The sequence below is a fragment of the Klebsiella sp. 2019SCSN059 genome (assembly GCF_021739525.1).
In the GTDB taxonomy this organism is placed as follows: domain Bacteria; phylum Pseudomonadota; class Gammaproteobacteria; order Enterobacterales; family Enterobacteriaceae; genus Klebsiella; species Klebsiella quasipneumoniae.
Window position 1 is genome coordinate 57,672 of the sequence record NZ_JAKKOM010000015.1, and the last position, 56,545, is coordinate 114,216.

General features: G+C 58.6%; 55 protein-coding genes (1 of these 55 running past the window's edge). 30 read left to right on the forward strand and 25 right to left on the reverse strand.

The window, feature by feature from the left end; all coding sequences use genetic code 11:
- Positions 1-575, forward strand: partial view of a 4-alpha-glucanotransferase gene (malQ, locus tag L2I46_RS16475; protein WP_023291208.1) — the end only. The gene continues 1,519 nt to the left of window position 1, outside the view; only the last 575 of its 2,094 coding nucleotides appear in the window; its start codon lies off the left edge, out of view; the stop codon is at positions 573-575.
- Between the two features lie 102 nt (positions 576-677).
- Here malQ and gntT read toward each other — a convergent pair whose 3' ends face one another.
- From gntT to gntX, 3 genes are all read right to left on the reverse strand, one after another.
- Positions 678-1,994: a gluconate transporter gene (gene gntT / locus L2I46_RS16480; protein WP_008806999.1), complete on the reverse strand. Its 1,317-nt coding sequence runs from the start codon at positions 1,992-1,994 to the stop codon at positions 678-680.
- Positions 1,995-2,330: 336 nt separating this feature from the next.
- Entirely contained in the window at positions 2,331-2,906 is a 576-nt protein-coding gene (gene nfuA / locus L2I46_RS16485; RefSeq protein ID WP_004202143.1) for a Fe-S biogenesis protein NfuA, read from the reverse strand.
- A gap of 58 nt (positions 2,907-2,964) precedes the next feature.
- Positions 2,965-3,639 carry a DNA utilization protein GntX gene (gntX, locus tag L2I46_RS16490; RefSeq protein ID WP_023291207.1) on the reverse strand — a complete coding sequence of 225 codons (675 nt, stop codon included), beginning with the start codon at positions 3,637-3,639 and terminating at the stop codon, positions 2,965-2,967.
- A gap of 39 nt (positions 3,640-3,678) precedes the next feature.
- Between gntX and bioH the strand changes: the two genes are divergently transcribed.
- The gene (bioH, locus tag L2I46_RS16495) at positions 3,679-4,452 is read left to right on the forward strand and encodes a pimeloyl-ACP methyl ester esterase BioH (RefSeq protein ID WP_032454236.1); all 774 of its coding nucleotides are present in this window, start codon (positions 3,679-3,681) and stop codon (positions 4,450-4,452) included.
- 120 nt (positions 4,453-4,572) lie between these two features.
- Entirely contained in the window at positions 4,573-4,842 is a 270-nt protein-coding gene (locus L2I46_RS16500; protein ID WP_004202149.1) for a YdgH/BhsA/McbA-like domain containing protein, read from the forward strand.
- A gap of 86 nt (positions 4,843-4,928) precedes the next feature.
- Here L2I46_RS16500 and feoC read toward each other — a convergent pair whose 3' ends face one another.
- The 5 genes from feoC to greB form a co-directional block, all read right to left on the reverse strand.
- Positions 4,929-5,168: a [Fe-S]-dependent transcriptional repressor FeoC gene (feoC, locus tag L2I46_RS16505; RefSeq protein WP_004202151.1), complete on the reverse strand. Its 240-nt coding sequence runs from the start codon at positions 5,166-5,168 to the stop codon at positions 4,929-4,931.
- A 9-nt stretch (positions 5,169-5,177) separates the two neighbouring features.
- Positions 5,178-7,496: a Fe(2+) transporter permease subunit FeoB gene (gene feoB / locus L2I46_RS16510; RefSeq protein ID WP_236948044.1), complete on the reverse strand. Its 2,319-nt coding sequence runs from the start codon at positions 7,494-7,496 to the stop codon at positions 5,178-5,180.
- A 28-nt stretch (positions 7,497-7,524) separates the two neighbouring features.
- Complete coding sequence (feoA, locus tag L2I46_RS16515) at positions 7,525-7,752, reverse strand: ferrous iron transporter A (RefSeq protein ID WP_002920506.1); 228 nt, start codon at positions 7,750-7,752, stop codon at positions 7,525-7,527.
- Positions 7,753-8,170: 418 nt separating this feature from the next.
- A complete protein-coding gene (locus L2I46_RS16520) occupies positions 8,171-10,501 on the reverse strand; it encodes a Tex family protein (RefSeq protein ID WP_072413863.1) in 2,331 nt (776 codons plus the stop codon).
- Positions 10,502-10,601: 100 nt separating this feature from the next.
- Complete coding sequence (gene greB / locus L2I46_RS16525; protein WP_002920503.1) at positions 10,602-11,075, reverse strand: transcription elongation factor GreB; 474 nt, start codon at positions 11,073-11,075, stop codon at positions 10,602-10,604.
- A 227-nt stretch (positions 11,076-11,302) separates the two neighbouring features.
- Here greB and ompR point away from each other — a divergent pair, with 227 nt between their 5' ends.
- On the forward strand, positions 11,303-12,022 hold the full coding sequence (gene ompR / locus L2I46_RS16530) for an osmolarity response regulator transcription factor OmpR (RefSeq protein ID WP_001157751.1): 720 nt from the start codon (positions 11,303-11,305) through the stop codon (positions 12,020-12,022).
- Complete coding sequence (gene envZ / locus L2I46_RS16535; protein ID WP_023291203.1) at positions 12,019-13,374, forward strand: two-component system sensor histidine kinase EnvZ; 1,356 nt, start codon at positions 12,019-12,021, stop codon at positions 13,372-13,374. The genes ompR and envZ overlap by 4 nt, the downstream gene beginning before the upstream one ends.
- 77 nt (positions 13,375-13,451) lie before the next feature.
- Here the strand turns inward: envZ and pckA are convergent, their stop codons facing one another.
- From pckA to L2I46_RS16560, 5 genes are all read right to left on the reverse strand, one after another.
- Positions 13,452-15,074, reverse strand: a complete 1,623-nt coding sequence (gene pckA / locus L2I46_RS16540) for a phosphoenolpyruvate carboxykinase (ATP) (protein ID WP_023291202.1) — start codon at positions 15,072-15,074, stop codon at positions 13,452-13,454.
- Between the two features lie 359 nt (positions 15,075-15,433).
- Complete coding sequence (hslO, locus tag L2I46_RS16545; RefSeq protein ID WP_017899960.1) at positions 15,434-16,318, reverse strand: Hsp33 family molecular chaperone HslO; 885 nt, start codon at positions 16,316-16,318, stop codon at positions 15,434-15,436.
- Positions 16,319-16,336: 18 nt separating this feature from the next.
- Entirely contained in the window at positions 16,337-16,738 is a 402-nt protein-coding gene (hslR, locus tag L2I46_RS16550) for a ribosome-associated heat shock protein Hsp15 (protein WP_236948045.1), read from the reverse strand.
- Positions 16,735-17,418, reverse strand: coding sequence for a GMP/IMP nucleotidase (yrfG, locus tag L2I46_RS16555; protein ID WP_236948046.1), 684 nt, complete (start codon positions 17,416-17,418; stop codon positions 16,735-16,737). The genes hslR and yrfG overlap by 4 nt, the downstream gene beginning before the upstream one ends.
- A gap of 60 nt (positions 17,419-17,478) precedes the next feature.
- Positions 17,479-19,608 (reverse strand): intracellular growth attenuator family protein, encoded by a 2,130-nt coding sequence (locus L2I46_RS16560; RefSeq protein WP_048335458.1) that lies wholly within the window; start codon positions 19,606-19,608, stop codon positions 17,479-17,481.
- Between the two features lie 320 nt (positions 19,609-19,928).
- Between L2I46_RS16560 and nudE the strand changes: the two genes are divergently transcribed.
- Positions 19,929-20,489, forward strand: a complete 561-nt coding sequence (gene nudE, locus L2I46_RS16565) for an ADP compounds hydrolase NudE (protein ID WP_004202164.1) — start codon at positions 19,929-19,931, stop codon at positions 20,487-20,489.
- A 53-nt stretch (positions 20,490-20,542) separates the two neighbouring features.
- Here the strand turns inward: nudE and mrcA are convergent, their stop codons facing one another.
- A complete protein-coding gene (gene mrcA, locus L2I46_RS16570) occupies positions 20,543-23,101 on the reverse strand; it encodes a peptidoglycan glycosyltransferase/peptidoglycan DD-transpeptidase MrcA (protein ID WP_101866328.1) in 2,559 nt (852 codons plus the stop codon).
- A 118-nt stretch (positions 23,102-23,219) separates the two neighbouring features.
- Between mrcA and L2I46_RS16575 the strand changes: the two genes are divergently transcribed.
- From L2I46_RS16575 to trpS, 12 genes are all read left to right on the forward strand, one after another.
- Positions 23,220-24,020: a pilus assembly protein gene (locus L2I46_RS16575; RefSeq protein ID WP_236948047.1), complete on the forward strand. Its 801-nt coding sequence runs from the start codon at positions 23,220-23,222 to the stop codon at positions 24,018-24,020.
- The gene (locus L2I46_RS16580; RefSeq protein WP_048298487.1) at positions 24,004-24,537 is read left to right on the forward strand and encodes a PilN domain-containing protein; all 534 of its coding nucleotides are present in this window, start codon (positions 24,004-24,006) and stop codon (positions 24,535-24,537) included. Before L2I46_RS16575 ends, L2I46_RS16580 begins: the two co-directional genes overlap by 17 nt.
- Positions 24,527-24,955: a HofO family protein gene (locus L2I46_RS16585; RefSeq protein ID WP_044524958.1), complete on the forward strand. Its 429-nt coding sequence runs from the start codon at positions 24,527-24,529 to the stop codon at positions 24,953-24,955. The genes L2I46_RS16580 and L2I46_RS16585 overlap by 11 nt, the downstream gene beginning before the upstream one ends.
- Entirely contained in the window at positions 24,945-25,325 is a 381-nt protein-coding gene (locus L2I46_RS16590; protein WP_064154974.1) for a HofP DNA utilization family protein, read from the forward strand. The genes L2I46_RS16585 and L2I46_RS16590 overlap by 11 nt, the downstream gene beginning before the upstream one ends.
- Positions 25,261-26,502 carry a DNA uptake porin HofQ gene (gene hofQ / locus L2I46_RS16595; RefSeq protein ID WP_032454224.1) on the forward strand — a complete coding sequence of 414 codons (1,242 nt, stop codon included), beginning with the start codon at positions 25,261-25,263 and terminating at the stop codon, positions 26,500-26,502. The genes L2I46_RS16590 and hofQ overlap by 65 nt, the downstream gene beginning before the upstream one ends.
- A gap of 270 nt (positions 26,503-26,772) precedes the next feature.
- A complete protein-coding gene (aroK, locus tag L2I46_RS16600) occupies positions 26,773-27,294 on the forward strand; it encodes a shikimate kinase AroK (protein ID WP_002920267.1) in 522 nt (173 codons plus the stop codon).
- Positions 27,295-27,349: 55 nt separating this feature from the next.
- Positions 27,350-28,444: a 3-dehydroquinate synthase gene (gene aroB, locus L2I46_RS16605; protein WP_023291192.1), complete on the forward strand. Its 1,095-nt coding sequence runs from the start codon at positions 27,350-27,352 to the stop codon at positions 28,442-28,444.
- Between the two features lie 84 nt (positions 28,445-28,528).
- Positions 28,529-29,818 (forward strand): cell division protein DamX, encoded by a 1,290-nt coding sequence (gene damX / locus L2I46_RS16610; RefSeq protein ID WP_032429003.1) that lies wholly within the window; start codon positions 28,529-28,531, stop codon positions 29,816-29,818.
- A gap of 78 nt (positions 29,819-29,896) precedes the next feature.
- Positions 29,897-30,724, forward strand: a complete 828-nt coding sequence (gene dam / locus L2I46_RS16615; protein WP_004202178.1) for an adenine-specific DNA-methyltransferase — start codon at positions 29,897-29,899, stop codon at positions 30,722-30,724.
- Between the two features lie 17 nt (positions 30,725-30,741).
- Positions 30,742-31,419 (forward strand): ribulose-phosphate 3-epimerase, encoded by a 678-nt coding sequence (rpe, locus tag L2I46_RS16620; protein ID WP_023291190.1) that lies wholly within the window; start codon positions 30,742-30,744, stop codon positions 31,417-31,419.
- The gene (gph, locus tag L2I46_RS16625; RefSeq protein WP_064154977.1) at positions 31,412-32,173 is read left to right on the forward strand and encodes a phosphoglycolate phosphatase; all 762 of its coding nucleotides are present in this window, start codon (positions 31,412-31,414) and stop codon (positions 32,171-32,173) included. The genes rpe and gph overlap by 8 nt, the downstream gene beginning before the upstream one ends.
- On the forward strand, positions 32,166-33,170 hold the full coding sequence (trpS, locus tag L2I46_RS16630) for a tryptophan--tRNA ligase (RefSeq protein ID WP_002920253.1): 1,005 nt from the start codon (positions 32,166-32,168) through the stop codon (positions 33,168-33,170). The genes gph and trpS overlap by 8 nt, the downstream gene beginning before the upstream one ends.
- A gap of 74 nt (positions 33,171-33,244) precedes the next feature.
- On the opposite strand, the gene cysG is transcribed toward trpS, so the two are convergent.
- The 3 genes from cysG to nirB all read right to left on the reverse strand — a co-directional run bounded on the left by cysG (position 33,245) and on the right by nirB (position 37,638).
- Positions 33,245-34,618, reverse strand: coding sequence for a siroheme synthase CysG (gene cysG / locus L2I46_RS16635; RefSeq protein ID WP_023291188.1), 1,374 nt, complete (start codon positions 34,616-34,618; stop codon positions 33,245-33,247).
- Between the two features lie 153 nt (positions 34,619-34,771).
- A complete protein-coding gene (gene nirD / locus L2I46_RS16640; RefSeq protein WP_023291187.1) occupies positions 34,772-35,098 on the reverse strand; it encodes a nitrite reductase small subunit NirD in 327 nt (108 codons plus the stop codon).
- Positions 35,095-37,638 carry a nitrite reductase large subunit NirB gene (gene nirB / locus L2I46_RS16645; RefSeq protein WP_065883118.1) on the reverse strand — a complete coding sequence of 848 codons (2,544 nt, stop codon included), beginning with the start codon at positions 37,636-37,638 and terminating at the stop codon, positions 35,095-35,097. The genes nirD and nirB overlap by 4 nt, the downstream gene beginning before the upstream one ends.
- Positions 37,639-37,876: 238 nt before the next feature.
- Here nirB and L2I46_RS16650 point away from each other — a divergent pair, with 238 nt between their 5' ends.
- Positions 37,877-39,199: a cytosine deaminase gene (locus L2I46_RS16650; RefSeq protein WP_218798967.1), complete on the forward strand. Its 1,323-nt coding sequence runs from the start codon at positions 37,877-37,879 to the stop codon at positions 39,197-39,199.
- On the opposite strand, the gene tsgA is transcribed toward L2I46_RS16650, so the two are convergent.
- Positions 39,196-40,383, reverse strand: coding sequence for an MFS transporter TsgA (tsgA, locus tag L2I46_RS16655; protein ID WP_004202192.1), 1,188 nt, complete (start codon positions 40,381-40,383; stop codon positions 39,196-39,198). The genes L2I46_RS16650 and tsgA overlap by 4 nt on opposite strands.
- Positions 40,384-40,660: 277 nt before the next feature.
- Here tsgA and ppiA point away from each other — a divergent pair, with 277 nt between their 5' ends.
- From ppiA to argD, 5 genes are all read left to right on the forward strand, one after another.
- Positions 40,661-41,230, forward strand: a complete 570-nt coding sequence (gene ppiA / locus L2I46_RS16660; protein ID WP_032454218.1) for a peptidylprolyl isomerase A — start codon at positions 40,661-40,663, stop codon at positions 41,228-41,230.
- A gap of 106 nt (positions 41,231-41,336) precedes the next feature.
- Positions 41,337-41,504, forward strand: coding sequence for a YhfG family protein (locus L2I46_RS16665; protein WP_004202194.1), 168 nt, complete (start codon positions 41,337-41,339; stop codon positions 41,502-41,504).
- On the forward strand, positions 41,494-42,096 hold the full coding sequence (locus tag L2I46_RS16670) for a putative adenosine monophosphate-protein transferase Fic (RefSeq protein WP_032454217.1): 603 nt from the start codon (positions 41,494-41,496) through the stop codon (positions 42,094-42,096). Before L2I46_RS16665 ends, L2I46_RS16670 begins: the two co-directional genes overlap by 11 nt.
- A gap of 31 nt (positions 42,097-42,127) precedes the next feature.
- Entirely contained in the window at positions 42,128-42,691 is a 564-nt protein-coding gene (gene pabA, locus L2I46_RS16675; protein ID WP_236948048.1) for an aminodeoxychorismate synthase component 2, read from the forward strand.
- 89 nt (positions 42,692-42,780) lie between these two features.
- Positions 42,781-44,001: a bifunctional acetylornithine/succinyldiaminopimelate transaminase gene (gene argD / locus L2I46_RS16680; protein ID WP_032454216.1), complete on the forward strand. Its 1,221-nt coding sequence runs from the start codon at positions 42,781-42,783 to the stop codon at positions 43,999-44,001.
- Here argD and L2I46_RS16685 read toward each other — a convergent pair.
- Together L2I46_RS16685 and crp are read right to left on the reverse strand one after the other, a co-directional pair.
- Positions 43,991-46,069 (reverse strand): YccS/YhfK family putative transporter, encoded by a 2,079-nt coding sequence (locus tag L2I46_RS16685; RefSeq protein WP_132134685.1) that lies wholly within the window; start codon positions 46,067-46,069, stop codon positions 43,991-43,993. The two genes, argD and L2I46_RS16685, sit on opposite strands and share 11 nt — an antisense overlap.
- A gap of 51 nt (positions 46,070-46,120) precedes the next feature.
- The gene (gene crp / locus L2I46_RS16690) at positions 46,121-46,753 is read right to left on the reverse strand and encodes a cAMP-activated global transcriptional regulator CRP (RefSeq protein WP_000242758.1); all 633 of its coding nucleotides are present in this window, start codon (positions 46,751-46,753) and stop codon (positions 46,121-46,123) included.
- Between the two features lie 306 nt (positions 46,754-47,059).
- On the opposite strand from crp, the gene L2I46_RS16695 reads away from it, so the two are divergent.
- Complete coding sequence (locus tag L2I46_RS16695) at positions 47,060-47,464, forward strand: OsmC family protein (RefSeq protein WP_023291180.1); 405 nt, start codon at positions 47,060-47,062, stop codon at positions 47,462-47,464.
- 55 nt (positions 47,465-47,519) lie between these two features.
- Here the strand turns inward: L2I46_RS16695 and L2I46_RS16700 are convergent, their stop codons facing one another.
- The 4 genes from L2I46_RS16700 to L2I46_RS16715 all read right to left on the reverse strand — a co-directional run bounded on the left by L2I46_RS16700 (position 47,520) and on the right by L2I46_RS16715 (position 51,763).
- Complete coding sequence (locus L2I46_RS16700; protein ID WP_004202201.1) at positions 47,520-48,389, reverse strand: phosphoribulokinase; 870 nt, start codon at positions 48,387-48,389, stop codon at positions 47,520-47,522.
- A gap of 36 nt (positions 48,390-48,425) precedes the next feature.
- Positions 48,426-48,644: a YheU family protein gene (locus L2I46_RS16705; protein WP_002920151.1), complete on the reverse strand. Its 219-nt coding sequence runs from the start codon at positions 48,642-48,644 to the stop codon at positions 48,426-48,428.
- Positions 48,641-49,639 carry a hydrolase gene (locus L2I46_RS16710; protein WP_072096663.1) on the reverse strand — a complete coding sequence of 333 codons (999 nt, stop codon included), beginning with the start codon at positions 49,637-49,639 and terminating at the stop codon, positions 48,641-48,643. Before L2I46_RS16710 ends, L2I46_RS16705 begins: the two co-directional genes overlap by 4 nt.
- A gap of 219 nt (positions 49,640-49,858) precedes the next feature.
- On the reverse strand, positions 49,859-51,763 hold the full coding sequence (locus L2I46_RS16715) for an ABC transporter ATP-binding protein (RefSeq protein ID WP_023291178.1): 1,905 nt from the start codon (positions 51,761-51,763) through the stop codon (positions 49,859-49,861).
- Between the two features lie 173 nt (positions 51,764-51,936).
- Here L2I46_RS16715 and kefG point away from each other — a divergent pair, with 173 nt between their 5' ends.
- From kefG to slyD, 4 genes are all read left to right on the forward strand, one after another.
- Complete coding sequence (gene kefG / locus L2I46_RS16720; RefSeq protein WP_004202208.1) at positions 51,937-52,500, forward strand: glutathione-regulated potassium-efflux system ancillary protein KefG; 564 nt, start codon at positions 51,937-51,939, stop codon at positions 52,498-52,500.
- A complete protein-coding gene (gene kefB, locus L2I46_RS16725) occupies positions 52,487-54,292 on the forward strand; it encodes a glutathione-regulated potassium-efflux system protein KefB (RefSeq protein ID WP_004202210.1) in 1,806 nt (601 codons plus the stop codon). Before kefG ends, kefB begins: the two co-directional genes overlap by 14 nt.
- A gap of 11 nt (positions 54,293-54,303) precedes the next feature.
- Positions 54,304-54,504, forward strand: coding sequence for a YheV family putative zinc ribbon protein (locus L2I46_RS16730; protein ID WP_002920143.1), 201 nt, complete (start codon positions 54,304-54,306; stop codon positions 54,502-54,504).
- A 93-nt stretch (positions 54,505-54,597) separates the two neighbouring features.
- Positions 54,598-55,191: a peptidylprolyl isomerase gene (slyD, locus tag L2I46_RS16735; protein ID WP_004202213.1), complete on the forward strand. Its 594-nt coding sequence runs from the start codon at positions 54,598-54,600 to the stop codon at positions 55,189-55,191.
- Between the two features lie 58 nt (positions 55,192-55,249).
- On the opposite strand, the gene L2I46_RS16740 is transcribed toward slyD, so the two are convergent.
- Positions 55,250-55,468 carry a protein SlyX gene (locus L2I46_RS16740; protein ID WP_236948049.1) on the reverse strand — a complete coding sequence of 73 codons (219 nt, stop codon included), beginning with the start codon at positions 55,466-55,468 and terminating at the stop codon, positions 55,250-55,252.
- A gap of 222 nt (positions 55,469-55,690) precedes the next feature.
- Between L2I46_RS16740 and fkpA the strand changes: the two genes are divergently transcribed.
- A complete protein-coding gene (gene fkpA, locus L2I46_RS16745; RefSeq protein ID WP_004202215.1) occupies positions 55,691-56,521 on the forward strand; it encodes an FKBP-type peptidyl-prolyl cis-trans isomerase in 831 nt (276 codons plus the stop codon).
- The last annotated feature ends 24 nt before the right edge of the window (positions 56,522-56,545 follow it).

Sequence of the window (56,545 nt, forward strand, 5' to 3'; positions counted from 1 at the left end):
TCAGCAAGTTACGCAACAGCGGCGTCTATTCGTATAAGGTGCTCTATTTTGAGAGTGATGCAGAGAAAACGTTCCGCGCGCCGGCGCTGTACCCGGAGCAATCAATGGCTGTGGCGACGACGCACGACCTGCCCACCCTCCGCGGCTACTGGGAAAGCGGCGATCTGACGTTAGGTAAAGCGCTGGGTCTCTATCCTGATGAGGTGGTGCTGCGCGGGCTGTACCAGGACCGTGAGCTGGCGAAACAAGGGCTGCTGGATGCGCTGCATAAGTACGGCTGTCTGCCCAAGCGTGCCGGCCATAAGGCCTCCCTGATGAGCATGACGGGGATCCTCAACCGGGGGATGCAACGTTATATTGCCGACAGCAACAGCGCCCTGCTGGGCCTGCAGCCGGAAGACTGGCTGGAGATGGCGTCGCCGGTCAATATTCCGGGCACCAGCACTGAGTACCCAAACTGGCGCCGGAAGCTGTCCGTCACCCTTGAGCAGATGTTTGCCGATGAACAGGTCAATAAGCTGATTAAGGATCTGGATAAACGGCGCAAGGCGGCGAGCAAAAAAGCCGCCTCCTGATGACTCCCCGCCGCGCACACCTCAGCGCGGCGAAGAGTATGTCCGATAAAAAAGGCCGGTCCGCATCATGCGGACCGGCCTTTTTCTATGGCGGGAGTAACCTTACACCACCATCCCCAGCAGCAGACAGCCTACCAGGCCGCAGACCGAGATAATGGTTTCCAGCACCGACCAGGACCTGATGGTCTCGCCGATGGTCAGGTTAAAGTACTCTTTGAACAGCCAGAAGCCCGGATCGTTCACGTGGGAGAAGATAACGCTGCCGGAGCCGACCGCGATAACCATCAGCTCCGGGCTGACGCCGGTGGTGGCGATCAGCGGCGCGGCGATCCCGCCCGCGGTGATGGCGGCAACGGTCGCCGAACCCAGCGCGATACGCAGCACCGCGGCGATGGACCAGGCCATAAACAGCGGAGACATATTCGATTCGTGCATGATAGAAGCGATATATTTATCCATGCCGCTATCCACCAGCACCTGTTTGAAGGCGCCGCCGCCGCCGATGATCAACAGCATCATGGCGATGATTTTAATCGAAGAGGTCAGGGTATCGTTGATCTGCTCCATGGAGCGGCCGCGGTTCAAACCGAAGGTGAACAGGGCGATCAGTACCGCAATCAGGGTGGCCATGACCGGGTCGCCGAAGAACTCGGCAATCGGCAGGAAGGCGTGGCCCTTCGGCAGGATCATCTCGGCAACGGCGCGCATTGCCATCAGGATCACCGGAACCAGCGAGGTCCAGACGCTGACGCCAAAGCCAGGCATCTCTTCTTCAGTGAACACTTTCGGGTTATGCAGGCCTTCCGGGATCGGCTTATCAATGCCTTTCAGGAAACGGGCGAAAACCGGGCCGGCGAGAATAACCGTCGGGATAGCCAGAATGGTGCCGTAGAGCAGCGTTTTACCCATATCGGCGTGGAAGATGGTGGCGATCGCGGTCGGACCCGGGTGCGGCGGCAGGAAGCCATGGGTGACGGAGAGCGCGGCGGCCATCGGTACGCCGACGTACAGCAGCGGAATACGGGCCGAGGCGGCGATGGTAAACACCAGCGGCAGCATCAGCACGAAGCCCACCTCATAGAACAGGGCGAAACCGACGGTGAAGCCGGTCAGGACCACGGCCCATTGAATATGCTTCTTACCGAATTTATTGATAAGCGTGGTGGCGATACGCTGAGCGCCGCCGCAGTCTGCCAGCAGCTTACCGAGCATAGCGCCGAAGCCCATGATCAGCGCGAGGCTGCCAAGGGTACCGCCGACGCCGTTCTTGATGGAGACGATCACTTTATCCAGCGGCATACCCTGCATTAATCCGACGGCGAGCGCCACCAGAACCAGCGCAATGAAGCCGTTCATTTTGAAACGGATCATTAACAGCAATAACAGGGCAACCCCGATAGCAACGATGATTAATGGCATGATTTACCTGGCCTTAATTTGTTATGGGTAACGTCAAAGTTTCAACCTTTACAACATTCGCTCCGTCAGGGAGCAAAATAGTCTGGCACCGTAAACGCTTGCATTATCCTTACCCAGAGAAAGGATAGCTGGCTATTTTTTTGCCGGTGGCGCCTGAAGGAGATGATACGGGTAACATGTGAGGGTTGAGAATCACCTGGCGGGGGAAAATGTTAAATATGAGACTTAAGTCATACTCTTTCCCCGGTTTTTGCCGGTCGTTTAGCGGGAGATGTTGCGCGGTAACACAGAAAGGAGAAAGGAGAGCCGGCGACAGGCTGCCGCCGGAGGGAAGGCTTAGTAGTAGGAGTGCTCGCCGCGCTGGTGCTCGGTCAGATCGCGAACCCCTTTCAGCTCCGGAAACTCGTTCAGCAGCTGTTTTTCAATACCTTCTTTCAGGGTCACGTCGACCATCGAGCAGCCGTTGCATCCGCCGCCGAACTGCAGGATAGCCAGACCGTCGTCGGTGATCTCCATCAGCGACACGCGGCCGCCGTGCCCGGCCAGCTGCGGGTTAATCTGCGACTGCAGCAGGTACTCGACGCGCTCCATCAGCGGGGCATCGTCAGCGACTTTGCGCATTTTGGCGTTCGGCGCTTTCAGGGTCAGCTGCGAGCCAAGCTGGTCGGTGACGAAATCAATTTCAGCGTCTTCCAGATAGGGCGCGCTGAGCTCATCGACATAGGCGGTCAGCTGTTCAAATTTCAGCGCCGTGTCGGTGTCTTCCACCGCATCCGGTGGGCAGTAGGATACGCCGCACTCAGCGTTTGGGGTGCCGGGATTAATCACAAATACGCGAATTTGCGTCCCTTCTTCCTGATTTGCCAGCAGTTTGGCAAAGTGCGCTTGTGCAGCATCGGAAATACGGATCATAGCGTTGGCCTAATAGTTGACTATTTTACTGGGTTATAATACGCCCATCAGCGGGGGTCTACAAGGTACGGCATACACACCATACCTGAACCGTCGCGGCGCCGTTTCGCAAAAGCAGGCGGGATATCTCGGCGACGGTGCTGCCGGTCGTGACGACATCATCCACCAGAGCGATATGGAGTCCCTGCACGGCAAATTCAAGCTGAAAGGCATTTTTCAGGTTCTGCCTGCGCAGGCGGGCATTAAGCGAATGCTGCACGGCGCCCGCTCGCTGGCGCGTCAGGCCGTCGCGACGCCAGACGCACCCACGCCAGCGGGCTAACGGTCGGCACAGCTCATCGCACTGATTATAACCCCGGCGCCAGCGGCGGCGATGCCCCAGCGGCACGCCGACCAGCGCGTCTACCGGCGGCAAATCGTCACGCTGTTTAAGGCGCAGCAGCAGCAGGCGCGCCAGGGCGGGGCCCAGTTCCGGACGATGGTGAAACTTCAGCTGCCGCACCAGATCGCTCAGCGGCGGACGATAGTCATTGACCGCCACCATCCGATGCCAGGGAGGCGGCTTTTGCAGGCAGCGGCCGCAGGGATGCCGGGACATTGCCGACGGCAGGCCGCACTGCGGGCAGAGCGGGGGGCAGGCGAGCAGGGCGCGGCTGCAGCGAGAGCAGATCCCCCAGCGGGCGACCGCCAGCGGCATTTGGCATAGCCAGCATAAGCTGTGTGCTGTTAGCATATTTGGCCTTCTGTCCAGTAAAAAAGAGAACGGTAACGGATGAACGACATCTGGTGGCAAACAATCGGCGAAGGTGATTGTCATCTTGTGCTGCTGCACGGTTGGGGGCTGAACGCTCAGGTCTGGGATTGCATCACGCCGCAGCTGGCTTCGCATTTTACCCTTCACCTGGTGGACCTGCCGGGCTATGGCCGTAGCGGCGGGTTTGGGGCGATGTCGCTGGAGGCGATGGCGCAGCGGCTGCTGGAGCAGGCTCCGCCTCAGGCGGTGTGGCTGGGCTGGAGCCTGGGCGGGCTGGTGGCCAGCCAGATCGCGATAAGGTGCCCGCAACGGGTGCAGGCGCTGGTAACGGTCGCCTCTTCCCCCTGTTTCGCGGCCCATGAGGACTGGCCGGGCATCAAGCCGGAGGTGCTGGCCGGGTTTCAGCAGCAGCTGAGCGAGGATTTCCAGCGTACCGTCGAGCGGTTCCTCGCCCTGCAAACCATGGGAACGGAGAGCGCCCGTCAGGATGCGCGGGCGTTAAAGCAGGCGGTGCTCTCGCTGCCGATGCCTTCCGCTGAGGCGCTGAACGGCGGTCTGGAGATCCTCAGAACCGTCGATCTGCGTCAGGCGCTGGTCGGACTGCCGATGCCGTTTCTGCGGCTGTACGGTCGGCTGGACGGGCTGGTGCCGCGTAAGATTGTCCCGCTGCTGGATAAGCTATGGCCGGAAAGTGAGTCCATTCTCTTTGACAAGGCAGCGCATGCGCCGTTTGTTTCCCATCCCGCGGCCTTCTGCGAGCCGCTGCTGGCGTTGAAAAAACGGCTGGGGTAATTTTTTTTGCCGCGCCATGGTAAAAGGGCCATTCACAGCAATACTTAGGTTGTTACGGTGGTTGATTATTTCATTCCGCCATCGTGACCTAAAATAACAACCTAATGGAGAGTAGAGGCTATGAAACTTGTTACAGGAATGGTTGCATCTCTGGTGATTGGCTGTCTGTCTTTTGGCGCATTCGCAGCGAAAGAGATCCAAAAAGAGGACGTGGCGAAGATGAATCTGACCAAGGTTGGCAGCATCACGACCTCAAGGACGACCTCGCCGATGGACGCCCGACGCGATCTGTCGAAAAAAGCCGATGAACTGGGTGGAAAATACTTTGTGGTGATTGCAGGGCAGAAAAACGAAAAAACCGTTCACGCTAACGCTGACGTGTATAAATAATCCAGTCATAAAAACGGGCCTGCTGGCCCGTTTTCCCCTGCTGTCGCACTCGTTTTATCCCGTGGCGCTGGCAGGCCTTACTCCCTTCATCGCAGCGCCCACCACTCCTGCTGGCACGCCGCTTTCCCTTCAGGACAGCTTTTACAGCTGCCGGAGAGACAGCCCTCGCTGGTTTCGCTGATCCGTACCACCTTACCCATGGCTTCCATGCGTTCGAGCATGGCGTCAATCAGCGGCTGAGGCGTCCGCAGGCGGGCGCTGAGCTGTTTCGCCTCCATGCGGCCCTGCAGGGCCAGCATATCGCGGACTTCCATTAACGACGCCACAGATCCTCCTTAGTGGCAATCGCCAGCCGGGCTGGAACAGCAGGAGGCCGGCGTTTTCCGGGTGGCCAGCAGCGAGACGTCAACCCGGCTGCGCGCCCGACGCAGCAGACCGAAGAGCACCACGTTGAACAATATCACCGCCAGGATACACACCAGGCTGTAGCGCGGATGGTCGCTAAAGCTGACGGTCTGGTAGTAGAGCGTCGAGAGCGAATAGGCGATATTCAGTCCCCACAGAATGGAGAAGGTCATCCAGCCGCGGCTCGATTCGCGGGCGATGGCCCCCATCACCGAGATGCAGGGGATATAGAGAAGGACGAAGATCAGGTAGCTGTAAGCCGCCGCGGCGCTGCCAAATTTACTGCCCATCACGCCCATCGCGCCGGTGGCCATTTCGCCATCGCCTTTGCTGGCTTCGATGGGGTTGGCCAGGACGCTGAGGCTGAAGGTGTCTTTCAGTCCCTGCCATGTTTCGTCGACAGCGGCCAGCAGTTCCTCGCCGAGGCTGAAGGTCTGCGGATTGAACTCCTCGTTCTGGATATCTTCGGCGGTATAGAGGGTGTTCAGCGTACCGACCACCACCTCCTTCGCCATTGCGCCGGTAAACAGACCCACGGTGGCCTGCCAGTTATCTTCATGCACGCCGATCGGCTTAAACAGCGGAGTGATGACCCGGCTCACCGAGGCCAGCGCGGAGTCGTTGATGTTGTCGACGACCTTACCGCTCAGCGAAAAGCTGTTCAGCGCGCTGAGGAAGATGCTGACAATGACGATCACCTTCCCGGCGCGCAGCACAAAGCCTTTCAGGCGCTGCCAGGTCTGGATAATCAGGCTCTTAATATGCGGGACGTGGTACACCGGCAGCTCCATCACGAACGGCGAGGCTTCGCCGCGCATAATGGTGTGCTTCAGCATCAGGCCGGTGAGAATGGCCATCACAATGCCCAGCACGTAGAGCGAGAAGACCGCCAGCGCGCCGTTCTGACCAAAGAAGGCGGCCGCGAAGACGGCGAAGATCGCCAGCCGCGCGCCGCAGGACATAAACGGCGCCATCATAATGGTCATCAGACGTTCGCGCGGGGCGTCGAGGGTGCGGGCGCCCATTACCGACGGCACGTTGCAGCCGAAACCGACAATCAACGGGACAAAGGATTTCCCCGGCAGGCCGAGAGCTTGCATCAGGCGGTCCATGACAAAGGCGGCGCGCGCCATGTAGCCGGAGTCCTCGAGGAAGGAGAGGAACAGATACATCATGCCGATCTGCGGCACCAGCGGCAGTACAGTGTTGATACCGCCGCCGATCCCCTGGGCGAGGAAGACGGTCAGCCAGTCCGGGAAGTGCAGGGTGTAACCCAGCCATTGAATACCGTGAATAAAGACCGCGACCGAGCCGGCGTCGAAAATCGGCTGCAGCGCGCCGCCGATGTTGATGGCCAGCAGGAACATCAGGTACATAACAAAGAGAAAAATCGGCAACCCGAGGAAGCGGTTGAGGATCACTTTGTCCATCGCCGCGGTGAAGCGGCTTGGCTCGGCGGTCAGGGTGTTACTGACGGCGTCGCAAATGGCGGCGATGGTCTGATAGCGCGCGTCAGCGATATGCAGAGCCGGGTCGTCGATCTCGTCGCTGAGATTCGCCAGGGCGATATCCAGTTTATCGGCGGCGTCGCCGGCATAGGCCCGGCTGTAGATGTCGCCCTCCAGCATCTGCAGACCGAGCCAGCGCCGCTGCCGGGCCGGGATCTGCGCTGACATCTGCTGCGCCAGCAGGTCGGCTTCGCGCAGCAGCGGCTGTGGATAGTGGACCAGCTCGATATCGCTGTTCGCCTGATGACGGTCGAGGGCAATCTTCAGCGCTTCGATCCCGCGTCCGCGGGTCGAAACCAGCGGAATGACCGGGCAGCCGAGGCGTGCGGCGAGGGCATCGATATCGATACGCACCTGCTGCTTTTCGGCAATATCCAGCATGTTCAGCGCCACGACGCAGGGGATCCCCAGCTCGAGCAGCTGCAGCGTCAAATAGAGGTTTCGCTCGAGGTTGGAGGCGTCGACCACGTTAATCAGCATGTCGGCGTCGCCGCTGAGGATGTAGTTGCAGGCGATCTGCTCGTCCAGCGAGGTTTGCGAAGAGATGGTGGTCAGAGAGTAGGTTCCCGGGAGGTCGACCAGCGTGACCTGGTGGTCAGTGGTGGCGAACACGCCCTCTTTACGCTCAACGGTGACCCCGGCCCAGTTGCCCACGCGCTGGCGGGCGCCGGTCAGCTGATTAAACAGGGTAGTCTTGCCGGAATTAGGATTACCAATTAAACCAACGGTTAATTTTTTCATATTTCAAACTCTTGTGCCGGGTCAGCCGTTATTGTGCAACCGCTTCCAGTTCGATTAAGGCGAGATCTTTTTTGCGTAATACCAGACTGACGCGTCGGGTTTCAATATGAACAGGATCGCCGAGCGGCGCCACGCGCACCACATGAAAAGAGGATCCGGGCAGCATGCCGAGGGAGAGCAATTTCTGACGGTATGCTGGGCTAATATCGCGGGAAAATCCGGTAATTTTCCACGCACTATCAGGTGTGAATTGCATAGGGCCTACTTGTCTATCGCTAACCGAAGAAGAATTTTCCGGACGCCTGGAGGCAGTTGCGCCGGGGACCGTAGCCAACGAAAAAGAAAAAACATTCTGCAAGCGATGATAATGAGAATGGTTTTTATCATCAATACATATGATGCGCTTTATGCCATTTTTAAAGTGAAATTCACCTTTTTATTGATATGCCGCAAAGTCCGCCAGTGATCGAAAATATGCGAAATATTATTTCGTCGCTCTAATGTTTAATTAAGGTTTCTTAAGTTAACGAAATGAAAATATTAATTTCGCTATCTGCCCGGCGCGGAATAAATGCAGGTTATCAGAAATAACTGAGAGCCATTTGCGCGAAAAGGCGGCTATAGGTCAGTGACAATGAAAAGGAAAACTGCCCCTGAAAAGGGGCAGGGAGGGATTAGCGTTTTTTACCCATCGCCGCGGCGAGGGCATCCATCATCGCGCTGTTGCCGGCAGGCTGCGCGTCGCGACCGCGGGGTTTGGCGGCTTTCGCGGCCGGGCGATTGCCCTGCGGGCGATCCTGACCGCCGCCGCGGCGGGCGTTGCTGTCGCCCGGCTGCTCGTCGAGACGCATGGTCAGGGCGATACGCTTACGCGGCAGATCGACTTCCATGACCTTGACCTTCACGATGTCGCCCGCTTTCACCACCGTATGCGGGTCTTCAACGAACTTATTCGAAAGGGAAGAGATATGCACCAGGCCGTCCTGGTGAACGCCGATATCAACAAACGCGCCGAAGTTGGTGACGTTGGTCACCGCGCCTTCGAGGATCATCCCCGGCAGCAGGTCGTTCATAGTCTCCACGCCGTCGGCGAACTGAGCGGTTTTGAACTCAGGACGCGGGTCGCGGCCCGGTTTTTCCAGCTCTTTGATAATGTCGGAAACCGTCGGCACGCCAAATTTATCATCGGTGAAATCGACGGCTTTCAGGTTCCGTAGCTCGCTGCTGTTGCCCATCAGATCTTTCAGCGCCTGCTGAGTCGCCGCCAGAATGCGCTCCACCACCGGATAGGCTTCCGGGTGAACGGTGGAGGCGTCCAGCGGGTTGTCGCCGTGGTTGATACGCAGGAAGCCGGCGCACTGTTCAAAGGCTTTCGGCCCCAGACGGCTGACCTTCAGCAGCTGCTGACGGTTCTGGAACTGGCCATTCTCGTCGCGCCAGGCGACGATGTTCTGCGCCATCATGCGGGTCAGGCCGGCAACGCGGGTCAGCAGCGGCACGGAGGCGGTGTTCAGGTCAACGCCGACGGCGTTCACGCAGTCTTCCACCACCGCGTCCAGCTTACGCGCCAGCTGGGTCTGGCTGACATCATGCTGATACTGACCGACGCCGATGGATTTCGGGTCGATTTTCACCAGCTCGGCCAGAGGATCCTGCAGACGGCGGGCGATGGAGACCGCGCCGCGCAGCGACACGTCGAGGTCCGGGAACTCCTGCGCCGCCAGCTCGGAGGCGGAGTAAACGGAAGCCCCGGCTTCGCTGACGATCACCTTCTGGGCGGTGACCTTCGGGAACTGCTTCTGCACGTCGAGGAAGAAACGCTCGGTTTCACGCGAGGCGGTACCGTTGCCGATGGCCACCAGCTCAACGTTGTACTTCTCACACAGCGCGGCGACGGCGACGGCCGCTTTGGCGGCCTGGCCGGTGTGGGGGTAAATGGTGTCCGTCGCCACCAGTTTGCCGGTACCGTCAACCACGGCCACTTTCACCCCGGTGCGCAGGCCCGGGTCAAGGCCCATGGTGGCGCGCAGCCCGGCGGGCGCGGCCATCAGCAGGTCGTGCAGGTTGCGGGCGAAGACGTTAATGGCTTCGTCTTCGGCGCGCTCGCGCACGGTGCCCATCAGCTCGGTTTCGAGGTGCATCAGGACTTTGATCCGCCAGGTCCAGCTGACGACGCCTTTACGCCAGCTGTCCGCCGGGGCGTTGTTCAGGCGCAGGCCCAGGTGGTCGATAATAATCTGCTCGCCGTGGCTCTCTTTCGGCGGCTCGTCAAACTGCGGGTCGGCGTTTAAAGAGAGCTGCAGGACGCCTTCATTGCGGCCGCGGAACATCGCCAGCGCACGATGCGACGGCACGGCGGCGATCGGTTCGTGGTGATCGAAGTAGTCGCGGAATTTGGCGCCTTCCTCTTCTTTGCCGCTGACGACGGTGGAGACCAGGTGGGCGTTTTTCCACAGATAGTCACGGACCTTCGCCAGCAGCGCGGCGTCTTCGGCAAAACGCTCCATCAGAATATAGCGCGCGCCATCCAGCGCCGCTTTGCTGTCGGCCACGCCTTTATCGGCGTCAATATATTTTGCGGCTTCCGTTTCCGGATCGTGGGACGGTTCGTTCCACAGCAGGTCAGCCAGCGGCTCCAGCCCGGCTTCGATGGCGATCTGTCCGCGGGTACGGCGCTTCGGCTTGTACGGCAGGTAGAGGTCTTCCAGTTCGGTTTTGCTGAGCGTGGTAGTGATGGCTTTTTCCAGCGCGTCGGTCAGTTTGCCCTGTTCAGCGATGGATTTGAGGATCGCCTGACGACGGTCTTCGAGTTCGCGCAGGTAGCCGAGGCGGGTTTCCAGATTACGCAGCTGCGTGTCATCCAGACCGCCGGTGACTTCTTTACGATATCGTGCAATAAACGGCACGGTGTTCCCTTCATCAAGCAGGCGAACGGCAGCTTCTACCTGTTCGGCTCTGGCCTGAAGTTCACCCGCAATAATGCGGCAGAGCGAATCATTCATCATGGCTTTTAATTCATCTTTAGGGTCAAAAAACAGGGACTAGTTATACGGACTGGCGGCTGAAAATGCCAGCCGCGCCCGGCGTCTCTCGGAAAGTTCTTGTCTATTTTACGTATTCGATCTCGTTGACATACCAGCTGGCTTCCCCCGCCGGCGTGTTAACGATGGCCAGATCGCCGACCTCTTTTTTTAACAGCGCGCGCGCCATCGGCGAGTCGATGGAGATATAGTCTTTGCGGCCAAAAATTTCATCGTAACCGACGATGCGAAAGCGCTTGATATCGCCTTCATCGTTTTCAATTTCTACCCAGGCGCCGAAGAAGACTTTGCCCTCCTGCTGCGGGGAGTAATCGACGATCTTTAACTGTTCCAGACATTTGGTCAGATAGCGGACCCGGCGATCGATCTCGCGCAGGCGCTTTTTGTTGTACTGGTAATCCGCGTTCTCGCTGCGGTCGCCAAGGCTGGCGGCCCAGGTCACCTTTTTGGTCACTTCCGGGCGCTCCTGGCGCCACAGGTAGTCCATCTCCTGCTTCAGTTTTTCATATCCCTCGCGGGTGATCAGCGGCGTTTTCATCGTGAGTTCAACCTTCTGACAGTCTGTCGTTGCGCACAATTTGTAGCGCGCAATAATACCGACAGGATAAATACTGTGTCTTATGATTAAATGTATACTTAACCTGCTGTTAAATATGCTTTGTAACAATTTAGCCTGGAATGTATACCAGATTTAGCTGGTGAGCGCGCCGGGCTTTTTTGAGAATACGCACTGACTATTGCAGTGAACCTTTGGGAGTACAAACAATGCAAGAGAATTATAAGATTCTGGTTGTGGATGACGACATGCGCCTGCGTGCGCTGCTCGAACGTTATCTGACCGAGCAGGGCTTCCAGGTTCGTAGCGTGGCGAACGCCGAACAGATGGATCGTCTGTTAACCCGCGAATCCTTCCACCTGATGGTGCTGGATCTGATGCTGCCCGGGGAAGATGGTCTCTCGATTTGCCGCCGTCTGCGCAGCCAGAGCAACCCGATGCCGATCATTATGGTGACGGCGAAAGGCGAAGAGGTCGATCGGATCGTGGGCCTGGAGATCGGGGCTGACGACTATATTCCGAAGCCGTTCAACCCGCGCGAACTGCTGGCCCGCATCCGGGCGGTGCTGCGCCGTCAGGCGAACGAGCTGCCGGGCGCGCCGTCGCAGGAAGAGGCGGTTATCGCCTTTGGTAAATTCAAACTGAACCTGGGCACCCGCGAAATGTTCCGTGAAGACGAGCCGATGCCGTTGACCAGCGGCGAGTTCGCGGTCCTGAAGGCGCTGGTGAGCCATCCTCGTGAGCCGCTGTCGCGCGATAAGTTAATGAACCTCGCTCGCGGCCGCGAATACTCTGCGATGGAGCGTTCCATCGACGTACAGATCTCCCGCCTGCGCCGCATGGTGGAAGAGGACCCGGCGCATCCGCGCTATATCCAGACCGTCTGGGGTCTGGGCTACGTCTTCGTCCCGGACGGTTCTAAGGCATGAAACGCGTGCGCTTTTCGCCGCGCAGCTCCTTTGCTCGCACGCTGCTCCTGATCGTCACCTTGCTGTTCGTCAGCCTGGTGACGACCTATCTGGTGGTACTGAATTTCGCGATCCTGCCGAGCCTCCAGCAGTTTAATAAAGTATTGGCCTACGAAGTGCGTATGCTGATGACCGATAAGCTGCAGCTGGAGGATGGCACCCAACTGGTGGTGCCCCCGGCGTTTCGTCGTGAAATTTATCGCGAGCTGGGGATTTCGCTCTATTCCAATGAAGCGGCGGAAGACGCAGGCCTGCGCTGGGCGCAGCATTATGAATTCTTGAGCCAGCAGATGGCTCATCAACTTGGCGGCCCCACTGAGGTGCGGGTGGAGGTCAATAAAAGCTCCCCCGTGGTGTGGCTGAAGACCTGGCTGTCGCCCAATATCTGGGTGCGGGTGCCGCTGACCGAGATCCATCAGGGCGACTTCTCGCCGCTGTTCCGCTATACCCTGGCGATCATGCTGCTGGCGATAGGCGGCGCCTGGCTGTTTATCCGAATTCAGAACCGCCCGCTGGTGGATCTGGAGCATGCGGCGCTGCAGGTTGGGCGCGGCATTATCCCGCCGCCGCTGCGCGAGTACGGCGCCTCTGAGGTGCGATCGGTGACCCGCGCCTTCAACCACATGGCCGCGGGCGTGAAGCAGCTGGCCGACGACCGTACGCTGCTGATGGCCGGGGTCAGCCATGATTTACGTACTCCGCTGACCCGCATTCGTCTGGCCACCGAGATGATGGGCGAGCAGGACGGCTATCTCGCGGAGTCGATCAATAAAGATATCGAAGAGTGCAATGCCATCATCGAGCAGTTTATCGACTACCTGCGCACCGGGCAGGAGATGCCGCTGGAACTGGCGGATCTGAATGCGGTGCTGGGGGAAGTGATCGCTGCGGAGAGCGGCTATGAGCGGGAGATCGCCACCGCCCTGCAGGCCGGCGAAATTCCGGTACGCATGCATCCTCTGTCTATCAAGCGCGCGCTGGCGAATATGGTGGTCAACGCGGCCCGCTATGGCAATGGCTGGATCAAGGTCAGCAGCGGCAGCGAAGCGAGCCGGGCGTGGTTCCAGGTTGAAGATGACGGACCGGGGATTAAACCTGAGCAGCGGGAGCACCTGTTTCAGCCGTTTGTGCGCGGCGACAGCGCCCGCAGCACCAGCGGAACCGGGCTGGGGTTGGCGATTGTTCAGCGTATTATCGACAATCACAACGGCCGGCTGGAGATTGGCTCCAGCGAACGCGGCGGGTTACTGATCCGCGCCTGGTTGCCGGTGCACCGGGTGCTGACGCCGATGAAACCGGCCAAAGAGAGCTGATCGCGCCCGCGGTTGGCTGGTCAAAACGTTGCGCAATAAAAAGCCGGGCAAGCCCGGCTTTTTCCTCTCTGCGTCCGTTAGCGCTGCGGCCCTGCCGCCACCAGCGCGGCGCCCGCTGGCGTATCGGTATACTTCTCAAAGTTCTCAATAAACAGCTTCGCCAGCTGGTCGGCTTTTTCCTGCCACTGCTCCGGGGAACCATAGGTGCTGCGCGGATCGAGGATCTGGGTATCCACGCCCGGGAGCGCCGTCGGGATCTGCAGATTAAACATCGGCAGGGTAAAGGTCTCCGCGTTGTCCAGCGAGCCATTGAGGATGGCGTCGATGATGGCGCGGGTATCTTTAATCGAGATGCGCTTGCCGGTGCCGTTCCAGCCGGTATTGACCAGATAAGCCTGCGCGCCAGCCGCCTGCATACGTTTGACCAGCACTTCGGCGTACTGCGTCGGGTGCAGCGACAGGAAGGCGGCGCCGAAGCAGGCGGAGAAGGTTGGCGTGGGTTCGGTCACGCCGCGCTCGGTGCCGGCCAGTTTGGCGGTAAACCCGGACAGGAAATGGTACTGCGTCTGATCGGCGGTCAGGCGGGAGACCGGCGGCAGTACGCCGAACGCATCGGCCGTCAGGAAGATCACTTTGGTGGCGTGACCCGCTTTGGAGACCGGTTTGACGATATTATCGATATGGTCGATGGGGTAGGAGACGCGGGTGTTTTCGGTTTTTGAACCGTCATCGAAATCGATTGTGCCGTCGGCGCGCACCACCACGTTTTCCAGCAGGGCGTTGCGGCGGATGGCGTGATAGATATCCGGCTCGGCCGCTTCAGAGAGCTTGATGGTCTTGGCGTAGCAGCCCCCTTCGAAGTTAAACACCCCATCGTCATCCCAGCCATGTTCGTCATCGCCAATCAGGCGGCGTTTCGGATCGGTGGAAAGGGTGGTTTTGCCGGTGCCTGAGAGGCCGAAGAAAATGGCGACATCGCCTTTCTCGCCGACGTTGGCAGAACAGTGCATGGAGGCGATGCCCTTCAGCGGCAGCAGGTAGTTCATGATCGAGAACATCCCTTTCTTCATTTCGCCACCGTACCAGGTGCCGCCGATCAGCTGAATGCGCTCGGTGAGGTTGAAAGCGATGAAGTTTTCCGAGTTCAGGCCCTGCTCTTTCCACTGCGGGTTGGTGCACTTCGCGCCGTTCATCACGATGAAGTCCGGCGCGAATTCCGCCAGCTCTTCGTCGCTCGGGCGAATGAACATGTTCTTCACGAAGTGCGCCTGCCAGGCCACTTCGGTAATGAAACGTACGCTGAGACGGGTATCGGCGTTAGCGCCGCAGAAGGCGTCGACGATAAACAGGCGTTTACCGGACAGCTGCTGTGTCACCAGCCCTTTCAGATGCTGCCAGGTTTCCTGCGAAAGCGGCTTGTTGTCGTTTTTACCCTTGCCTTTATCGGACCACCAGACGGTATCGCGGGTGGTGTCGTCGCGCACGAGGTACTTATCTTTCGGAGAACGACCGGTAAAAATGCCCGTGTCGACGGCGATAGCACCCAGACTGGTTAATACGCCACGTTCGTAGCCTTCCAGGTTGGGGTCGAGCTCTTCCTGAAACAACATGTCGTAGCTGGGGTTGTGGACGATATCCTGAACGTCATTGATACCATAAGCCTTGAGATCCTGCGGGGTTAAACCATGATTAACGCGCATGTCACTGCTCCTTAGCCAAGATGTACTGCTGTAAATTGTAGGGTTTATTACCGGGTATTGACCGCGACCAGGCTCATAGATTTACGTATCTCGACATTCCGCAGAATGACGAAAAAAACGGTGACTCCTGTCACGAAGTGAAGTGGATTATCTCAGGAAATGGACGGATGGTGGGGTTAGATGTTTCTCAATGGTTAAAAAGTAATTAAAAAAACTGCTGAAATGTGAATGTAATCGCTTTCCTAGAATAAAATTACGTAACTCTTTCAGCGAGAATCGATTCAACTCGTGAATAAATAAAAGTCAGGCACCGGGCGACAAACCACATCGCCGCCCGGTGCCTGAAGAAGAAGTGAGGATTAATGGACCTGCGGGTCGGCCGGAGAGGCGTTGTTACGGATCTCGGCGATGTCCATGGCGTTGAAGATATAGTGGTTACCGCAGTAGTCGCAGTGCATATCAATCTCGCCTTCGTCGGCAAGGATGCTATCTATCTCTTCGTCCGGCAGCGTCTTCAGCGCGCCGGCGCAGCGTTCGCGGGAGCAGGTGCACTTGAACTCCACGCTTTGCGGATCGTAGACCGTGACTTCTTCTTCATGATACAGACGCCACAGCACATCGTTCGCCGGCAGGGTGAACAGCTCTTCCGCCTTGATGGTCTCGGTGAGCGTCGCCAGGTGCTCAAAGTCGGCAGTCTGGGCATCCTGGGCCGGCATCACCTGCAGCAACATCCCGCCCGCCATCGGCTGGCCTTCATGTTCGCCGGTACGGATGATAAGGCGCGTCGGCAGCTGCTCTGAACGCTGGAAGTAATCTTCCAGGCAGGCGGCCAGCGTATCGCCTTCCAGACCGACCACGCCCTGATAGCGCTCACCCTCTTCCGGGGAGATGGTAATGACCAGATAACCGTTGCCGACCATCGCTTTCAGATCCGCATCGTCCGCAATCTCGCCCTGCACGCGCGCGACGCCGCGCAGCTGCTGCTGGTTATTGCCGTTGATCACCGCCAGCTGTAAAGGCCCATCGCCCTGCAGCTGCACGGTAATGTCGCCGGCAAACTTCAGGGTCGCAGTCAGCAGACTGGTGGCGACCAGCAGCTCCGCCAGCACCGTTTTCACCGGTTGGGGATAAGTGTGATTCGCCAGTATCTGCTCCAGGGTTTCCGACACCGTCACCAGCTCGCCGCGCACGGCATAGTTTTCAAACAGATAACGATGTAATTGATCGTGTTGAGTCATAATCATCTCTCTTTCTGGCGCGAGTTACTCACTCTCGCCGTGTTTAAATCTCATCAGGTCGCGGCGCTCTTTCTTGTCCGGACGTCTGTCAGGGTGCGGCATGGTCAGGGCGTTCATTTTGCGCGCCAGGGCCATTTTTTCACGCTTCTCGATACTCTCCGCCGTCTCTTCATACAGGGTGACGGCTTCGCTTGCCGGGCGGCGCTGCTCGGCGATACCGACGATGCGCACCGTCCGCTCGTCGTTGCCCTGACGCAGCGTCAGCATGGCGTCCAGTTCGACGATTTTCCCTGGTTTGCTGCGTTGTCCGTTGTAATGCACCTTGCCGCCTTCAATCATCTCCCGCGCCAGCGCGCGGGTCTTGTAAAAGCGGGCGGCCCAAAGCCATTTATCCAGTCTGACGGTTTCGGCAGGCTTCTCTTTCATCGCCTCTCCTTCGGGGTAAGCGAAGGGATCAGTCGTCGGTAATCATTCAGCCCCGGATGGCGCAGATACTGCTTTTCCGCCAGCCCGGAGTCGGGATTGGTAATGCCCAGGCAGTAGCGAATGCCAAACTCCCTCGCGGCATCCAGAATCGCCTCGCTGTCGTCGACAAACAGCGTTTTATGCGCCTCAAGGCCGGTTTCCTCCGCCACGGCGCGCCACAGACGCTGATCCTCTTTCGGATAACCAAATGTGTGGGTGGAAAGTAATAAATCAAGGTGCGCATCCAGGCCGGTGTGTTTGAGTTTCACCGCCAGATTGTGGGGATGGGCATTGGTCAACAGAATACGTCGCTTACCGCTGGCCTTGAGCGCATCAAGGAACGGCACGGTATCCTCACGCAGCGTGGCGCGCGGACCCTGTTCGCTGGTCATCGCACAAATATCCAAACCCAGGCGCTCGCTCCAGTAATCCAGACAGTACCAGTTTAGCGTATGCTGCACGGCATGATACTCCTGGTGCATGGCCTCTTTCGCCTGTTGCAGATTGAGGCCGCGGGCGGTCCCCCAGGTTTCCGGCACCAGCGTTTGCCAGAAATAGTTATCGAAAGCGAGATCCAGGAGCGTGCCGTCCATATCCAGCAGAACGGTATCGACCTCCTGCCAGGCGATATCAAAATGCATGATGACTCTCCAGCGAGCGGGAAATGGGCGACAGGGTATCACACCCTGCCGCCGGGGAAATTAATCTTGCGGGTCAGACGAGGGGAGCAGCACCGGGTTCAGGCAGCTTTCGTAATATTTCTGAATTTCTTCCATACGCTGGCGATGGCGTTGATAACGACGCAGCGCCTGCACGCCGTGGTAAGCCATGCATCCCACCATCGACAGCAGCAGAAGAGTGATGCCCAGATAGCGCCACAGGCCGCTGCGGTCGGGAATGCGGTGCAGGTTGATATGCTGGGTGCCGTTGGCGTCAGTAAACAGATTGGTGACGATCCCTTCGGCATGGAAGGGAGTATGCATCAGCATACCGGCCAGCCGCCGCAGTTCGCCCCATTGCTCATGCGCCGGGTAATCATACAGGCTTACCGCCGGCCACGGCTGATTGACCAGCACGCTGCCCTCGTCGCTGGCGATGAGGAAGCCGCCCGGGGCCGGGCTGTTGAGCGCCTGCGCCGCTCGCGAGGTTTCACGCATTACAAAGGGGGCGGTTGAGGTGGTCACCAGATTCTCCAGCGACTCGGCGCTGACTGGTCGCAGGAGCACGTTCACGCCATCCAGTTTCCCGGCGGACGCGCGCTTGGTTAACGTCTCCCAGTTACGGGTATTGCCGAGATTAACCAGCGCGTTCTTCAGGCGCAGGCAATCATCGGCAGCCGAACAGAGATCGTTGGTTTTCTGAACGATATCGCCGAAATCATCCAGCAGCACCATGCCAGATTTCTGAATGGCGGAGCGCAGCGCCGGGCTGACGCGGGAGTCGTCGTCGGTTTCCGGGTGCAGCTGACGCTGGACGGACTCCATCAGGGCGGTCGCTTTGCTGACAATGTCAGACTCCGGCAGCGGCAGAGGAGGGGCATCGTTCCACACAATCTGCGAACAATCGAAAGGCAGGAACGGCGAATCCTCTTTGGCCGTCCAACTGCCCGGCGTGCGGATGTTGCACATCCCGGTACCGGTCAGGCGCAGCGTATCGCCAATGCGCACATGGGCCTTTTCCAGCTGGCTGACGGTCGTGGCTTCAATCGTCTGCGCCCCCTTCAGCCACGACAGGGTGAACTTAAACGGCATATTCAGCGGTACGCTGGCCCATAGCATGATCACCACCACCAGGGCGCCGGCGGCGATAATCGCGCTGCGCAGCCAGTACTGCAGCGGGAAATTTTTCACTTCATCATGAAGCGACAAGTAGCGTCCCTGACGGGCCACATGGCGGTTGAGATAGATATCAATATCGGTCTGCTGTCCGAGGTCCTGGGCGATCCAGGGCTGCCAGTGGCGCGGATAGATGAGATCGATAATGCCCAGCGAGATATTATTGATATGTTCCTGATCGTTTTCGCCGAACAGCCCCCAGCGCTTCGGGACGCCGCGCAGGCAGTGGATTTCGCGCAGCGCGGCGCGGCGCGGCGCGGCATAGATCCCCCACAGGCCGGCGGCGAGCAGCAGCAAACCGGCGGCCACCAGCCACGGGGTAAAGACGGCTGGCCCAATCAGGCTGAAATAAAAGAACAGGAAAGAGGCGACGATCAGGATCGCTTCCCGCAGACCGTCCGGGCGATTCAGGGCGTGCTCTTCCGGGCTTTCCCGCCGGATCTGCCGCAGCTCTACCTGTTCGCTCTCTTCGCCGCGAATCGAGGCCTGGGTGGCCGAGGCGCGTTCCAGAGCGTAGCTTTGCGCTTCCTGACGATAGTCGCTCAGGGTATGACCGTTAAGGGTGATAACCAGCGGCAGGCTGTCGGTGGGGATCAGCTCGACGCTGTTTTCATCGTTGATATGCTGTTCCCAGAACGGCGGCAGATGTACCTCCACCGAATCGAGAAAATAGCGCCATTTATTCGGCGCGTCGGTGGTGATCCCGTAGCGGGTGATGGCTCGCGTCAACCCATAGACGGTATCGCTCTGTTCGTTTAGCGCCAGAGCGACGGGCGCGCTGGTGGCGCCGGACGCGGGCACCTGCTGGGCGCGGCTCAGTTCGGCAAGATACTTTTCGATGGCCTGGCGCTCATCGGCAGGGAGCGGCCGCGTGGTGGCATCGCTAAAGGCGTGCAGTAGGGGGAGCCGGCGGCGTCTGGCGTGCGTGCGATACCACCATCCAATGAGCAATACGCAGATTAGCAGAGCTGTAAGGAATATCAGAAAGGTGCCCATGCCCATCCCATCATAGTTATATTTTTCTTACGAAATCGTCGGTGAACGTGAAGACTAACGTCAAGCTGCAGTGTTAGCGGCGCACCTGCTTGCAGGGTAGTGAATATGTCATGCAGCAGTGTATAAGCTTACCAAAAACGTTAAAGCGCAGAAATCGGTAAATTCTCAAACAGAATTCAAGCTATTGACTTTTTTATCTTTATTACTTTCACCTTTGCAGGGAAAAGGTTACAACTCTGTAAATAAGTGGCGATTTGGATTGCCGAAAGCGTGTTGCGTATCGCACAATGACTGCTTAATCACAGCATAGACCGATGACAATGAGCAAATCATTACAAAAACCCACCATTCTCAATGTTGAAACTGTCGCCCGTTCGCGCCTCTTTAATGTCGAAAGCGTCGATCTGGAATTCAGCAACGGTGTGCGTCGTGTTTATGAACGTATGCGGCCTTCCACCCGCGAAGCGGTAATGATTGTGCCGATTGTGGATGATCATATTATTTTGATTCGCGAGTATGCCGTCGGGACGGAATCCTACGAGCTGGGCTTCTCCAAAGGGCTGATTGATCCGGGTGAAACCGTGGATGAAGCGGCCAATCGCGAGCTGAAAGAAGAGGTTGGCTTCGGCGCCAATAAGCTGACGTTCCTGAAGAAGCTCAGTATGGCTCCCTCTTACTTCTCCAGCAAAATGAATATCCTGGTGGCGGAAGATCTCTATCCGGAGTCGCTGCCGGGCGATGAGCCCGAGCCGCTGCCGCAGGTGCGCTGGCCGCTGGCGCAGCTGATGTCGCTGCTGGATGAAGAAGATTTTAACGAGGCCCGCAACGTCAGCGCGCTGTTTTTAGTGCGGGAATGGCTGCAGGCCCAGGGGAGACTCTGAACGAGCGTTCACGCTAAGCAGCAATAAAAAAGCGCCCGCAGGCGCTTTTTTTGTCAGAACAGCTCGTGGGTTTCACCGCCGCCGTCCGTCAGGGTGGTGCCCACCTCATGGACCGCCTGCTGCGTGGGCTGGGTACCCTCAATAAAGTATTCCGCCCGGCTGTTGCCCCCGTTCGCCAGCTGACCGGTGCTGCGATCGATATTCACCGTGACGATTCCCGGCGGCGGCGTTAACGGCTCTTCCGCAACGCCTTCCAGCACGCTCTTCATAAAGCTGTCCCAGGCCGGTTGGGCGCTTTTGGCGCCGCCTTCGTAGCCGGAGATCTGATCTTTAATCGCCCCTGATGCGGTGGTCCGCCCAAGATCGCGACGATGATCGTCAAAGCCGATCCAAACCGAGGTCACCACGCCCGGCCCGTAGCCTGAGAACCAGGCGTCCTTCGAGCTGTTGGTGGTTCCGGTTTTGCCGCCGATGTCATGCCGCTGCAGATCCCGGCCGGCGCGCCAGCCGGTTCCCATCCAGCCCGGTTCGCCAAAGATGTTGCTGTTCAGCGCGCTCTTGATCAGGAAGGCCAGCGGGGTATTGATCACATGCGGCGCGTATTCCTGGGCGCCGCTCTGCGCCACCAGTGACTGATTGGCCTGCTCCAGCTGCGGCTGCGGCGGCACGTTGCCATTCTGCGGTTCCGTCGAGGTGGCGACATCTTCCACATCTTTGTTTTCCAGCACATTGGATTTTGGCGTATCGCCGTAAATCACCGGTAAATCACACTGCGGGCAGGCGATTTTCGGGCGCTCTTCGAAGAGGACCCCGCCCTGATCATTCTCAATCTTACTGATAAAGAACGGGTTGACCAGGAAGCCGCCGTTGGCCATCACCGAATACCCGCGGGCGACCTGCAGAGGCGTAAAGGAGGCGGAGCCCAGCGCCAGCGATTCGGTGTGGACAATGTTTTGCGCCGGGAAACCAAAGCGCTGCAGGTACTCGGCGGCATAGTCAACGCCCATGGCGCGCATGGCGCGCACCATTACCACGTTTTTCGACTGCCCCAGGCCCTGGCGTAAACGAATCGGACCGGCATACTGCGGCGGCGAGTTTTTCGGCCGCCAGTCGGAGCCGGCCCCGGCGTCCCAGCGCGAGATTGGCACATCGTTGAGCATGCTGGCCAGAGTTAAGCCTTTATCCATCGCAGCGGTGTAGAGGAACGGCTTGATGTTGGAGCCGACCTGGCGCAGCGCCTGGGTGGCGCGGTTAAACTTGCTCTGGTTAAAGTCAAACCCACCGACAAGGGCAATAATCGCGCCGTTTTGCGGGTTAATGGAGACCAGCGCCGAGTTGACGTCCGGGACCTGCGACAGCCACCAGCTGTCACCCACTTTGCGAACCCAGATCTGCTGCCCGGCCTGCACGACGTCGTTGACTTTACGCGGAGTCGCCCCCTGCTGCGTATCGGAGATAAAGCGACGAGCCCAGCGCACGCCGTCCATCGTCAGTGAAACGGAGTCGCCGTTAGCCAACAGCGCGACGGCCTCCTGGGCAGTCGCGGAGGTGACCACCGCAGGAGAAAGCGGGCCTAAGCCAGGCTGGCGCTTCAGGGCGTCGACGATCTTTTTCGCCTCCCACGGCGTTTCGCCGACCTTCCACAGCACGCTGGCCGGGCCGCGGTAGCCGTGACGCATATCGTAATCCAGCACGTTATTGCGGACCGCCTGCTGGGCCGCCTGCTGGTTTTTGCGGGTAATCGTGGTGTACACCCGGTAGCCATCTTCATAGGCCTGCTCGCCATAGCGATTCACCATCTCCTGGCGCACCATTTCGCTCAGATAAGGCGCTGAGAAGGCGATTTTCGGCGCGTGGTAGCTGGCGTCGATGGGTTCGCTGCGCGCTTCATCGTATTGCGCCTGGGTGATGTACCCCTCGCTCAGCATACGCGACAGCACCACGTTGCGACGGGCTGTGGCGCGATCCATCGAATAGAGCGGGTTAAAGGTGGACGGGGCTTTCGGCAGACCGGCAATCACCGCCATTTCGCTGAGGGTCAGCTGGTCGATAGGTTTGCCAAAATAGACCTGCGCCGCGGCGCCGACGCCATAGGCGCGGTAGCCGAGGTAAATCTTGTTCAGATACAGCTCAAGGATTTCATCTTTGTTCAGCAGCTGCTCGATGCGGATGGCCAGAAAGGCCTCTTTAATCTTACGCATCAACGTCTTCTCGGGGCTGAGGAAGAAGTTACGCGCTAACTGCTGGGTGATGGTGCTGGCGCCCTGCGAGGCGTGGCCTGAGAACATCGCCACGCTGGCGGCGCGGAAAATACCCACCGGATCGACGCCGTGATGCTCATAGAAACGACTGTCTTCGGTGGCGATAAACGCTTTCACCAGCTCGGGGGGAATTTGCTGCAACGTTACAGGGATACGGCGCTTTTCGCCGTACTGCGCAATAAGCTCACCGTCGGCGCTATAGACCTGCATCGGGATCTGCAAACGCACATCCTTCAGGGTTGCGACGTCGGGGAGTTGCGGCTCTATGTATTTGTAGAGGCCAAAAATCGAGCCTGCTCCCAGCAGTACGCAACAGACTGCAAGGATCAATAGATACTTTACGAACTTCACCGGTGTTTTCCCATTTAGTTTTATTTGGGCAGTTTATAAACAAACGCGCGGTAGTATAAAGGCAAGCCAGGTGCATTGATATAGCCGGACAGTTTTGCCGGATAAGGAGATCGTAAGCATGGCTTTCAGAAACTGGCGGATCGGAATGCATATCCAACAGGATAGCATTGCCATTGTCGCGCTACTGCATGAGCGCTCACACTGGGCACTGCGCCGCTGGTGGCGCATTCCGCTGCCGCCAGGTCTGGTGCGGCAGGGGATGGTGGCGGACGTTAGCGCCCTCGGCTCACGGCTGGCCGACTGGCGGCGGGAGCTACCGGTGCAGCATCAGATCAGTATCGCCTTTCCCGCGGCTCGCACGCTGCAAAAACGCCTGCCTTATCCCCAGTTCGCCCTGCGAGAGCGGGAACAGGCGACGTGGATAGCCAGCGCCATGACCCAACAGCTGGCGATGCCCGCCTCCTCTCTATGTATTGATTATGCGCCCACCTCGCGGGATGACGGCTGGCAGGTGACGGCGGCGCAGCGGCTGGATATCAATGTTCTGCGGGAGCTGGCAGGGCGGCTGCGGCTGCGGGTGGCGGCCATCGTACCGGATGCCAGCGCGCTCGGCGCCTTTTTCCCCTGGGTGACGGCAGCAGAGCAAGGCCTGGCGTGGCGGGATGAAAAGTACTGGCTATGGGCGACCCAGGAGGCCTGGGGCTGTGACGCCTGCGATGCGATAGGGTCCTTAAGCCAGCTGGCGGGGCAACTTCAGGTTCCTCTGCGCCTGTGCGCTGATGCGGGCGACGAGGCCAGTCGTTTTGATGTCTGGCAGGTGGTTCACCGCCGGCAGCCTCCGCTGCCAGCCGACGGCGATCGCTACGCCATTGCCCTTGGGCTGGCGCTGGGAGGCGGGCGCCATGACGCATGTCGTTAATCTTCTCCCCTGGCGTGACCTGCGTCGCCGCCAGCGCCTGCGCTACGCCCTGTTGTTAGCCACCGGTATCGTGCTGCTGGTGGGAACGACCCTGCAGGCGGGGCGAACAGCGGGTCTACAGCGCGACGCCCTGGCGAGGATCCACACGACAGCCGACGCAGCGTTGCTCGCCTCGCTCAAACAGCGCGAACAGGCGATGCGCGAGGCATGGCAGCAGCATCAACGCCAGCGCGAGCAGCGCCAGCGCAGATCGACGATCGCCGCCTGGCAACCCCGACTAATGGCGCTCGCTGCAGGCCTGCCCGCTCAGGCATGGCTGACGCGGCTGGAGTACCAGGGGGCGCGCCTGACGCTGGATGGTCTGGCCCTCAACCTGCAGGCGCTGGCCCGGGTGGAGGCTGCTCTGGCCAGCGTCGCGGGATTCGCGCCGGCTAAAGCCGGCGGAACGCAGCGCGACGCCGAGGGGCGCTGGCGGTTCAGTTTTACCCTGTCGGGAGCGCGCACCGATGCGGATTAACACCCGGCGCACCCGGGCGGGGCTGTTGATCCTGCTCGCGATGGGGCTGATGGGGGGCGGCGTGGCGCTCTGGCGCGATGCCCCCCAGCCGCTGGCGGCGCTGTCCCGCGATGGCGCTCTGCAAACGCAGTGGCGGCGGATCATGGCGCTGCGCATCCCCGCCGGTGAAAGTTCCGGGGAACGCATCGACAAGCAGCCGTTCTCGCCCATCGCCATTCCGCTCGCCGGCGCGAAGCTAATCGCCTGGCATCCGCAGGGGAGCGGCGGTGAGATGGCGCTGACTCTCTCCTGGCCGACGGTACCCGCCCTGTTCTCATGGCTGGCGCGCTGCGGGATGAACCCGCGTTCGTTCTCGCTGGAGCGCGAGGGGCAGGCGCTGCGCATGCGGCTGCAGCTGGAGGCGGAAGATGGGCGGTAAATGCTGGATTTTTCTGTGGTTGCCGCTGTCGCTGCTGGCGGCCGGGCGCGATCCTTTCCTGCCGGTTGAAGATCCTTGCCGCACGGCGCAGCTGTCGCAATGGCGCTATGGCGGCGCGGCCGGCGATGGCGCAGGCTGGACGGGGTTTTTGCAGGACGGAAGCGGCATGTGGCGACGGGTACGCCTGGATGAGCAATTGCCCACGGGCTGGCGGGTGAGTCGGCTGACGGCCGGCGAGCTGGACATCGTCACGCCCCCGGGATGTGAACCGCCAGCGTGGCGCTGGCAACGTGAAGGAAAACAAGATGATGCGATGGATAAGCCTGCTGCTTCTGCTGCTACCGCTGGCGGTGGTCGCCGCGCGAAATGACAAGCCGGTTTCGCTGGTCGTTGACGACGCGCCAGTGGCCCAGGTGCTGCAAGCCCTGGCCGAAATGAACCATAAGAACCTCGTTGTCGCACCGGACGTCAGCGGCACGCTCTCCCTGCGCCTGCAGAAGGTCCCCTGGACCCAGGCGCTGCGGGCAGTGGCGGATAGCGCAGGCCTCTCTTTGCAACAGCAAGGGACGGTCATCTACGCGCATACGCAGGCCTGGCAAAAAGCCAATCTGGCGCAGCGCGAAGCTGAACAGGCGAAACGTCTGCAGAACCTGCCGCTGCTGGCGGAGAGCGTGACGCTGCACTATGCCGATGCCGAGGAGCTGGCTAAAAGCGGCGGTAAGTTGCTTAGCTCCCGGGGAAACCTGATGGCGGATAAGCGGACCAATCGGCTGCTGATCCGCGATGATGCGCGGCATCTGCCGGCGCTGAAGGCCTGGGCGCAGGAGATGGATCTGCCGGTCGGACAGGTGGAGCTGGCCGCCCATATCGTGTCGATGAGCGAAACCAGCCTGCGTGAACTGGGGGTGAAGTGGCGGCTGGCGGAGGCTGAAAGCACCCCGGGATCCGGGCACATCACCACCCTAAGCAGCGATGTGTCGGTCAACGATGCCAGCACCCGCGCAGGCTTTAACATCGGCAAAATTAACGGGCGCTTGCTTGAGCTGGAGCTTTCCGCGCTGGAGCGCAAGCAGCAGGTCGAGATTATCGCCAGTCCTCGTTTGCTCGCCTCCCATATGCAGCCCGCCAGCATCAAGCAGGGGAGCGAGATCCCCTATCAGGTCTCCAGCGGTGAAAGCGGCGCCACGTCGGTGGAGTTTAAAGAGGCGGTGCTGGGCATGGAGGTGACGCCGACGGTGCTGCAGAAGGGGAGAGTGCGGTTGAAGCTGCGAATAAGCGAGAACACGCCAGGCCAGGTGCTGAAGCAGGATAACGGCGAGGCGCTGGCCATTGATAAACAGGAGATCGAGACCCTGGTGGAAGTCCGCAGCGGCGAGACCCTGGCGTTGGGCGGCATCTTTTCGCAGAAAAACAAAACCGCCCGCGACAGCGTCCCGCTGCTTGGCGATATCCCGGTGCTGGGGCGTCTGTTTCGCCGCGACGGGAAAGATAATGAACGCCGTGAACTGGTTGTCTTTATTACGCCACGGATTCTGGCAGTACGTTAAGCAGGTTTTTCATGCTAAACACGTTTCAGGTGTTTGACGTGAGGACGGATTTAGCATACAAGGGGTACCGATTTGAGAGTCGGGTACGACATCAATCCTCCCTTTATTGTCCGGCGATTTTATTCAGTTGCCAAACCAGCCGGAGTATTGAGATAATTTTTAGTCTGACTCTCGCTCTATTGCATATGAGGTTTCAGTTCATGCCCTGCGGCGCTGGGTGTCTGCGAAGCGGGTTTATCATTAACGAATAGTCTTAGTAGTACCGAAAAAATGGCAGAGAAACGCAATATCTTTCTGGTTGGGCCTATGGGTGCCGGCAAAAGCACTATTGGGCGCCAGTTAGCCCAACAGCTCAACATGGAATTTTACGATTCTGATCAAGAGATTGAGAAACGCACTGGCGCTGATGTGGGCTGGGTCTTCGATGTTGAAGGCGAAGAAGGCTTCCGCGACCGTGAAGAAAAAATTATCAATGAGTTGACGGAAAAACAGGGGATTGTGCTGGCGACTGGCGGCGGCTCTGTAAAATCCCGTGAAACGCGTAACCGTCTCTCCGCCCGCGGCGTGGTGGTCTACCTGGAAACAACGATCGAGAAGCAGTTGGCCCGTACGCAGCGCGATAAAAAGCGTCCTTTGCTACAAGTCGATGCGCCGCCTCGTGAAGTACTGGAAGCGCTGGCTGACGAGCGTAACCCGCTGTATGAAGAGATCGCCGATGTGACTATCCGCACAGACGATCAGAGTGCGAAAGTCGTCGCGAACCAGATTATTCATATGCTGGAAAGCAACTGATTCTGGCTTAATAAAAGTGCGTCAGAGTAAAAGTCATTGAGGTGGATGTCGCGTTATGGAGAGGCTTACTGTTACCCTCGGGGAACGTAGTTACCCGATTACCATCGCGGCTGGTTTGTTTAACGATCCAGCTTCCTTCCTGCCACTCAAGTCGGGCGACCAGGCTATGCTGGTCACCAACGAAACGCTGGCGCCGCTTTATCTGGATACCGTCCGCTCTGCGCTGGAGCAGGCAGGGGTCAACGTTGACAGCGTGATCCTGCCCGACGGCGAGCAGTATAAAAGCCTGGCGGTGATGGATACCGTATTTACCGCGCTGTTACAAAAACCCCATGGCCGCGACACCACGCTGGTGGCGCTCGGCGGCGGTGTTATCGGTGATTTAACCGGTTTCGCCGCGGCAAGCTATCAGCGCGGCGTGCGTTTTATCCAAGTCCCTACCACCTTGCTGTCGCAGGTCGACTCGTCGGTCGGCGGCAAAACCGCAGTGAACCACCCTCTCGGCAAAAACATGATTGGCGCCTTCTGGCAGCCGGTTTCCGTGGTGGTTGATCTTAACTGTCTGAAGACGCTTCCGAAGCGCGAACTCGCTTCCGGACTGGCTGAGGTCATCAAGTATGGGGTGATCCTCGACGGCGCATTCTTCAGCTGGCTGGAAAACAACATTGATGCCCTGCTGGCGCTGGATGAAAAGGCCATGGCGTACTGCATTCGCCGTTGCTGTGAGCTGAAAGCGGAAGTTGTGGCTGCCGACGAGCGTGAAACCGGGTTACGTGCTTTACTCAATCTTGGACATACCTTCGGCCATGCTATCGAGGCTGAAATGGGCTACGGTAACTGGCTGCACGGCGAAGCGGTGGCGGCAGGTATGGTGATGGCGGCGCATACGTCCGAGCGGCTGGGGCAGTTCCGCTCGCAGGATACTCAGCGCCTTATCGATCTGCTCAAGCGTGCAGGTTTACCGGTACGCGGCCCGCAGGAAATGAGTGCGCAGGCGTATTTGCCCCATATGATGCGCGATAAGAAAGTACTGGCTGGCGAAATGCGGCTGGTGCTCCCGCTCGCAATAGGAAGCAGCGAGCTGCGCGGCGGAGTGCCGCATGATGTGGTTCTTGGCGCGATTGCTGATACTCAGCAGGCGCAACAATAAGAAGGTCTGGCCGCGTTCGCGCGGCGTTATCATTTCGGGTGATGTGCAATAATCGTGAGCATAAGCCTTTTAGTGGGGTGTTAAATGGATGATTTCAAACCAGAAGACGATATGAAAGCCGATCGCAACGATCGTCGTGCTGGTCGTTCCCGTCAGTCTTCCGAGCGTGATGCCGATCCGCAGATCAATTTTGACGATGTCGATCTTGATGCCGATGAAGGCCGTCCGACGCGCGCCGGCAAGGCCCGTCGTGAGCGTGAAGAGGAAGAGTTCGAAGAAGAACTGGATGCGGAAGATGAGGAGATGCTCGAAGAGCAGCCTGTAGAGCGTCGTCCGCGTAAGCGTAAAAAAGCGCCGGCGAAACCCGCTTCCCGCCAGTACATCATGATGGGCGTGGGGATTCTGGTGCTGTTGCTGTTAATCGTAGGTATCGGTTCCGCGCTGAAATCGCCATCTTCGTCCAGCCAGCAGACCGCTTCCGGCGAGAAGAGCATTAATCTGTCTGACGACCAGTCCGCCAGCACGCCAGCTGCCGGCCAGGATCAGACAGCCGCCAATACCACCACACAGCAGGACGTCACGGTACCGCCTATTGCCGCGAACCCGACCCAGGGCCAGGCAGCGGCAGAGCCGCAGGGCCAGCAGCGTGTTGAAGTTCAGGGCGATCTGAATAACGCGCTGACCCAGCAGCAGGGCCAGCTGGACGGCGCCGTAGCTAACTCGACGCTGCCAACTGAACCGGCAACCGTCGCGCCGATCCGTAATGGCGCCAGTGGCGCCGCGGCGCCGCGCCAGACGACCGAACGTCAGACGGCGGCAACGCCGCGTCCGGCCGAGCGTAAGCACACCGTCATCGAAGCGAAGCCGCAGCCGAAACCACAGGCGGTGGCGAAAGCGCCGGTAGAAACGAAACCGGTCCAGCCGAAGCATGTTGAAAGCGCGGCCACTACCGCTCCGGCGAAAACGACCGTCAGCGAAAGTAAACCGGCAGCCACCGCGCAGAGCAAACCAGCCACGACCGCGACGACCGCAGCGCCAGCTGCAACGGCAGCCGCGGCAGCGCCGGCGGCGAAGAGCGGTAAAACGGCAGGTGACGTCAGCTCGATGAAATCTGCGCCGTCGGGTAACTATACCCTGCAGCTCAGCAGCTCCTCTAACTATGAAAACCTGAACAACTGGGCGAAGAAAGAGAAGCTGGACAGATATGTTGTCTATGAAACGTCGCGTAACGGCCAACCGTGGTACGTGCTGGTGAGCGGTATCTATTCATCGAAAGATGAAGCGAAACGCGCGGTCACCTCGCTGCCGCCGGACGTGCAGGCGAAAAATCCATGGGCAAAACCACTGCATCAGGTTCAGGCTGATCTGAAATAATGCCGTGGGGTAGTCTTAAGCGCAGGATGCTGTCGGAGCTTTCTCCACAGCCGGAGAATGTGTAATTAGTTAGGCAGCATGAAAAAGAATCGCGCTTTTCTAAAGTGGGCAGGGGGGAAGTACCCCCTGCTTGACGATATTAAAAAGCATTTGCCGGAAGGTGAGTGCTTAATCGAGCCCTTTGTGGGCGCCGGGTCGGTATTTCTCAATACCGACTTTTCTCGTTATATCCTCGCGGATATCAACAGTGATTTAATCGGCCTGTACAACATCGTCAAATTGCGCACCGACGAGTATGTCGCTGCCGCCCGCGAGATGTTTACCCCGGAAAACAACGTCGCTGAGCGCTACTACCAGTACCGAGATGAATTCAACCAGAGCCAGGATCCGCTGCGTCGCGCGGTGCTGTTCCTGTATCTGAACCGTCACGGCTACAACGGCCTGTGTCGCTACAATTTGCGCGGCGAATTCAATGTGCCGTTTGGCCGCTATAAGAAGCCCTATTTCCCCGAGGCTGAGCTCTATCATTTTGCCGACAAGGCGCAAAACGCTGAGTTTTACTGCGAATCTTATGAAGAGTGCATGCAGCGTGCGGATAGCCGCACGGTGGTGTATTGCGATCCGCCCTATGCGCCATTGACGGCGACGGCGAACTTTACCGCCTACCACACCAACAGCTTCAACCTGGAGCAACAGGTGCTGCTGGCGCAAAAGGCGGAATCGCTGATGAAGAAACGGATCCCGGTGCTGATTTCCAACCACCGCACGCCGTTGACGCAGGAGTGGTATAAAAACGCGGCAGAAACGCATATTGTGAAGGTTCGGCGCAGCATCAGCAGCAACGGTGGTACGCGTAAAAAGGTGGACGAGCTCTTAGCGCTCTACCGTCCGCCTAAGACCAAATAAATTTCAAGGAGATGCGGATGAAGCAGTATTTGATTGCCCCTTCGATTCTGTCGGCTGATTTTGCCCGTCTGGGTGAGGATACCGCGAAGGCGCTGGCGGCGGGTGCGGATGTCGTGCACTTCGACGTCATGGACAACCACTACGTGCCGAACCTGACGATTGGCCCGATGGTGCTGAAGTCGCTGCGTAACTACGGTATTACCGCGCCGATCGACGTCCACCTGATGGTGAAGCCGGTCGACCGCATCATTCCTGATTTTGCCGAAGCTGGCGCCAGCATCATCACCTTCCACCCGGAAGCCTCCGAACACGTCGACCGCAGCCTGCAGCTTATCAAAGAGCACGGCTGTAAAGCGGGCCTGGTGTTTAACCCCGCGACGCCGCTGAGCTATCTCGATTACGTGATGGATAAGCTGGACGTGATCCTGCTGATGTCGGTTAACCCGGGCTTTGGCGGCCAGTCCTTTATTCCGCAGACGCTGGATAAACTGCGTGAAGTGCGCCAGCGCATCGATGCGTCCGGCTACGACATTCGCCTGGAAGTGGATGGCGGAGTGAAAGCGAGCAATATCGGCGAAATCGCCGCGGCGGGCGCGGATATGTTCGTTGCCGGTTCGGCGATCTTCGGTCAGCCGGACTACAAGAAAGTCATTGATCACATGCGTAATGAATTAGCGAAGGTGAGTCATGGATAAATTACAGGCGATCCGCGGCATCGCGTTTGATCTCGACGGCACGCTGGTGGACAGCGCGCCGGGTCTGACCGCCGCCGTTGATAACGCCCTCTACGCCCTGGAGCTGCCGGTGGCGGGAGAAGAACGCGTCGTGACCTGGATCGGCAACGGCGCCGATGTTCTGATGGAGCGGGCGCTGACCTGGGCTCGTCAGGAGCGTGCAACGTTACGTGCGGCGATGGGCAAGCCTTCCGTCGACGATCATGATATTCCGCAAGACGAACAGCTGCGCATTTTGCGTAAACTGTTTGACCGCTATTACGCCGAAGCGGCGGAAGAGGGCAGTTTCCTGTTTCCGGCAGTGGCCGATACGCTCGGCGCGCTGCAGGCCAAAGGCCTGCCGCTGGCGCTGGTGACCAATAAGCCGACGCCGTTCGTCGCCCCGCTGCTGGACGCGCTCGATATGGCGAAATACTTTACCGTGGTGATCGGCGGCGATGACGTACAGAACAAAAAGCCGCATCCGGAACCGCTGCTGCTGGTGGCGCAAAAGCTTGGCCTGACGCCGGAGGCGCTGCTGTTCGTCGGCGATTCACGTAATGATATTCAGGCGGCCAAAGCGGCAGGCTGCTGCTCTGTTGGCCTGACCTACGGCTATAACTATGGCGAACCGCTTGCGCTGAGCGAGCCGGACTATCTCTTCGACCAGTTTAATGAACTCTTACCCGCTCTCGGGTTACCGCACAGTGAAACTCAGGAATTGAAACATGACTAAGCCCATCGTTTTTAGTGGCGCACAGCCCTCAGGTGAACTGACCATTGGCAACTACATGGGTGCGCTGCGTCAGTGGGTAAACATGCAGGACGATTACCACTGCATCTATTGCATCGTGGACCAGCACGCCATCACCGTGCGCCAGGATCCGCAGCAGCTGCGTAAGGCGACGCTGGACACCCTGGCGCTGTATCTGGCCTGCGGCATCGACCCGCAGAAAAGCACTATTTTCGTTCAGTCTCACGTGCCGGAACATGCCCAGTTAGGCTGGGCGCTGAACTGCTACACCTATTTCGGCGAACTGAGCCGCATGACCCAGTTTAAAGACAAGTCCGCGCGCTACGCGGAGAACATCAACGCCGGTCTGTTTGATTATCCGGTACTGATGGCCGCTGACATTCTGCTGTACCAGACCAACCAGGTTCCGGTGGGCGAAGATCAGAAACAGCACCTTGAACTGAGCCGCGATATCGCCCAGCGTTTTAACGCCATCTACGGCGATATTTTTAAAGTGCCTGAGCCGTTTATCCCTAAATCCGGCGCGCGCGTGATGTCGCTGCTGGAGCCGACGAAAAAGATGTCCAAGTCCGACGACAACCGCAACAACGTCATCGGCCTGCTGGAAGACCCGAAATCGGTGGTCAAGAAGATCAAACGTGCGGTCACCGACTCCGACGAGCCGCCGGTGGTGCGCTACGACCTGAAAGAGAAAGCGGGCGTCTCCAACCTGCTGGATATCCTCTCCGCGGTCACCGGGAAAACCATTCCTGAGCTGGAGCAGCATTTCGAAGGCAAAATGTATGGCCACCTGAAAGGCGAAGTCGCCGAAGCGGTATCGGGCATGCTGATTGACCTGCAGGAGCGCTATCACCGTTTCCGTAACGACGAAGCGTTTCTCAATCAGGTGATGAAGGACGGCGCAGAAAAGGCCAGCGCGCGCGCTTCTCAAACCCTGAAAGCGGTATACGAAGCGATTGGCTTTGTCGCCAAGCCGTAAGCGACGCAACAGCTAAAAAGGGCGGGGATATCCCGCCCTTTTTTATGCCTGTCGTTCACGCCGTCAGGCGAAGGTTAGTGGTTCGAGAACCAGTTCAGTTTATCCCGCAGACCGACCACGCGGCCGACAATGATCAGCGCCGGGCTGGCCATCTGCTGCGCCAGAATATCCAGCTGTCCTAAGGTGCCGCTGACCACTTTTTGCGTCACGGCGGTGCCGTTCTCGACGATGGCGGCAGGCATATCTTCCGCCATGCCGTGGGCGATAAGCTTCTCGCGGATCGCCGGCGCCTGGTTCAGACCCATATAGAACACCAGGGTCTGCTTCTCCACCGCCAGGTTCGCCCAGTCCAGCTCGCCGCCGGTTTTCAGATGGCCGGTGACCAGGCGGACGCCCTGGGCGAAATCGCGATGGGTCAACGGGATCCCCGAGTAGGCGGAGCAGCCGGAGGCGGCGGTGATGCCGGGCACAACCGAGAAGGGGATCCCCGCCTCGCAGAGGGTCTCCAGCTCCTCTCCGCCGCGGCCAAAGATAAAGGGATCGCCGCCTTTCAGCCGGACCACGCGTCTTCCTTTTTGCGCTTCGCGCAGCAGGATCTGGTTGATCTCCTCCTGCGGCACGCAGTGATAGCCTGAGCGCTTGCCGACGAACACCCGGTCGGCATCGCGGCGCACCAGATTCATAATGTCGTCGGAGACCAGCCGGTCATAGACCACCACGTCGGCCTGCTGGATCTGCTGCAGGCCCTTGAGCGTGAGCAGCCCGGCGTCACCTGGGCCGGCGCCAACCAGGACGACCTCGCCGCGATGCTCTAACGGCTCGGTCAGCAGCTGCTCGGTGGTATCCGCCACCGCCTGCCGATCGTCATTGGCCAGCGACTGCGCCAGCCGGTCGTTAACGAACAGCTTCTCCCAGAAGCGGCGGCGTTCGCCTACGGTGGCAAACTGCTGCTTCACGCGTGCGCGCAGATGGCCGGCGTAGCGGGCCAGCTGGCCAAGATGCAGGGGTAAGACTGACTCCAGCTTCTCGCGCAACAGGCGCGCCAGCACCGGGGATGTCCCGCCCGAGGAGACGGCGACCATCAGCGGCGAGCGGTCGATGATGGACGGCATGATAAAGCTGGCCTGGCGCGGGGCATCCACCACGTTACAGAAGATACGCCGCGCTTCGGCCGCGTCGCTGACCTGCTGGTTCACCGTCTCATTATCGGTAGCGGCGATGGCCAGCCAGCAGTTGTCCAGCAGCGAGGGGATAAACTCCCCCTGCACCAGGGTTAGCATCTGTGAATCGGCCCACACATGAAACTGCGGGGTAAAGTCGAGCGCATTGACCGTGACGTTTGCGCCAGCATCCAGCAGCAGACGGGCCTTGCGTTCGGCGACATCCCCGCCGCCAACCAGTAAACAATCACGCTGGCGCAACTGGCAGAATATGGGTAAGTGATCCACAGAATAACCTCATAAAAATAAGGGGTAGAAAATGAGTAGTCGTAGAATAGCAGCAAAGGTAATACAAAACATGCGACATATCCCGCACTCATGCGCTGTCGGTCAGAAGTGTTACTTATATCTCCCCCCGTGGCCGGGGGGAGGACGCGGGACTCACGCCTTAAGCTGAACGTGGCCGTCTTTTACCCGGGCGTCGAAACGGGCGATAGAGTGGCTGGCATCTTCCATACACAGGCCGTCACTCAGGCGGAAACGTTGTTTTTTCAGCGGGCTGGCAACCCACAGGGCGCCGTCATGCTCGGCGATAATGCCGCGAGACAGTACGCTGGCGTTAAAGAACGGATCGATGTTGCTGATAGCGAACACCCTGTCGTCATGATAGGGACGGAAGATCGCCACCTGCTGCTGACCGAGCAGGGCGCAGACGCCGGTGGCGGGCAGGATGTCGTCAATGTTGCAGATGTTTACCCACTGGCTCATGCTTTTTCCTCCACCAGAGTAACCGGGATGCGCTCATACGGCGTGGCCGGGCGATGCTGGTCACGTTCTGGCACCACCTGAACGTTCGGGTCGCGCTGGTCGCTGTTGATAAAGTGTTTGAAGCGGGTCTGCGCCGCCGGGTTATTGACGGTCTCGGTCCACTCGCAGGCGAAGGCGGCGCGCAGGCGAGCCAGCTCCTCTTCCAGATGGTCGTTCAGACCGAGCTTGTCATCGATGATGACGCTGCGCAGATAGTCGATCCCGCCTTCCATGTTGTCCAGCCACGGCGCGGTGCGGGTCAGCTTATCGGCGGTGCGGATGTAGAACATCATAAAGCGGTCGAGATACTTAATCAGCGTCTCGCGATCGAGGTCCGCGGCCAGCAGATCGGCGTGGCGCGGCTTCATCCCGCCGTTACCGCACACGTACAGGTTCCAGCCTTTCTCGGTGGCGATGATCCCGACGTCTTTGCCCTGGGCTTCCGCACATTCGCGGGTACAGCCGGAGACGCCGAACTTCATTTTGTGTGGCGTACGGATGCCTTTGTAGCGATTTTCCAGTTCGACGCCGAAGCCGACGCTGTCGCCGACCCCGTAGCGGCACCAGGTGCTGCCGACGCAGGTTTTCGCCATCCGCAGCGCTTTGGCGTAGGCGTGGCCGGTTTCGAAGCCCGCTTCAATCAGCTGCCGCCAGATCTCCGGCAGGTCGTCTTTCTGCGCGCCAAACAGGCCGATGCGCTGGGAACCGGTGATTTTGGTGTACAGATTGAATTCACGAGCGATACGGCCCACGGCGACCAGCCCTTCCGGCGTGATTTCGCCGCCCGCGGAGCGCGGAATGACCGAGTAGGTGCCATCTTTCTGGATGTTGGCGAGGAAGTTGTCGTTGGTGTCCTGCAGCGGCGTGTGCTGAGGCTTGAGGATGTACTCATTCCAGCAGGAGGCCAGCAGGGAGCCGACGGTCGGTTTACACACTTCACAGCCGTAGCCCTGGCCGTGTTTGGCCAGCAGTTCGTCGAAGGTTTTGATGCCTTCCACGCGGATCAGGTGGAACAGCTCCTGGCGGGAGTAAGCGAAATGTTCGCACAGGTTGTTGTTGACCTCGATACCCTGTTTCGCCAGCTCGGCGTTGAGCACCTGGGTGACCAACGGGATACAGCCGCCGCAGCCGGTACCGGCCTTGGTTTCCGCTTTCAGCGCCGCGACGGTATGGCAGCCTTTATTGATGGCGGCGATCAGGTCGCCTTTGCTGACGTCGAAGCAGGAGCAGATTTGCGCGCTGTCCGGCAGTTTATCGACGCCGATCGACGGCTTGCCGCTGCCGGCGTGGGCCGGGAGGATCAGCGAATCCGGATTCTCCGGCAACTCGATGGCGTTCAGCACCAGCTGCAGCAGGTTGCCGTAGTCGCTGGTGTCGCCGACCAGCACCGCGCCGAGCAGGGTTTTGTTGTCGGCGCTGACGATCAGACGCTTATAAACTTCTTTGCTTTCGTCGAGATAGACGTAGCTGCGGGCGCCCGGCGTGCGGCCGTGGGCATCGCCGATACCGCCCACGTCTACACCCAGCAGCTTCAGCTTGGCGCTGAGGTCGGCGCCGGTGAAGCTGTTTTCACTGCCGAGGAGGTGGTCGACGGCCACCTGGGCCATTTTATAACCCGGCGCGACGAGGCCATACACGCGGTTGTTCCAGCTGGCGCATTCGCCGATGGCATAGATATCAGGGTCGGAGGTCTGGCAGCTATCGTTGACCATGATGCCGCCGCGCTGGGCAACCGCCAGTCCGCACTGGGTGGCCAGTTTATCGCGCGGGCGGATCCCGGTAGAGAAGACGATGAAATCGACCTGCAGCTCGCTACCGTCGGCGAAGTGCATGGTTTTGCGCGCCTCGGTGCCCTGCTGAACGATCTCTTTGGTGTTTTTGCTGGTGTGAACTTTCACGCCCATGCTTTCAATTTTGCGCCGCAGCTGCTCGCCGCCCATCTGGTCGAGCTGCTCGGCCATCAGCATCGGCGCGAATTCGATAACATGGGTTTCGACACCGAGGTTTTTCAGGGCGCCTGCGGCTTCCAGGCCGAGCAGGCCGCCGCCGACCACCGCGCCGCGTTTGCTGCGACGGGCGCAGGATTCAATGGCGTTAAGATCTTCAATGGTGCGATAGACGAAGCAATCCTGAGTTTCCGCGCCTTTAATCGGCGGGATCCATGGGTATGAGCCGGTCGCCATAATCAGCTTGTCGTAGAACACCGTGCGCCCGGCGCTGGAGTGGATCACTTTCTCCTGGCGGTTGATGGTGATGGCCCGTTCGCCGACCAGCACCTTGACGCCGTGTTTCTCATAGAAACCTTCGCGGACCAGCGACAGCTCTTCTGCGGTATGGTGGGAGAAATAAGACGACAGGTGGACACGGTCGTAGGCGATACGCGGTTCTTCACAGAACACGGTAATGTCGAACTGTCCGGCAGGCGCCTTATCGAGAAGCTCTTCGATAAAGCGATGGCCAACCATGCCGTTACCGATAATAGCGATTCTGACTTTGCTCATTTTTGCCTCGATTTCTTTTCTATTACCGCCTACCTTAACGATTCAGCCATCAGGCTTATTGATGCAAATCAATGACAACTTCACCTACCACTTAATGGGTATATAATTGATTTGTCTGTAATTTTCTAAGTTGTGGAAAACGCTGGCTTTTCCTTTTTGCCGATTTTGTGTACAAGAATTGGGTGGGTCGCGATTGGGGTTGAGTAGAAAACAAGCCGTATTGAATAGAGAGGGTGATATGACAGCAGCGCCGCTTTGGTTGATTCAGAACGTACGCCTGGCAGACCGCGACGGCCTGTGGCAGATAGCGATAGATAAGGGCCGCTTTGGCGAGATCACACCGATGGGGGAGGCGCGGGACGAAAGCTACGAGGTGTTGAACGCTCGCGGCGGTCTGGCGATCCCGCCTTTTATTGAGCCGCATATCCATCTGGATACCACCCAGACGGCTGGTGAGCCGAACTGGAACCAGTCCGGCACCCTGTTCGAGGGGATTGAGCGCTGGGCGGAGCGGAAAGCGCTGCTCAGCTATGAGGACGTTAAAGCCCGGGCGTGGAAAACCCTCAAGTGGCAGATCGCCAATGGCGTACAGTTTGTCCGTACCCATGTCGATGTCTCCGATCCAACGTTGACGGCGCTGAAGGCGATGCTGGAGGTCAAAAAGGAGGTGGCGCCATGGGTCGAGTTGCAGATTGTCGCTTTTCCGCAGGAGGGGATCCTCTCTTACCCCAACGGCGAGGCGCTGCTGGAAGAGGCCCTGAAGCTGGGGGCGGATGTCGTCGGGGCGATCCCGCACTTTGAGTTCACCCGTGAATATGGGGTGGAATCGCTGCATATCGCCTTTCGACTGGCGCAGAAATATGACCGCCCGCTGGATATTCACTGCGATGAAATTGACGATGAACAGTCGCGCTTTGTTGAAACCGTTGCCGCGCTGGCGCTGAAGGCGGGGATAGGGCCGCGGGTGACGGCCAGCCATACCACCGCCATGCACTCCTATAATGGCGCCTATACCTCGCGCCTGTTCCGCCTGCTAAAGCTCTCCGGCATCAACTTTGTCGCCAATCCGCTGGTCAATATTCATCTGCAGGGCCGGTTTGACGACTACCCGAAGCGACGGGGCATTACCCGGGTGAAGGAGCTGATGGCGGCGGGGATCAACGTTTGTTTTGGTCATGATGATGTCTTTGACCCGTGGTACCCGCTGGGGACCGGTAATATGCTGCAGGTCCTGCATATGGGGCTGCACGTTTGCCAGCTGATGGGCTACCAGCAGATTAACGACGGCCTGCAGCTTATCACTGACAACAGCGCCCGCACGTTTGGCCTGACCGATTACGGCATCGTCAGCGGCAACCCGGCTAACCTGATCATCCTCCCGGCGGAGAATGGCTTTGAGGCGGTACGCTGCCAGGTGCCGGTGCGCTGGTCAATTCGCCAGGGAAGGGTGATCGCGATTACCCAGCTGGCGCAAACCTGGATCCAGACCGACCGCGGTGGCGAGGCGCTCTCTTTTATGAGGAACAGCCCCCTTGCGGACGCAAAGGGGCCGAAGGCTTAGTGAGACGCCGCCTGCGCGTTGTTCTGGCGGTGACGGGAGACGAAGCCGAGGATAAAGCACATCACGAACACCACGGCGTAGAGGCCGTTAGCGGTGTGCAGCGCTGCCAGCGGACCGCTGGCAGCCACAATCGGGCCGGTGACCACGAAAGTCAGCATGGTGCCGATGGTGCCGCAGGTGAGGATAAAGTTCACCAGCTTTGGTGAAGCGACTTTAGTTTGCTGCGAACCGAGCGTAATGATCGAGGTGTAGATGGCGCTGGAGAAGAAGCCCAGGGTCAGAATAAACCACGGCATATGCTCCGGCGAACCATTGATAAACAGGTACATCAGCACCGTCGCGAGGCCGGCGAGGACGGTTAAGATGCGCTGCAGGTCGAAGAAGCGCAGGATAAAGCTGAATGACCACATGCCGATCATGTAGGACATCCAGAAATCGCTCACCAGTTTACCGGCATCGCCGAGGCTCATGCCCAGGCTCTTGGCATATTCCGGTACCCAGGAGATAAAGCCCAGCTGACCGAGGATGTAGCACAGCGCCGCGACGGAGAGGAACAGCACGCCGATGCCCCACTTCTCTTTCACTACCGGCTGGCTGTTTTCGCTCTGCGCTTTTTTGCCGAGCACCGGGAAGTCACAGCCGAATGTCAGGACGAAAATAGCGACATACACCAGACCGATACAGGCGTAGACCCAGTACCACTCGATGCTGCGCGCCAGCAGGACCGCGGCGACCATCGGAAAAATCATTCCCGCCATGCTAAAGAAGGAGTCGGTAAACAGCAGACGCGCCCCGCGCTGACGGCCTTCATACATATGGGTGATCAGGAAGGTCCCGATCGACATGGTGATCCCGCTGACCAGGCCGAGAACGAACATCGACGCGGAGAACAGCGCCAGGCTGTGGCTGAGCATCAGGCCGGCCACCGCCAGCACCATTAAAATAAAGCCAAAACGCAGCTGAGTTTTCAGCGGCACGATCTCCATCAGCCAGGCATTGAGGAAGATGGAGATCAGAATACCGGCGTTCAGGAAGGTAAAGGTGTTGCTCATACTGGAAACGGGCAGATGGAAATAATCCGCAATGTTACCCATCACCATACCGGTGACGATCACCAACGCGCCGGTCAGGGCGTAGGAGAAGAAGCTGATCCATGTGAGCTTAATACGGTTGCTGTTAGTCATGACTGGCCTGTGAATAGAAAGGTAAAGCGCGTTGACGCTGCGCCGGGCGGACAGATTTTAGTCGTTCAGGTGATGTAATTAAATGTTTATTGTGAAATACGTTATCTTTTGCATGTTTTAATGTGACTTGCATCACGCTTTTTTCGACGCCAGGGAGAACGTTTGCGCGGTTACAATTATTACAGCTAAGTAAAATTTGGTAAAAGGCTGGCCCAGGATGCAAAGGCTCTTTAGAATCAAGGCACTCGCTTTTATTCTGCTCCGTTAAGGAATTTCCATGCTCAAATCAACACTGGCGGCGATGGCTGCCGTTTTCGCCATTTCAGCTTTCTCCCCGGCCATGGCGGCAAAGGGCGATCCGCATGTGCTGCTGACCACCTCGGCAGGTAACATTGAGCTTGAGTTAAACAGCCAGAAAGCCCCGATTTCCGTGGATAACTTCCTGAAGTACGTTAACAGCGGCTTCTACAACAACACCACCTTCCACCGCGTGATCCCGGGATTCATGGTGCAGGGCGGCGGCTTTAACGAGCAGATGCAGCAGAAACAGCCTAACCCGCCGATCAAGAATGAAGCAGACAACGGCCTGCGCAACACCCGCGGCACCATCGCGATGGCGCGTACCGCCGATCAGGATAGCGCCACCAGCCAGTTCTTTATCAACGTGGCGGATAACGCCTTCCTCGACCATGGCCAGCGCGACTTTGGCTATGCGGTGTTTGGCAAGGTAGTCAAAGGCATGGACGTTGCGGATAAGATCTCCCAGGTCCAGACCCATAACGTCGGCCCATACCAGAATGTGCCGTCTAAACCGGTTGTTATCCTCTCTGCGAAAGTGCTGCCCTAATCCTCCCGCGGCGCGGTGGTTTATCGCCGCGCCCGGTTGCCTCCCGGCATAACCTGTAATTGCTGCTTATACTTGTGGCACACAGGGGACGATAAGGGGGGCGACGATGCGTCCACTCACCGATAAGCAAAAATCCCGGCTCTGGGAACAGACACGTAATAGCAATTTTCAGGCCAGCCGTCGCCTCGAAGGCGTATCGGTGCCGCTGGTTACGCTGACTGCCGAGGAGGCGCAGGCTCGCCTCGCGACGCTGCGGAGGGAGTATGAGCGATAAATTTGGCGATGAACGCGATCCTTACCTCTATCCGGCGCTGAACGTCCTGCGCAACCGCCTCGGCATCCGCCAGGCTAAAACGCTGCAGCAGGCTGCCCTGGAGATGACGTCCCTGCGGGCGGCCACTCTGCCGCTGGGCCCGCGGGTGCGCGGCTTACCCTATCTGTGCGCTATTCATCATCAGCTGTATCAGGATCTGTTTGACTGGGCGGGTAGGCTGCGTGAAGTGAACCTCTACCTGGGCGATACGCCGTTCTGCCACTTTGCCCGCATCGAAGAGGAGGGGAATGCCCTGATGCAGGCTCTGGAGCAGGAGGATTATCTCTGCGGTCTGCCGCGGGATACCTTTATCGAACGCCTGAGCTGGTTCTATGGTGAAATTAATGTGCTGCACCCTTTTCGTCTCGGCAATGGCCTGACCCAGCGCATTTTCTTTGAACAGCTGGCGATACATGCCGGCTACCTTCTTGACTGGCGTGACGTCGATCCTGCCGCCTGGAGCACCGCCTGTCAGCAGGGCGCGATGGGCGATCCGGACCCGCTGGCGGCGATCTTTCGCAAAGTGGTAAGCGAAGCGCGGGAATCTGAGTAGAATAGCCCGGTTTGATTGTTCCGGAGCCGCTATGATCCTGCTTATCGATAACTATGACTCTTTCACCTGGAATCTGTATCAGTACTTTTGCGAACTGGGGGCGGAAGTGCTGGTCAGGCGCAACGATGCGTTGAAGCTGGAGGAGATAGCGTCGCTGGCGCCGGAGAAGATAGTGATTTCGCCTGGTCCCTGTACGCCGGATGAAGCGGGGATTTCCCTCGCGGTAATCCGTCACTATGCAGGGAAAACGCCGCTGCTGGGCGTCTGCCTCGGGCATCAGGCGATAGCCCAGGCGTTTGGCGCGACCATTGTGCGGGCGGCGCAGGTGATGCATGGAAAAACCTCGCTTATCGAGCATAACGGCGAAGGGGTGTTTCTGGGGCTGAATAATCCTTTGACGGTGACCCGCTATCATTCGCTGGTGATTGACCCGCCGACGCTGCCGCCTGAGTTTATCGTCACCGCCCGCAGCGCCAGCGGTGAGATTATGGGGATCCGTCATCGCGACTGGGATCTCGAGGGCGTGCAGTTCCATCCGGAAAGCATCCTCAGCGAACAGGGCCATCAATTGCTGGCGAACTTTATTAAGCGGTGATTTCGGTTGCCATTGACTGATTTTTTATGCATATTTTGTGATTAGATTATCATAATCGCATCTGCATAACGAAGAGGGATGGGCAAGACATGGCAACTGAACAACCGGCAATCACCCGCGCCACATTCGATGAAGTTATTTTGCCAATTTATGCACCGGCAGAATTCATCCCGGTAAAGGGAAAAGGCAGCCGCGTCTGGGATCAGCAGGGCAAAGAGTATGTTGATTTCGCCGGCGGTATCGCGGTGACGGCGCTCGGCCATTGCCACCCGGCGCTGGTGGCGGCGCTCCACGAGCAGGGCGAAACGCTGTGGCATACCAGCAACGTCTTTACCAATGAGCCAGCGCTGCGCCTGGGACGTAAACTTGTCGATGCCACCTTCGCCGAGCGAGTGGTGTTTATGAACTCCGGTACCGAAGCCAATGAAACGGCCTTTAAGCTGGCGCGTCACTATGCGGTGACCCGCCATAGCCCGTACAAAACCAAAATCATCGCTTTCCATAATGCCTTTCATGGTCGCTCCCTGTTTACCGTCTCCGTCGGCGGGCAGCCGAAGTACTCCGATGGTTTCGGCCCGAAACCGGCGGATATTGTCCATGTTCCCTTCAACGACCTGCAGGCGGTAAAAGCGGTGATGGATGACCACACCTGCGCGGTGGTGGTGGAGCCGATTCAGGGCGAAGGCGGCGTGACGGCAGCGACGCCGGCGTTCCTGCAGGGGCTGCGCGAACTGTGCGATCAACACCAGGCGCTGTTAGTCTTTGATGAAGTGCAGTGCGGAATGGGGCGTACCGGATCGCTGTTTGCCTATATGCACTATGGCGTAACTCCGGATATTCTCACCAGCGCCAAAGCGCTGGGCGGCGGTTTCCCGGTCAGCGCCATGTTGACTACCCACGAGATCGCCAGCGCCTTCCATGCGGGTTCCCATGGCTCAACCTACGGCGGCAACCCGCTGGCCTGCGCGGTCGCCAACGCCGCTTTCGATCTGATCAATACCCCGGCGGTGCTGGATGGCGTGAACGCCAAACGCGAACTGTTCGTCAAACACCTGCAGCAGCTGGATGCCGAGTTTGATCTGTTCAGTGATATTCGCGGGATGGGCCTGCTGATTGGCGCCGAACTCAAGCCGCAGCACAAGGGCCGCGCGCGTGATTTCCTCTATGCCGCTGCGGAAGCCGGCGTCATGGTGCTTAACGCCGGGCCGGACGTGATGCGTTTTGTTCCCTCGCTGATCATCGAAGAGCAGGATATTGCCGAGGGGATGGCGCGCTTTGCCCAGGCCGTGGCAAAGGTGATTAACGGCTGATCTTCCGCAGCCAGATGCCGTGATGCGGCCGCTGACGCCATGCCACTGACGAAATGGTGTGCATGGTGTTCAGATGGCCCAGAATGCGTTGCAGATGCTGCTCCAGGGTGCTTAACGGACCGATCGGCACCTCGCTTTCCGGTGACTCCATAATATTGACATCCCCTGCGCTGCCGGGGCCATCGCTGTCCAGCCGCTGCTGACAGCGCTGCAGGGCAATCTCACAGGATTCGAGATAGCGCTGGGCAAGATCCGGGGTGAGCATCGTATGCTCCCGGGCCAGAGTGGTCATGGCGTTGATGTGTTCGACGATAAACTGGCTGTGCGTCACCCATAGCTTCATATCTTCCAGGTAGTGGGTATTAAACCCGGGCTCCTGCATCGCCTGATTCAGGGAGTTGTAGAGCGCGTTGTGCGCCTGATTGACGCGCATGCGCTGGTAGGCCAGTGCGGGCGCTTTGGGGTCGGGGCTGAGGATCAGGCGAATCGCCTGCTGGTCGGCCTCCAGCGCATCGTGGGCGTTTTTTTTCAGCAGGCCGCTCTGCCACTGCGGCCACAGCCAGACCATCCCGCCGAAGGCGATCAGGCAGCCGATCAGCGTATCGATCAGCCGGGCGATAATATACTGTTCGCCGTTAAGCGTCAGCAGCTGCAGGGTATATACCGCCGTCACCGTAAACCCCACCATCGCCCAGCCATAGTGTTTGCGGATGATCAGATAGCTGAGCAGGGTGATCAGCAGCATCCCGCTCAGGGTATAGCTCTCCGGAACGTGAAAGTGCAAGGTCAGCCCGGCGATGATCAGGCCGGCGAGCGTCCCCGCCGCCCGGTGGACAATACGAACCCGCGTGGCGCCATAGCCGTTCTGTGTCACGAAGAGGACGGTCATCAGGATCCAGTAGGGCTTCGGCAAATGCAGGGCGTTGCCCATCAGGCTGGCGATGCTCAGCATCACGCTGATGCGGGCGGCGTTGCGCAGCGCGGGCGACTTCAGCGACAGATAGTTCTTTAGCGCGGGAAACAGCGGTAAACGACGCTCTTTGTCAGCCATCAGATCCCGGGCATACAGTGGGCGCTGGGTATGCAGCACCCGGGCGATGCGGCTGAAGTGCCAGGCGCAGAAGTGGCCGACCGGGTTATCCGGATGCTGGCGGGCGATTTTTTCCAGGGCGCCGATCTGTTTATCCATCTGGAAACGCTGCGGAAAACGATGATAGAGCATGTCATCCGCCAGCACCCGCAGGCGGGCGGCGACGGTCTGCGCGTTCCAGCGGATCACCGCTTCGGCATGGCTGCGCTCAACCAGCTTTTGCACCTCTTCCGGCTGATGCAGGCTGACCGAAATATGCTCCTGTAGATCCAGCCCCATCTGGAACGCTCGCAGAAGACGTTTGTGGTCGTTACGTTGGTTGGCGGCCAGCATATGCATCTGCTGATAGCACTGGGTGATTAAATCGACCACCTTCTGCTGGCGGATGAGCAGCGGCGGCAGGGCGGTTGAGGGATCGGTATGCTGGGTCAACAGGCTATATTTGGCTTCGCAATAATTGGCCAGTTCCCGGTAGAGCAGACTGAGCGACTCCCGCAGCGGCTGTTCGCGCCACAGCCAGAACCAGAACCAGTTAAACACGCCGTACCATAGCGTGCCGAAGGCGTAGATCAGCAGCGGCTCCCAGACGGGCATATTGCCCGCCAGGCTCAGGGTAAAGATGGCGGCGATCAGCGACGCGGGCAGCAGGCGCGCGTGCAGCGAACTGATTTCCGCGGTGACGCCGAGCAATAGCGCCAGGCCGCTGAGAATAAGCGGCAAAGGTATGGTCTGGGCGAGCAGCAGCTGCACCACCAGGCTGCATCCGGCAAACAGACAGCCGCCGATAATCAGACGCTTAAAAAAGCGCTTATGCGGAGTGTCGAGACCGGCGATATTGCAGCAGGCGGGAACTAAGGAAAACAGGAGTCCCTGCTGGAGATGGCCGAGCAGAAGACCGATGGCCACAGGCAGACACAGCACCAGCGTTTGCCGCAGTGCATAGTTGACTTCCGGGTGGTAAATCAGCCTGCGCCACATGAGGGAAAAACAAAAACGGCGTACTGCAGGAGCAATACGCCGCTTAGCAACTTAACGGGTGCCGTAGACGACGATAGTTTTACCGTGGGCGGAAATCAGGTTCTGATCTTCCAGCATTTTCAAAATACGGCCAACGGTTTCACGAGAGCAGCCGACGATCTGACCAATTTCCTGACGGGTAATTTTAATTTGCATACCGTCCGGGTGGGTCATGGCATCGGGTTGCTTCGCCAGGTTCAGCAGCGTCTGGGCGATACGGCCCGTCACGTCGAGGAAGGCGAGGTTGCCCACTTTCTCAGACGTCACCTGCAGACGGCGAGCCATTTGCGAAGAGAGACGCATCAGAATGTCCGGGTTCACCTGGATCAGCTGACGGAATTTCTTATAAGAGATCTCGGCCACTTCACATGCGGTTTTCGCCCGTACCCAGGCGCTACGCTCCTGACCCTCTTCAAACAGGCCTAATTCACCGATGAAATCGCCCTGGTTGAGGTAGGAGAGGATCATCTCTTTACCTTCTTCATCCTTGATGAGTACAGCCACGGAGCCTTTAACGATGTAGTACAGCGTTTCTGCTTTCTCACCCTGGTGGATCAGCGTGCTCTTTGATGGGTACTTATGAATGTGGCAATGAGACAAGAACCATTCAAGGGTAGGGTCTGTTTGCGGTTTGCCAAGCACCATGCGCGGTTATCCTCTGTTATAAGCTATCTCCGGGCGCCGACACTACACGGCGTCCGGGCATGCAATCGTATTGTTTCCCTATACCTGGGAAGCTGGCTGATGATTTTTCGACAGCCTGTAATGTGAACTCCTCTGCATACATGCAGTACATCAATGTATTACTGTAGCATCCAGACTGTTTTAGCATAGCTTTCGCCGCATGTCTCCTGGTGTCTCGCTTCAGCATGACGCAGGTCGCCTTCCGTTGCGAGAATTGTTATGTGCGCGTAATCTGACAGGAATATTGCGATACTGGAGTTAAATTTTATGCAAGCGCGTGTGAAATGGGTTGAAGGGTTAACCTTTATCGGGGAGTCCGCGTCAGGACACCAGATTCTGATGGATGGCAACTCCGGAGATAAGGCGCCCAGCCCGATGGAGATGGTGCTGATGGCGGCGGGCGGTTGCAGTGCGATCGATGTGGTCTCTATTTTGCAAAAAGGTCGTCACGACGTGACCAACTGCGAAGTGAAACTGACCTCTGAGCGTCGGGAAGAGGCGCCGCGCCTGTTCACGCATATTAATCTGCACTTTATCGTCACCGGTAAGGCGCTGAAAGATGCCGCAGTCTCCCGCGCGGTGGATCTGTCGGCAGAGAAATACTGCTCGGTGGCGCTGATGCTGGAAAAAGCGGTGAAGATCACCCACTCCTATGAAGTGATCGAGGCGTAGTCTTCGCCTGCTGATGTGAATGATCTCAACCCCGGCCTGGCCGGGGTTTTTTCTGTTAGCCGATCTTTCGGCCTTCCATCAGACGCTCGACCAGCGGCGCCATAATAAGCTCCATCGCCAGCCCCATTTTACCGCCCGGCACCACCAGGGTGTTCATGTGCGAAATAAACGAGCCCTGTAGCATCGCCAGCAGCCAGGGGAAGTCGATGTTCTGCAGATTGCGGAAATGGATCACCACAAAGCTCTCGTCCAGAGAGGGGATCGCTTTCGCGGCAAACGGGTTGGAGGTGTCCACCGTCGGCACGCGCTGGAAGTTGATGTGGGTGCGGGAAAACTGCGGGGTGATGAAGTTAATGTAATCTTCCATCGATCGGACGACGGAATCCATCACCGCCTCCCGGGAGTGGCCGCGTTCGCTGGTGTCGCGAATGAGTTTCTGGATCCACTCCAGGTTAACGATAGGCACGACCCCGACCAGCAGGTCGACATGGCTGGCGACATCATGCTGCGGCGTGACAACCCCGCCGTGCAGCCCCTCATAGAACAGCACGTCCGTCGGCTCCGGCAGCGGCTGCCATGGGGTGAAGGTTCCCGGCACCTGATTCCACGGCACGGCTTCGTCATAGGTGTGCAGGTATTTACGCGACTGGCCTTTGCCATGGCGGCCATAGTCGACAAAGGTCTGCTCCAGCAGGCCGAAGTCGTTCGCCTCCGGGCCAAAGTAGCTGATATGTTTGCCCTGATCCCGCGCTTTGCGGATCGCCATGTCCATTTCCGGGCGGGTGTAGCGATGAAAGCTGTCGCCTTCCACCTCCGCGGCGTGCAGATTTAGCTGCGCGAAGATTTTGCGAAAGGCGAGGCTGGTGGTGGTAGTGCCCGCGCCGCTGGAGCCCGTGACGGCGATCACCGGATGTTTGGCAGACATAACAACTCCCTGGTTAAACGATGTAGTGGCGTCGCCTTAGCCGTTAAACAGGGCGCGCGGCATAATATTGACCGTCTCATGCAGTTCCGACCACACGAGGACCGCCTCTCCGCGTTTCAGCTGCTGTTTTACATCGGCGACTTTATCGGCAAGTGAACGTTCATGTTCACCATAATCGGTGCCTTCGCGTAACACAAAGCTTTCAATCAGGTTATCCAGCGTTTCGGGATCCAGATCCTGCCAGGGAATAATCATACGGGAACCTCCAGCCAGCGGTTTAACCAGTCGGGAATACGTCTTTCCAGCCACATCTCCGGTTTACGCAGGGTGCCGCCGACGAAGCCGACGTGGCCGCCTTGTTCAGTCAATTGATACTCAACGTTCGCCGGCAGTTGCTCCTGCGGGGGAATGGAGTGGTGGTCCATAAACGGGTCGTCTTTCGCATGGATGATGAGCGTCGGCTTAGTGATATCGCTGAGCCGCGGCATAGCGCTGCATTGCCGGTAATAATCCAGCGCATCGGCGAAACCATGGATTTTGGCGGTGATCATGTCGTCAAATTCCCGGATGCGGCGCATCCCTTTGAGCTGGCGTAAATCGACGGGCAGCGAGCCAGGATACGCTTTCAACTTACGTGAGGCGTTGGCTTTTAACAGATTGAGCAGATAGCGCTGATAAACTCGCGAGAAGCCCTTATCCATATGATAGCTGCAGGCTTCCAGCATGAAAGGCGCGGAAACGATCACCGCCGCATCCAGCGGGCAGCGGTCGCCTTCTTCTGCCAGCAGGCAGCCCAGCATGTTGCCGCCCAGCGAATAGCCGACGGCGGCGGTCGGCGCGGGGCCAAACTCGCGCTGCAGCCAGTGGAGAAACCAGGTGCCATCTTCCGTTTCGCCGGAGTGATAGATGCGGTGATTGCGGTTAGGTTCGCCGCTGCAGCCGCGAAAGTGCATGACCACGCCCAGCCAGCCGCGCTGCATCGCCGCGTGGATCAGGCCATGGGCATACGGGCTGTGCAGACTCCCTTCCAGACCATGAAAGACGACGAGGCGCGGCTTGTGGCGCGCCTGGTGCGGGTCTTCGCTCCAGGCGAGATCGACAAAATCGCCGTCCGGCAGCTCAAGGCGCTGCCAGTGCGGGGTAAAGCGCAATTTACGGCGGATCAGCCGCGGCAGCATGGTTTGCAGATGACGATTGCCCACGCCGCGCATGGGATGGAACTCACGCGAATCGTTTTCGGGGGGCGTCATGTCTGTGGGGATGATTTCAACCATAGCACCAGAATAATTAATAAACGTGATGATGACTATACCGCGCAGGGCGCGCGGGAGTTAGCCAATATGTGGCCTTGTGGCCAATGACGCCCGGTGACACCGAAAACAAACCATTGATGTCATTGATGGCCTGAGCATGGGAATGGCAGAAACCCATTCTGCCCGCGCCGTCGCAGGCAGAATGATGAGGCGGCGTTAGCCTTCCTGAAGCATGCGCTCCAGCTGCTCTTGAGCCTCCAGCCAGGCCATTTCGCACTCTTCCAGCCCGGATTTCGCGCTGGCCTGCTGCTGCAGGCATTCAGTCAGTTCCGCTTTCCGCGAGGCGTCGTAGAGTTCGCTGTCGCCAAGTTTCTCTTCCGCACTGGCCAGCTGCGCGTTGAGCTTGTCCATCTCTTTCTCCAGACGGGCGATCTCTTTGCGCAGCGGTTGGGTCTGGCTGCGCAGCTCCGCTTCCCGACGCTTCTGGTCTTTGCGCGCTTGCGCGCTGTTGCCGCTCTCTTTTGGCGCGTCGCCGCTCTGGGACTCCTGTTTTTGCGAGTCGCTGAGCCACTGCTGATAATCGTCCAGATCGCCGTCGAACGGTTCGACTTTGCCATCGTGGACAAGGTACAGATCGTCGGTGGTGGAGCGGATCAGGTGGCGATCGTGCGATACGACCACCAGCGCCCCTTCAAAGTCGATCAGCGCTTCGGTTAAGGCCTGACGCATATCGAGGTCGAGATGGTTGGTCGGTTCGTCGAGCAGCAGCAGGTTAGGGCGCTGCCAGACGATCAGGGCCAGCACCAGACGCGCCTTTTCTCCACCGGAGAAGCGGCGGGTCTCTTCGCTGACCTTATCCCCCTGGAAACCAAAGCCGCCAAGGTAATCGCGCAGCTTCTGCTCCAGCTCCTGCGGCGCCAGGCGCGCCAGGTGCTGCAGCGGCGACTCATCGGCGCGCAGGAACTCCAGCTGATGCTGGGCGAAGTAGCCGAGCTTGATGCCTTTGGCGAGGCCGATCTCGCCGCTCACGGGCTGGAGTTCGCCAGCCAGCAGCTTAATCAGCGTCGATTTCCCTGCGCCGTTGCGGCCCAGCAGGCCGATACGCGACCCCGGCACCAGATTGAGCTTAATGGAGTCGAGGATAATACGCTCGCCATAGCCGGCGCTGACTTTCTCCATCTTCAGCAGCGGGTTTGGCAGGCTCTCCGGCTGGCGGAAGCTGAAGTGGAACGGGTTATCCACGTGCGCCGGGGCGATGAGTTCCATCCGCTCCAGCATTTTAATACGGCTCTGCGCCTGCTTGGCTTTGGTGGCTTTGGCGCGGAAGCGATCGATATAGCTTTGCAGATGCGCGACACGCTGCTGCTGGCTTTCGTACATCGCCTGCTGCTGAGCGAGCCGGGTGGCGCGCTGCACTTCAAACGAGCTGTAGTTGCCGGTGTACTCAAACATCGTCTGCTGTTCGATATGGATAATTTTGTCGACGATAGGATCGAGGAAATCGCGATCGTGGGAGATCAGGATCAGCGTCCCCGTGTAGCCCTTCAGCCACTTCTCCAGCCAGATCACCGCATCAAGGTCGAGGTGGTTAGTCGGTTCATCGAGCAGCAGCAGATCGGAGCGGCAGATCAGCGCCTGCGCGAGGTTAAGACGCATACGCCAGCCGCCGGAAAAATCGCTGACCGGCCGCTCGAGCTGTTCATTGCTGAAACCCAGGCCGTGCAGCAGGCTGGCGGCGCGGGAGCGGATGGTCCAGGCGTCGATGGCGTCCAGCTTGCCGTGGACGGTAGCGATGGCATGGCCGTCGTTGCGCTCGTTAGCCTGCTGGAGCGCGGCTTCCAGCTGGCGATATTCGCGATCGCCGTCAATGACATAATCGATTGCCGGCTGCGGCAGGGCCGGGGTTTCCTGATTCACCCAGGCCAGCTGCCAGTTGCCGGGAAAGGTCATACTGCCGCCGTCAGCGCTTATCTCGTTTTTCAAAAGCGATAGCAGCGTCGATTTCCCGCAGCCGTTTTTCCCCACCAGACCGACCTTCTGGCCAGGGTTGATGGTAGCGGTGGCGTTGTCCAGCAGGACGCGTACGCCGCGACGAATTTGTAACGAGGAGAAAACAATCATAAGGCGCCGTATGTTCAGACTATGTTAATTTGTCATTATGATAATGTAGTGTGGAAGCGAATCGCTTCACCGGGCCGCCATGGTAGCCCAAAACGAAGACGATACACAAAGTCATTCTGGCTGTGTCAAAACGCCAGGGCTGTGCAGGCCGCCAGAAGACCTACGGGAGGGGAATGATGTCTCAGACAGCGAAAGTGTTGCTGCTGTATGCCCACCCAGAATCTCAGGATTCCGTGGCCAACCGGGTTTTATTACAACCGGCCTTACAGTTGCCAAACGTCACCGTGCACGATCTCTACGCGCACTATCCGGATTTTTTTATCGATATTGCTCACGAACAGGACCTGCTGCGCCAGCATGAGGTGATCGTTTTCCAGCATCCTTTATATACCTGGAGCTGTCCGGCGCTGCTCAAGGAGTGGCTGGATCGTGTCTTAAGCCGCGGCTTCGCCAGCGGCGCCGGAGGGAACGAACTGGCGGGAAAGTACTGGCGCAGCGTGATCACCACCGGCGAACCTGAGAGCGCCTACCGTCGCGATGCGAATCGCTATCCGATGAACGATATTTTACGTCCTTTTGAACTGACCGCCGGCATGTGCCGTATGCACTGGATGAGCCCCATTATCGTCTACTGGGCCCGGCGGCAACAGCCAGAGGAGCTGCGCAGCCGCGCCCTGGCCTATCGGGACTGGCTGGCCAACCCCCTTGCCGCCGGAGGTGTCCATGGCGGGATTTGATTTGCTGCTGGCGGGGGTGCTGTTTTTGTTCGCGGCCGTTATCGCCGTCCCTCTGGCTTCAAGACTGGGAATTGGCGCGGTGTTGGGCTATCTGCTGGCCGGGATCGCCATAGGTCCGTGGGGGCTCGGGTTTATCAGCGATGTGGATGAAATTCTCCATTTCTCTGAACTCGGCGTGGTGTTTCTGATGTTTATCATCGGCCTGGAGCTCAATCCCGCCAAGCTATGGCGGCTGCGAAGCTCCATCTTCGGCGTTGGCGCGGCGCAGGTGATGCTCAGCGCGGCGATCCTCGGCGGTCTTTTGATGACGACAGGATTTTCATGGCAGGCGGCGGTGGTTGGCGGGATCGGCCTGGCGATGTCCTCTACCGCGATGGCACTGCAGCTGATGCGCGAGAAGGGAATGAGCCGCAGCGAATCAGGGCAGTTAGGCTTTTCGGTCCTGCTGTTTCAGGATCTGGCGGTGATCCCGGCGCTGGCGCTGGTGCCTCTGCTGGCGGGTTCCGCGGATGAGCATGTGAACTGGCTAACGGTCGGCATGAAGGTCCTGGCGTTTGCCGGGATGCTGATTGGCGGACGCTATTTGCTGCGGCCGGTGTTCCGCTTTATCGCCAGCTCCGGGGTCAGGGAAGTGTTCACTGCCGCCACGCTGCTGCTGGTCCTTGGATCCGCCCTGTTTATGGAGGCGCTGGGGCTGTCGATGGCGCTGGGTACCTTTATCGCCGGCGTGCTGCTGGCGGAAAGTGAGTATCGCCATGAACTGGAGATCGCCATCGATCCGTTCAAGGGGTTGCTGCTTGGGTTGTTCTTTATCTCCGTCGGTATGGCGCTGAACCTTGGCGTGCTGTACACCCATCTGCTGTGGGTGGCGGTGAGCGTGGCGGTGCTGGTGGCGGTAAAAATGCTGGTGCTCTATCTGCTGGCCCGTCTCTATGGCCTGCGGAGTTCCGAGCGTATGCAGTTTGCGGGCGTATTAAGCCAGGGCGGCGAGTTCGCGTTTGTCCTCTTTTCGCTGCCCGCTTCTCAGCGGTTGTTCCAGCACGACCAGATGGCGCTGCTGCTGGTGGCCGTCACCTTGTCGATGATGACCACGCCGCTGCTGATGAAAGGGATCGATAAGATACTGTCGCGACGCCTGAATCCAGCGGAGGATACCGATGAGGCGCCGTGGGTAGAGGACGATAAACCGCAGGTGATTATTGTTGGCTTTGGCCGTTTCGGCCAGGTCATCGGTCGCCTGCTGATGGCCAATAAGATGCGTATTACGGTGCTGGAGCGAGACATCAGCGCGGTGAATCTGATGCGCAACTATGGCTATAAAGTCTATTTTGGCGACGCCACCCAGCTGGAACTGCTGCGCTCGGCGGGGGCGGAGGAGGCGCAGTCGATCGTCATTACCTGTAATGAGCCGGAAGACACCATGCGGCTGGTGGAGATGTGTCAACAACACTTTCCACATCTGCACATCCTGGCGCGCGCTCGCGGGCGCGTCGAGGCGCATGAGCTGCTGCAGGCCGGCGTGACGCAGTTTTCCCGTGAGACTTTCTCCAGCGCGCTGGAGCTGGGGCGTAAAGCGCTCATCACCCTCGGGATGCATCCTCACCAGGCTCAGCGCGCGCAGCTGCACTTCCGACGCCTCGATATGCGAATGCTGCGTGAGTTAATGCCGGTGCATACTGATACGGTACAGATATCACGCGTGCGGGAAGCCCGGCGCGAACTGGAAGAGATTTTTCAGCGCGAAATGCAGAAAGAGAGCCGGCAGCTGGACGGCTGGGACGAGTTTGAATAAAGGTAAATCATATGGCAGTACGTAAACGTTTTATTGCCGGGGCGAAATGTCCGGCGTGCCAGGCGCAGGATTCACTGGCGATGTGGCGTGAAAATAATGTCGATGTTGTTGAATGCGTTAAGTGCGGTCATCAGATGCGTGAGGCGGATAAAGAGGCCCGTGAGCATGTACGCAAAGAGGAGCAGGTGATTGGCATTTTTCATCCCGACTAGCGTTATCCGTCGGCTTTTTTTAAGCTAAAGGGTACACGGCAGCAGAATTCCGCTACAATCTGCGCCACTATTCTTCCCATCTCAGGAGATATCATGAAAGTAGCAAAAGACCTGGTGGTCAGCCTGGCCTATCAGGTACGTACAGAAGACGGTGTGTTGGTTGATGAGTCTCCGGTAAGCGCGCCGCTGGATTACCTGCACGGTCACGGCTCCCTGATTTCCGGCCTGGAAAACGCGCTGGATGGCCACGAAGTGGGCGACAAATTTGACGTAGCCGTTGGCGCTAACGACGCTTACGGTCAGTATGACGAAAACCTGGTGCAGCGTGTACCGAAAGACGTCTTCATGGGCGTTGATGAACTGCAGGTTGGCATGCGCTTCCTGGCGGAAACCGATCAGGGTCCGGTACCAGTAGAGATTACTGAAGTTGAAGACGACCACGTTGTGGTTGATGGCAACCACATGCTGGCAGGCCAGAACCTGAAGTTCAATGTGGAAGTTGTCGCCATCCGCGAAGCGACCGCTGAAGAGCTGGAGCACGGTCACGTGCACGGCGCGCATGGTCATGATCACGACCACGATCATGGTCACGATGGCTGCTGCGGCGGTCACGGTCACGACCACGATCATGGCCACGACCATGGTAAAGGCGGCTGCGGCGGCCACGGTGGCTGCGGTTGCCACTAATCTTCGCGCTTCGGCACGAAGACGACAAAAAAGCGGGGAGACCCGCTTTTTTTACGCCTCAATAATGCGGCGGCGGCGTCTCTTCGGCCTGGGAGGCGATATGGGAGGGTTGGGTCGCCTTCAGCTTCTCGATCATCAGACGCATATGCTCGCGCATCTTCGCCATCTCAATCTCGTGGGCGGTCACGGTTGTATTGAGGTCTTCGATGGTGATTTCCTGAAACGCCAGCCGGCTTTCCAGCTCCGCAAGGCGCGTTTCTAATGTGCTATCGTGCATGGGTAACCTCTTTAGTCTGATCCTGCGGGCGGATTCTACTTAAGTTTCCCCCGGCGCGCAGCATCGCTGCGTCCTACAGGAAACTTATTCATACAAAAATAGTCCTAAAAGAGGCGATATTCAGGAACGTCCGTATGTAGATTTTAACGGCGACGTTCTATAGTACGTTTTTTGCTTTTTACGATAACCCTGGGGTGAGAGGCCCCGGCCCTGGAGAAATGGATGAAATCACTGTTTAAAGTAACGCTGCTGGCGACCACAATGGCCGTCGCCCTGAATGCACCGCTGACCTTTGCTGCAGATACCGCGGCGAAAGCAGCCCCGGCGGCTGAGAGTAAATCGGCATTTAAAAATGACGATCAGAAATCGGCCTATGCGCTGGGCGCGTCCCTGGGGCGTTACATGGAAAACTCCCTGAAAGAACAAGAAAAACTCGGCATTAAGCTGGATAAAGCCCAGCTGATCGCCGGCGTACAGGACGCGTTTGCCGATAAGAGCAAACTGTCCGACCAGGAGATCGAACAGACTCTGCAGGCCTTTGAAACGCGCGTGAAGACCGCGGCTCAGCAGAAAATGGAAAAAGACGCCACTGAGAACGAAACCAAAGGTAAAGCTTTCCGTGACAGCTTTGCCAAAGAGAAGGGCGTGAAAACGTCGAAAACTGGCCTGCTGTATAAAGTCGAGAAAGAAGGCACTGGCGATGCGCCGAAAGACAGCGACACCGTGGTGGTTAACTACAAAGGTACGCTGATCGACGGCAAAGAGTTTGATAACTCTTATACCCGCGGCGAGCCGCTCTCTTTCCGTCTCGACGGGGTGATCCCGGGCTGGACTGAAGGCCTGAAGAACATCAAGAAAGGCGGCAAAATCAAGCTGGTCATTCCGCCAGATCTGGCCTACGGCAAAACCGGCGTCCCGGGCATCCCGGCCAACTCTACGCTGGTCTTTGATGTAGAGCTGCTGGATATCAAACCGGCGCCGAAGGCAGATGCTCAGCCGGAAGCCGCTGGCGATGCGAAAGCCGCGGACGCGAAAGCTGACGCTAAGAAGTAATCGGGTTCAGGCCGCCGTCTCGTC

Coding starts and splice junctions, on each gene's coding strand:
- ompR (WP_001157751.1), top strand. CDS start 11,303: ATGCAAGAGAATTATAAGATTCTGGTTGTGGATGACGACATGCGCCTG.
- trpS (WP_002920253.1), top strand. CDS start 32,166: ATGACTAAGCCCATCGTTTTTAGTGGCGCACAGCCCTCAGGTGAACTG.
- slyD (WP_004202213.1), top strand. CDS start 54,598: ATGAAAGTAGCAAAAGACCTGGTGGTCAGCCTGGCCTATCAGGTACGT.
- L2I46_RS16585 (WP_044524958.1), top strand. CDS start 24,527: ATGCGGATTAACACCCGGCGCACCCGGGCGGGGCTGTTGATCCTGCTC.
- L2I46_RS16710 (WP_072096663.1), bottom strand. CDS start 49,639: ATGACGCCCCCCGAAAACGATTCGCGTGAGTTCCATCCCATGCGCGGC.
- hslO (WP_017899960.1), bottom strand. CDS start 16,318: ATGATTATGACTCAACACGATCAATTACATCGTTATCTGTTTGAAAAC.
- L2I46_RS16665 (WP_004202194.1), top strand. CDS start 41,337: ATGCGTCCACTCACCGATAAGCAAAAATCCCGGCTCTGGGAACAGACA.
- kefB (WP_004202210.1), top strand. CDS start 52,487: ATGGCGGGATTTGATTTGCTGCTGGCGGGGGTGCTGTTTTTGTTCGCG.
- nirB (WP_065883118.1), bottom strand. CDS start 37,638: ATGAGCAAAGTCAGAATCGCTATTATCGGTAACGGCATGGTTGGCCAT.
- nudE (WP_004202164.1), top strand. CDS start 19,929: ATGAGCAAATCATTACAAAAACCCACCATTCTCAATGTTGAAACTGTC.
- crp (WP_000242758.1), bottom strand. CDS start 46,753: ATGGTGCTTGGCAAACCGCAAACAGACCCTACCCTTGAATGGTTCTTG.
- rpe (WP_023291190.1), top strand. CDS start 30,742: ATGAAGCAGTATTTGATTGCCCCTTCGATTCTGTCGGCTGATTTTGCC.
- fkpA (WP_004202215.1), top strand. CDS start 55,691: ATGAAATCACTGTTTAAAGTAACGCTGCTGGCGACCACAATGGCCGTC.
- L2I46_RS16670 (WP_032454217.1), top strand. CDS start 41,494: ATGAGCGATAAATTTGGCGATGAACGCGATCCTTACCTCTATCCGGCG.
- aroB (WP_023291192.1), top strand. CDS start 27,350: ATGGAGAGGCTTACTGTTACCCTCGGGGAACGTAGTTACCCGATTACC.
- pckA (WP_023291202.1), bottom strand. CDS start 15,074: ATGCGCGTTAATCATGGTTTAACCCCGCAGGATCTCAAGGCTTATGGT.
- damX (WP_032429003.1), top strand. CDS start 28,529: ATGGATGATTTCAAACCAGAAGACGATATGAAAGCCGATCGCAACGAT.
- L2I46_RS16580 (WP_048298487.1), top strand. CDS start 24,004: ATGACGCATGTCGTTAATCTTCTCCCCTGGCGTGACCTGCGTCGCCGC.
- envZ (WP_023291203.1), top strand. CDS start 12,019: ATGAAACGCGTGCGCTTTTCGCCGCGCAGCTCCTTTGCTCGCACGCTG.
- dam (WP_004202178.1), top strand. CDS start 29,897: ATGAAAAAGAATCGCGCTTTTCTAAAGTGGGCAGGGGGGAAGTACCCC.
- L2I46_RS16695 (WP_023291180.1), top strand. CDS start 47,060: ATGCAAGCGCGTGTGAAATGGGTTGAAGGGTTAACCTTTATCGGGGAG.
- ppiA (WP_032454218.1), top strand. CDS start 40,661: ATGCTCAAATCAACACTGGCGGCGATGGCTGCCGTTTTCGCCATTTCA.
- yrfG (WP_236948046.1), bottom strand. CDS start 17,418: ATGCATTTTGATATCGCCTGGCAGGAGGTCGATACCGTTCTGCTGGAT.
- gntT (WP_008806999.1), bottom strand. CDS start 1,994: ATGCCATTAATCATCGTTGCTATCGGGGTTGCCCTGTTATTGCTGTTA.
- L2I46_RS16650 (WP_218798967.1), top strand. CDS start 37,877: ATGACAGCAGCGCCGCTTTGGTTGATTCAGAACGTACGCCTGGCAGAC.
- argD (WP_032454216.1), top strand. CDS start 42,781: ATGGCAACTGAACAACCGGCAATCACCCGCGCCACATTCGATGAAGTT.
- L2I46_RS16705 (WP_002920151.1), bottom strand. CDS start 48,644: ATGATTATTCCCTGGCAGGATCTGGATCCCGAAACGCTGGATAACCTG.
- nfuA (WP_004202143.1), bottom strand. CDS start 2,906: ATGATCCGTATTTCCGATGCTGCACAAGCGCACTTTGCCAAACTGCTG.
- greB (WP_002920503.1), bottom strand. CDS start 11,075: ATGAAAACGCCGCTGATCACCCGCGAGGGATATGAAAAACTGAAGCAG.
- bioH (WP_032454236.1), top strand. CDS start 3,679: ATGAACGACATCTGGTGGCAAACAATCGGCGAAGGTGATTGTCATCTT.
- L2I46_RS16730 (WP_002920143.1), top strand. CDS start 54,304: ATGGCAGTACGTAAACGTTTTATTGCCGGGGCGAAATGTCCGGCGTGC.
- aroK (WP_002920267.1), top strand. CDS start 26,773: ATGGCAGAGAAACGCAATATCTTTCTGGTTGGGCCTATGGGTGCCGGC.
- nirD (WP_023291187.1), bottom strand. CDS start 35,098: ATGAGCCAGTGGGTAAACATCTGCAACATTGACGACATCCTGCCCGCC.
- pabA (WP_236948048.1), top strand. CDS start 42,128: ATGATCCTGCTTATCGATAACTATGACTCTTTCACCTGGAATCTGTAT.
- L2I46_RS16560 (WP_048335458.1), bottom strand. CDS start 19,608: ATGGGCACCTTTCTGATATTCCTTACAGCTCTGCTAATCTGCGTATTG.
- L2I46_RS16715 (WP_023291178.1), bottom strand. CDS start 51,763: ATGATTGTTTTCTCCTCGTTACAAATTCGTCGCGGCGTACGCGTCCTG.
- hofQ (WP_032454224.1), top strand. CDS start 25,261: ATGATGCGATGGATAAGCCTGCTGCTTCTGCTGCTACCGCTGGCGGTG.
- L2I46_RS16590 (WP_064154974.1), top strand. CDS start 24,945: ATGGGCGGTAAATGCTGGATTTTTCTGTGGTTGCCGCTGTCGCTGCTG.
- hslR (WP_236948045.1), bottom strand. CDS start 16,738: ATGAAAGAGAAGCCTGCCGAAACCGTCAGACTGGATAAATGGCTTTGG.
- L2I46_RS16575 (WP_236948047.1), top strand. CDS start 23,220: ATGGCTTTCAGAAACTGGCGGATCGGAATGCATATCCAACAGGATAGC.
- tsgA (WP_004202192.1), bottom strand. CDS start 40,383: ATGACTAACAGCAACCGTATTAAGCTCACATGGATCAGCTTCTTCTCC.
- L2I46_RS16520 (WP_072413863.1), bottom strand. CDS start 10,501: ATGATGAATGATTCGCTCTGCCGCATTATTGCGGGTGAACTTCAGGCC.
- L2I46_RS16700 (WP_004202201.1), bottom strand. CDS start 48,389: ATGTCTGCCAAACATCCGGTGATCGCCGTCACGGGCTCCAGCGGCGCG.
- gph (WP_064154977.1), top strand. CDS start 31,412: ATGGATAAATTACAGGCGATCCGCGGCATCGCGTTTGATCTCGACGGC.
- L2I46_RS16500 (WP_004202149.1), top strand. CDS start 4,573: ATGAAACTTGTTACAGGAATGGTTGCATCTCTGGTGATTGGCTGTCTG.
- kefG (WP_004202208.1), top strand. CDS start 51,937: ATGATGTCTCAGACAGCGAAAGTGTTGCTGCTGTATGCCCACCCAGAA.
- L2I46_RS16740 (WP_236948049.1), bottom strand. CDS start 55,468: ATGCACGATAGCACATTAGAAACGCGCCTTGCGGAGCTGGAAAGCCGG.
- feoA (WP_002920506.1), bottom strand. CDS start 7,752: ATGCAATTCACACCTGATAGTGCGTGGAAAATTACCGGATTTTCCCGC.
- gntX (WP_023291207.1), bottom strand. CDS start 3,639: ATGCTAACAGCACACAGCTTATGCTGGCTATGCCAAATGCCGCTGGCG.
- L2I46_RS16685 (WP_132134685.1), bottom strand. CDS start 46,069: ATGTGGCGCAGGCTGATTTACCACCCGGAAGTCAACTATGCACTGCGG.
- feoB (WP_236948044.1), bottom strand. CDS start 7,496: ATGAAAAAATTAACCGTTGGTTTAATTGGTAATCCTAATTCCGGCAAG.